The organism is Desulfocicer niacini, assembly GCF_054657595.1.
Map to the genome: position 1 here is coordinate 1 of NZ_BAAHYK010000038.1, position 57,671 is coordinate 57,671.

At 49.1% G+C, this 57,671-nt stretch carries 50 protein-coding genes and 1 pseudogene (1 of these 51 running past the window's edge); 41 read left to right on the top strand and 10 right to left on the bottom strand.

Annotated elements, in window-relative coordinates; all coding sequences use genetic code 11:
* Both ACYQ2M_RS18250 and ACYQ2M_RS18255 read left to right on the top strand, forming a co-directional pair.
* Window positions 1-1,136 (top strand): MFS transporter (locus ACYQ2M_RS18250; RefSeq protein WP_459917812.1); only part of this gene is annotated, 1,136 nt, incomplete at its 5' end.
* Between the two features lie 141 nt (window positions 1,137-1,277).
* Window positions 1,278-2,918 carry a pyridoxal-dependent decarboxylase gene (locus ACYQ2M_RS18255; protein WP_459917813.1) on the top strand — a complete coding sequence of 547 codons (1,641 nt, stop codon included), beginning with the start codon at window positions 1,278-1,280 and terminating at the stop codon, window positions 2,916-2,918.
* 675 nt (window positions 2,919-3,593) lie between these two features.
* Here the strand turns inward: ACYQ2M_RS18255 and ACYQ2M_RS18260 are convergent.
* Window positions 3,594-4,232, bottom strand: a complete 639-nt coding sequence (locus tag ACYQ2M_RS18260) for a YiaD family glycine zipper/OmpA-like lipoprotein (protein WP_459917814.1) — start codon at window positions 4,230-4,232, stop codon at window positions 3,594-3,596.
* A 570-nt stretch (window positions 4,233-4,802) separates the two neighbouring features.
* Between ACYQ2M_RS18260 and ACYQ2M_RS18265 the strand changes: the two genes are divergently transcribed.
* The 5 genes from ACYQ2M_RS18265 to ACYQ2M_RS18285 all read left to right on the top strand — a co-directional run bounded on the left by ACYQ2M_RS18265 (window position 4,803) and on the right by ACYQ2M_RS18285 (window position 11,395).
* Entirely contained in the window at window positions 4,803-5,441 is a 639-nt protein-coding gene (locus ACYQ2M_RS18265; RefSeq protein ID WP_459917815.1) for an XTP/dITP diphosphatase, read from the top strand.
* Window positions 5,442-5,512: 71 nt separating this feature from the next.
* The gene (locus ACYQ2M_RS18270) at window positions 5,513-6,100 is read left to right on the top strand and encodes a nitroreductase family protein (RefSeq protein ID WP_459917816.1); all 588 of its coding nucleotides are present in this window, start codon (window positions 5,513-5,515) and stop codon (window positions 6,098-6,100) included.
* 225 nt (window positions 6,101-6,325) lie between these two features.
* Complete coding sequence (locus tag ACYQ2M_RS18275) at window positions 6,326-8,008, top strand: radical SAM protein (protein ID WP_459917817.1); 1,683 nt, start codon at window positions 6,326-6,328, stop codon at window positions 8,006-8,008.
* A gap of 7 nt (window positions 8,009-8,015) precedes the next feature.
* Window positions 8,016-9,266 (top strand): AmpG family muropeptide MFS transporter, encoded by a 1,251-nt coding sequence (locus ACYQ2M_RS18280; protein WP_459917818.1) that lies wholly within the window; start codon window positions 8,016-8,018, stop codon window positions 9,264-9,266.
* Window positions 9,267-9,604: 338 nt separating this feature from the next.
* Entirely contained in the window at window positions 9,605-11,395 is a 1,791-nt protein-coding gene (locus ACYQ2M_RS18285) for a DUF6178 family protein (protein ID WP_459917819.1), read from the top strand.
* A gap of 134 nt (window positions 11,396-11,529) precedes the next feature.
* Here the strand turns inward: ACYQ2M_RS18285 and ACYQ2M_RS18290 are convergent, their stop codons facing one another.
* On the bottom strand, window positions 11,530-12,369 hold the full coding sequence (locus ACYQ2M_RS18290) for an MBL fold metallo-hydrolase (RefSeq protein ID WP_459917820.1): 840 nt from the start codon (window positions 12,367-12,369) through the stop codon (window positions 11,530-11,532).
* A gap of 182 nt (window positions 12,370-12,551) precedes the next feature.
* Between ACYQ2M_RS18290 and ACYQ2M_RS18295 the strand changes: the two genes are divergently transcribed.
* The 4 genes from ACYQ2M_RS18295 to ACYQ2M_RS18310 all read left to right on the top strand — a co-directional run bounded on the left by ACYQ2M_RS18295 (window position 12,552) and on the right by ACYQ2M_RS18310 (window position 16,846).
* Window positions 12,552-14,399 (top strand): acyl-CoA dehydrogenase, encoded by a 1,848-nt coding sequence (locus tag ACYQ2M_RS18295; protein WP_459917821.1) that lies wholly within the window; start codon window positions 12,552-12,554, stop codon window positions 14,397-14,399.
* 187 nt (window positions 14,400-14,586) lie between these two features.
* A complete protein-coding gene (locus tag ACYQ2M_RS18300; protein WP_459917822.1) occupies window positions 14,587-15,213 on the top strand; it encodes a hypothetical protein in 627 nt (208 codons plus the stop codon).
* A 59-nt stretch (window positions 15,214-15,272) separates the two neighbouring features.
* Window positions 15,273-15,635: an Hpt domain-containing protein gene (locus ACYQ2M_RS18305; protein WP_459917823.1), complete on the top strand. Its 363-nt coding sequence runs from the start codon at window positions 15,273-15,275 to the stop codon at window positions 15,633-15,635.
* Between the two features lie 215 nt (window positions 15,636-15,850).
* Window positions 15,851-16,846, top strand: a complete 996-nt coding sequence (locus ACYQ2M_RS18310) for a tRNA 4-thiouridine(8) synthase ThiI (protein WP_459917824.1) — start codon at window positions 15,851-15,853, stop codon at window positions 16,844-16,846.
* Window positions 16,847-17,011: 165 nt separating this feature from the next.
* Here the strand turns inward: ACYQ2M_RS18310 and rlmN are convergent, their stop codons facing one another.
* Window positions 17,012-18,049, bottom strand: coding sequence for a dual-specificity RNA methyltransferase RlmN (gene rlmN, locus ACYQ2M_RS18315; protein ID WP_459917825.1), 1,038 nt, complete (start codon window positions 18,047-18,049; stop codon window positions 17,012-17,014).
* Window positions 18,050-18,160: 111 nt separating this feature from the next.
* Here rlmN and ffh point away from each other — a divergent pair, with 111 nt between their 5' ends.
* The 15 genes from ffh (at window position 18,161) to ACYQ2M_RS18390 (ending at window position 31,985) form a co-directional block, all read left to right on the top strand.
* Window positions 18,161-19,486: a signal recognition particle protein gene (gene ffh, locus ACYQ2M_RS18320; protein ID WP_459917826.1), complete on the top strand. Its 1,326-nt coding sequence runs from the start codon at window positions 18,161-18,163 to the stop codon at window positions 19,484-19,486.
* A 15-nt stretch (window positions 19,487-19,501) separates the two neighbouring features.
* Window positions 19,502-19,756 carry a 30S ribosomal protein S16 gene (gene rpsP, locus ACYQ2M_RS18325; protein ID WP_459917827.1) on the top strand — a complete coding sequence of 85 codons (255 nt, stop codon included), beginning with the start codon at window positions 19,502-19,504 and terminating at the stop codon, window positions 19,754-19,756.
* Between the two features lie 54 nt (window positions 19,757-19,810).
* Window positions 19,811-20,041, top strand: a complete 231-nt coding sequence (locus ACYQ2M_RS18330) for a KH domain-containing protein (protein WP_084069837.1) — start codon at window positions 19,811-19,813, stop codon at window positions 20,039-20,041.
* Between the two features lie 4 nt (window positions 20,042-20,045).
* On the top strand, window positions 20,046-20,552 hold the full coding sequence (rimM, locus tag ACYQ2M_RS18335; RefSeq protein ID WP_459917828.1) for a ribosome maturation factor RimM: 507 nt from the start codon (window positions 20,046-20,048) through the stop codon (window positions 20,550-20,552).
* Window positions 20,553-20,554: 2 nt separating this feature from the next.
* Window positions 20,555-21,364: a tRNA (guanosine(37)-N1)-methyltransferase TrmD gene (trmD, locus tag ACYQ2M_RS18340; protein ID WP_459917829.1), complete on the top strand. Its 810-nt coding sequence runs from the start codon at window positions 20,555-20,557 to the stop codon at window positions 21,362-21,364.
* Window positions 21,351-21,929, top strand: coding sequence for an RNA methyltransferase (locus ACYQ2M_RS18345; RefSeq protein WP_459917830.1), 579 nt, complete (start codon window positions 21,351-21,353; stop codon window positions 21,927-21,929). The genes trmD and ACYQ2M_RS18345 overlap by 14 nt, the downstream gene beginning before the upstream one ends.
* Before the next feature lie 36 nt (window positions 21,930-21,965).
* A complete protein-coding gene (rplS, locus tag ACYQ2M_RS18350) occupies window positions 21,966-22,313 on the top strand; it encodes a 50S ribosomal protein L19 (protein ID WP_459917831.1) in 348 nt (115 codons plus the stop codon).
* 11 nt (window positions 22,314-22,324) lie between these two features.
* Window positions 22,325-22,912: a ribonuclease HII gene (locus ACYQ2M_RS18355; RefSeq protein WP_459917832.1), complete on the top strand. Its 588-nt coding sequence runs from the start codon at window positions 22,325-22,327 to the stop codon at window positions 22,910-22,912.
* A complete protein-coding gene (locus ACYQ2M_RS18360; RefSeq protein WP_459917833.1) occupies window positions 22,912-23,277 on the top strand; it encodes a YraN family protein in 366 nt (121 codons plus the stop codon). Before ACYQ2M_RS18355 ends, ACYQ2M_RS18360 begins: the two co-directional genes overlap by 1 nt.
* Window positions 23,277-24,140 (top strand): 16S rRNA (cytidine(1402)-2'-O)-methyltransferase, encoded by an 864-nt coding sequence (gene rsmI, locus ACYQ2M_RS18365; protein ID WP_459917834.1) that lies wholly within the window; start codon window positions 23,277-23,279, stop codon window positions 24,138-24,140. The genes ACYQ2M_RS18360 and rsmI overlap by 1 nt, the downstream gene beginning before the upstream one ends.
* 448 nt (window positions 24,141-24,588) lie before the next feature.
* A complete protein-coding gene (locus ACYQ2M_RS18370) occupies window positions 24,589-25,473 on the top strand; it encodes a methylenetetrahydrofolate reductase (protein ID WP_459917835.1) in 885 nt (294 codons plus the stop codon).
* An 11-nt stretch (window positions 25,474-25,484) separates the two neighbouring features.
* A complete protein-coding gene (locus ACYQ2M_RS18375) occupies window positions 25,485-29,927 on the top strand; it encodes an FAD-dependent oxidoreductase (RefSeq protein WP_459917836.1) in 4,443 nt (1,480 codons plus the stop codon).
* On the top strand, window positions 29,924-30,364 hold the full coding sequence (locus ACYQ2M_RS18380; RefSeq protein WP_459917837.1) for a hydrogenase iron-sulfur subunit: 441 nt from the start codon (window positions 29,924-29,926) through the stop codon (window positions 30,362-30,364). Before ACYQ2M_RS18375 ends, ACYQ2M_RS18380 begins: the two co-directional genes overlap by 4 nt.
* A gap of 26 nt (window positions 30,365-30,390) precedes the next feature.
* On the top strand, window positions 30,391-31,059 hold the full coding sequence (locus tag ACYQ2M_RS18385; protein WP_459917838.1) for a methylenetetrahydrofolate reductase C-terminal domain-containing protein: 669 nt from the start codon (window positions 30,391-30,393) through the stop codon (window positions 31,057-31,059).
* On the top strand, window positions 31,056-31,985 hold the full coding sequence (locus ACYQ2M_RS18390; RefSeq protein WP_459917839.1) for a methylenetetrahydrofolate reductase: 930 nt from the start codon (window positions 31,056-31,058) through the stop codon (window positions 31,983-31,985). Before ACYQ2M_RS18385 ends, ACYQ2M_RS18390 begins: the two co-directional genes overlap by 4 nt.
* Before the next feature lie 343 nt (window positions 31,986-32,328).
* Here the strand turns inward: ACYQ2M_RS18390 and ACYQ2M_RS18395 are convergent, their stop codons facing one another.
* The 4 genes from ACYQ2M_RS18395 to ACYQ2M_RS18410 all read right to left on the bottom strand — a co-directional run bounded on the left by ACYQ2M_RS18395 (window position 32,329) and on the right by ACYQ2M_RS18410 (window position 35,920).
* Complete coding sequence (locus ACYQ2M_RS18395; RefSeq protein ID WP_459917840.1) at window positions 32,329-32,493, bottom strand: DUF6399 domain-containing protein; 165 nt, start codon at window positions 32,491-32,493, stop codon at window positions 32,329-32,331.
* An 11-nt stretch (window positions 32,494-32,504) separates the two neighbouring features.
* Window positions 32,505-32,918 (bottom strand): DUF6399 domain-containing protein, encoded by a 414-nt coding sequence (locus ACYQ2M_RS18400; protein ID WP_459917841.1) that lies wholly within the window; start codon window positions 32,916-32,918, stop codon window positions 32,505-32,507.
* A 215-nt stretch (window positions 32,919-33,133) separates the two neighbouring features.
* A complete protein-coding gene (locus tag ACYQ2M_RS18405; RefSeq protein ID WP_459917842.1) occupies window positions 33,134-33,895 on the bottom strand; it encodes a hypothetical protein in 762 nt (253 codons plus the stop codon).
* 39 nt (window positions 33,896-33,934) lie between these two features.
* The gene (locus ACYQ2M_RS18410; RefSeq protein WP_459917843.1) at window positions 33,935-35,920 is read right to left on the bottom strand and encodes a TonB-dependent receptor family protein; all 1,986 of its coding nucleotides are present in this window, start codon (window positions 35,918-35,920) and stop codon (window positions 33,935-33,937) included.
* A gap of 716 nt (window positions 35,921-36,636) precedes the next feature.
* Between ACYQ2M_RS18410 and ACYQ2M_RS18415 the strand changes: the two are divergent.
* Window positions 36,637-37,068: pseudogene (locus ACYQ2M_RS18415) on the top strand (transposase); the annotation flags it as partial.
* 230 nt (window positions 37,069-37,298) lie between these two features.
* Here ACYQ2M_RS18415 and ACYQ2M_RS18420 read toward each other — a convergent pair.
* Window positions 37,299-38,519: an isocitrate/isopropylmalate family dehydrogenase gene (locus ACYQ2M_RS18420; RefSeq protein WP_459917844.1), complete on the bottom strand. Its 1,221-nt coding sequence runs from the start codon at window positions 38,517-38,519 to the stop codon at window positions 37,299-37,301.
* 411 nt (window positions 38,520-38,930) lie between these two features.
* Here ACYQ2M_RS18420 and ACYQ2M_RS18425 point away from each other — a divergent pair, with 411 nt between their 5' ends.
* The 14 genes from ACYQ2M_RS18425 (at window position 38,931) to ACYQ2M_RS18490 (ending at window position 56,357) form a co-directional block, all read left to right on the top strand.
* The gene (locus tag ACYQ2M_RS18425; RefSeq protein WP_459917845.1) at window positions 38,931-40,070 is read left to right on the top strand and encodes a M20/M25/M40 family metallo-hydrolase; all 1,140 of its coding nucleotides are present in this window, start codon (window positions 38,931-38,933) and stop codon (window positions 40,068-40,070) included.
* Window positions 40,071-41,426, top strand: coding sequence for a nickel pincer cofactor biosynthesis protein LarC (larC, locus tag ACYQ2M_RS18430; protein ID WP_459917846.1), 1,356 nt, complete (start codon window positions 40,071-40,073; stop codon window positions 41,424-41,426).
* Complete coding sequence (locus ACYQ2M_RS18435; RefSeq protein ID WP_459917847.1) at window positions 41,423-41,872, top strand: phosphatidylglycerophosphatase A family protein; 450 nt, start codon at window positions 41,423-41,425, stop codon at window positions 41,870-41,872. The genes larC and ACYQ2M_RS18435 overlap by 4 nt, the downstream gene beginning before the upstream one ends.
* A gap of 265 nt (window positions 41,873-42,137) precedes the next feature.
* Window positions 42,138-43,181 (top strand): recombinase RecA, encoded by a 1,044-nt coding sequence (gene recA, locus ACYQ2M_RS18440; protein ID WP_459917848.1) that lies wholly within the window; start codon window positions 42,138-42,140, stop codon window positions 43,179-43,181.
* A 68-nt stretch (window positions 43,182-43,249) separates the two neighbouring features.
* On the top strand, window positions 43,250-45,871 hold the full coding sequence (gene alaS, locus ACYQ2M_RS18445) for an alanine--tRNA ligase (protein WP_459917849.1): 2,622 nt from the start codon (window positions 43,250-43,252) through the stop codon (window positions 45,869-45,871).
* A gap of 24 nt (window positions 45,872-45,895) precedes the next feature.
* Window positions 45,896-46,930 carry an ABC transporter permease subunit gene (locus tag ACYQ2M_RS18450; RefSeq protein ID WP_459917850.1) on the top strand — a complete coding sequence of 345 codons (1,035 nt, stop codon included), beginning with the start codon at window positions 45,896-45,898 and terminating at the stop codon, window positions 46,928-46,930.
* Entirely contained in the window at window positions 46,927-47,985 is a 1,059-nt protein-coding gene (locus ACYQ2M_RS18455) for an ABC transporter permease subunit (RefSeq protein ID WP_459917851.1), read from the top strand. The genes ACYQ2M_RS18450 and ACYQ2M_RS18455 overlap by 4 nt, the downstream gene beginning before the upstream one ends.
* Window positions 47,986-48,518: 533 nt before the next feature.
* Window positions 48,519-49,280, top strand: a complete 762-nt coding sequence (locus ACYQ2M_RS18460; RefSeq protein ID WP_459917852.1) for an ABC transporter ATP-binding protein — start codon at window positions 48,519-48,521, stop codon at window positions 49,278-49,280.
* 7 nt (window positions 49,281-49,287) lie between these two features.
* On the top strand, window positions 49,288-51,213 hold the full coding sequence (locus ACYQ2M_RS18465; protein WP_459917853.1) for an AMP-binding protein: 1,926 nt from the start codon (window positions 49,288-49,290) through the stop codon (window positions 51,211-51,213).
* Window positions 51,214-51,318: 105 nt separating this feature from the next.
* Window positions 51,319-52,212, top strand: coding sequence for a branched-chain amino acid ABC transporter permease (locus tag ACYQ2M_RS18470; RefSeq protein ID WP_459917854.1), 894 nt, complete (start codon window positions 51,319-51,321; stop codon window positions 52,210-52,212).
* Between the two features lie 3 nt (window positions 52,213-52,215).
* Window positions 52,216-53,310, top strand: a complete 1,095-nt coding sequence (locus ACYQ2M_RS18475) for a branched-chain amino acid ABC transporter permease (protein ID WP_459917855.1) — start codon at window positions 52,216-52,218, stop codon at window positions 53,308-53,310.
* Window positions 53,311-53,589: 279 nt separating this feature from the next.
* Window positions 53,590-54,813 (top strand): ABC transporter substrate-binding protein, encoded by a 1,224-nt coding sequence (locus tag ACYQ2M_RS18480; RefSeq protein ID WP_459917856.1) that lies wholly within the window; start codon window positions 53,590-53,592, stop codon window positions 54,811-54,813.
* A 242-nt stretch (window positions 54,814-55,055) separates the two neighbouring features.
* Entirely contained in the window at window positions 55,056-55,862 is an 807-nt protein-coding gene (locus tag ACYQ2M_RS18485; protein ID WP_459917857.1) for an ABC transporter ATP-binding protein, read from the top strand.
* Between the two features lie 102 nt (window positions 55,863-55,964).
* Entirely contained in the window at window positions 55,965-56,357 is a 393-nt protein-coding gene (locus ACYQ2M_RS18490; RefSeq protein ID WP_459917858.1) for a universal stress protein, read from the top strand.
* A 78-nt stretch (window positions 56,358-56,435) separates the two neighbouring features.
* On the opposite strand, the gene ACYQ2M_RS18495 is transcribed toward ACYQ2M_RS18490, so the two are convergent.
* Window positions 56,436-56,987, bottom strand: coding sequence for a DnaJ domain-containing protein (locus tag ACYQ2M_RS18495; protein WP_459917859.1), 552 nt, complete (start codon window positions 56,985-56,987; stop codon window positions 56,436-56,438).
* Between the two features lie 24 nt (window positions 56,988-57,011).
* A protein-coding gene (locus tag ACYQ2M_RS18500) for an integron integrase (RefSeq protein WP_459917860.1) crosses the window boundary here: on the bottom strand, window positions 57,012-57,671 show its 3' portion. It continues 336 nt past the right edge of the window; the window shows 660 of its 996 coding nt (coding positions 337-996); its start codon lies beyond the right edge, outside the window; it ends in the stop codon at window positions 57,012-57,014.

Here is a 57,671-nt window from a genome sequence, read left to right on the forward strand (position 1 = left end):
CTTTGAAATTAATACTGGGGTCCCATTATTTTGTTTATTTTGGGACCCTTGGCATTTTCCTACCCTATTTTAACCTGTTCTGCCACCACCTGGGGTTCTCAGGTATGCAGATTGGCATCCTTTCCACTGTGAAAACCGCCGGAGTGGTGATTTTCCCCATTCTGTGGGCCATGGCTGCGGATAAATTAAACGCTCGGAAATCCATTCTGGTATGCTGTTCCTTTGCAAGTGCCCTGGTATGGTCTTTTTTCTTTTTTTCCCGGGGATTTCTTCCCATTCTGCTTATTCTGGCTGTCCATTCCATCTTTTTTTCTCCTATTATTGCCTTTATTGAAGCCTTTGCCATGGATATTCTGGGGGCGGAAAAGAAAAAATACGGGGCTTCCCGGGCCTGGGGGTCCATTGCCTTTATTTTAATGGCCGTGGGTCTGGGTCGACTATTATCAGAAACCGACACTGACCTTATCATTCCCCTCATTCTGGTGGGTGGTTTTTTGCAGTTTGTTCTGTCATTCGCCATGCCACCGGGCATAAGAAAGATGCGAAAGACCGTTTCCCATGGAGATTTGGGGCGGTTTTTTTCTCTGAACACCATCCTGTTTCTTGTGGCGGCATTTCTCATGCTGGTCAGTCATGGAGCCTATTATGGATTTTTTTCCATTTATCTTGAGGGCATGGGCCATGCCACCGGGTTCACCGGCCTTGCATGGGGGCTGGCGTCCCTTGCGGAAATCGGCGTCATGGCGTGCTCAGACCGGATTTTTCGGCATTTTCAAATTCGAAGCGTACTGGTGTTTTCCTTTGCCGCTGCATCCATTCGCTGGTCGTTGTTGTTTTTTGCCTCATCTGCTATGGTGATTCTATTTTCTCAATTGCTCCATGCCTTCAGTTATGGGGCATTTCATGTGGCAAGTATTCTGGCCATTGAAAGACTGTCACCCGAAGGCGGGAAAACCGTGGGGCAGGCGCTGAACAATGCTGTGACCTATGGTGCAGGCATGATGCTTGGCTTCTTTTTCAGCGGTCTTTTCTATGATGCATGGGGGGGATATTTGTTTCTGGCAAGCGCCGGTGTTGCCATGTCAGGGGGGGGAATGATGATGTATCTTTATAGGAAAAATGCTTTCAGTGAATAACCTAAAGTGGGCTTGATCACAAGATTGTCCACCCGTCACAATCGGTGGGCCAATGGGGGCAGGCTTGTGATCAAGCCTATTTTTTTAGCCACCCGGGAAGGGAACCCAGATTCTGGATTGGATTAAATTGTGATAAAACAAATGGAAATACAACAGACAAAGAAATATCTGGTTGCCGACTGGGCGACACTGCAGCGGATATTCATACGACCGGAGGATGATGCTTCCCGACAGACCTTGATCAAGTACATGGAACAGATGCTTTTCGGCCTCCATGATTTTTTAAACAACCATGTGGGGGTCACCGAGGCCATCAGTCTCAAGGATTTGACAAATCTTTACAAGGACACGGTGGTCAGCCCCCATCCCGAGAAAAAACTGGCAGATGTGATATCTGACATTATTGAAGGTATCGCCCCCCGGGCCGTTAATGTGGCCTCTCCTTATTTTGTGGGTCATATGACGGCGGCCATTCCTTTTTTCATGGTTCATTTAAAGGCCATTGTGGCGGCCCTGAACCAGAATGTGATCAAGCTTGAAACTTCAAAAGTTCTGTCTGTGCTGGAAAAACAGGTGCTGGCCAAGATCCACCGGTTGATATATAAAAACAGTGAAGGGTTCTATCAGACCCATGTTCAGAGCACGGATACCTCCCTTGGATCTTTTACCACCGGGGGAACAACGGCAAACCTTACGGCCCTGTGGGTGGCCAGAAATCTCTTGTTGAAACCCTTTGACGGATTTAAGGGGGTGGAGGCCCGGGGAATTGTGGAAGCCCTGGGGGCTTACAACATGAAGCGGGCCGTGATTCTGGCCTCCCCCCGGGGGCATTTCTCGCTGAAAAAAGCCGGGGGTATTCTTGGCATCGGACACCATAATGTCATCCCCGTTGATGTGGATGCCCGTCACCGACTGGATGCCGTAAAACTCAATCAGACCATCTGCGAGCTGAAACAAAAGGCAGATACCGGTATCGTGGCAGTGGTGGGCATTGCAGGTGCCACGGAAACAGGCATTGTAGACCCCCTGGATGCCATTGCCGATGTCTGCGGGGAGCATGGGATTCATTTCCATGTGGACGCCGCCTGGGGAGGCCCGGTGATGCTATCCGAGCGATATGCCCATAAGCTTAAGGGTATTGAACGGGGGGATTCCGTAACCATTGATGGGCACAAGCAGTTTTACATGCCCATGACCTGCGGCATGGTGTATTTTCGTGATCCCCTGGCCATGGATGCCATTGCCTACCATGCCAATTATGTTAACAGGCAGGGCAGTGTGGATCTGGGTATCAAAACCCTGGAGGGTTCCAGGGAGGCCAATTCACTGATTCTGGACAGCTCCCTTAAGATTATGGGTACAAGGGGATATGGTCTCATGGTGGACCATGGCATTGAAACGGCCAGGGAGTTCAGCCAGGCCATTGGATCACGGGTCATGTTTGAAGTGGTAACAGAACCTGAGCTCAATATTCTGACCTATAGAATTTTACCCCCATGGATACGGGAACAAATAATGTCTGGATCTGCTCAGGAGATAAAACAGCTGGAAGAGGGGGTGGATCAGCTCAATATCCGGGTGCAGCGTCAACAGCGGGAAGCCGGAAAAAGCTTTGTGTCAAGGACCCGCATTCGGCGGAGCCTCGAAGATATGAAAGGGCAGGTGGTGCTGAGAGCAGTGATTATGAATCCCATGACGGATATAAAGATCCTCAATGAGGTGCTCGACGAGCAGGAGATCATTGCAAAAGAGATCCTTGCCGATGGCTTTTTTCAGGCTTGATTGACGTTGCTTTTTTTATAACCAGCTGTCACAACGAAGATTGAAAATGGCATTATACCGCCCCCAACGGTCACCCGGACCTGGTGACCGTTGGGGGGCTCTGCTGTCGGCATTCTCATATAACCACCATGTCGGCCTGGCGACACAACGAGAATTGGGTCGTAGACGCGGAGCCAAATGGCATCATGCCGCCCCCCCGACAGGCAATGGGCCCGGCCCGGAACCGTAGGCGGCTCGATTGACCGGTTCCTATTGCCCATCGGGGGAGCTCTGCTGAGGTAAACTTGGAGGCTACCTTTTAATATAAAAAGCCATGTCCCGACGGACACTACGAATTATGAAAAAGCAGTCGCTGTTAGGATCCAGTACCTACTTATTCATATAAAGAAGCCACAGACAGAACGGGCGCCTCCCCCATTTTCCCGCTTTGCTCACAATATGCTTTATTTGTCATAATTGGCGGAGCCAACGGGGTCAGGCTATGTGGTATTAGAGCCTGAGTTTTTTTATCAGGCTCTATGATTTTGTCAAGAATCTGTGTTTAAAGGCGAATTTAAACAAAAGTACCAATAACGCAAGCCTGACCCCTCCCTGATTAAGCGTCAAGCCGGGAAAATGGGAATGCGCTCGACAGAACACGGTATATCCCGTTCCTGGGAACGGGGTTATTCATTATCAGGCTTCCAGGGGGATGATAACAATATTCACCCGTCGGTTATCCGCATCGCTGGAGGAAACGGGCTGGGATTCTCCATAGCCCATCATCTGAATTCTTGCCGGGTCCACGCCGCGCTGGATCAGGGCATCACCAACCGCCTGGGCTCTTTTTTCAGACAGCACCATGTTATATTCCGCCGAACCCTTGGTATCTGTATGGCCCTCCACACGAATACGGGTCTGGGGATACTCCCGCAGTACTCTGGCCACCCGGTCCAGTTCTGCATATGCGCCGGGTTTTAAGATGGACGAATTGGTGTCAAAAAACATGTTTGACTTAAATGTGGCCGTCAAAACGTTCTGGGACCGGGTGATGCTGGCCGATTCCGATGCCGCCACCACATTTCTCAGTTCCGCTTCCTGGCGGTCCATGTAGGCACCGATCTGGTTACCGGCAAGACCACCCAAAGCAGCCCCGATGCCAGCCCCGATCAGGGTGCCTTCCGTGTCTCCACCGATGACCTGTCCCAGAATAGCTCCCACTCCGGCCCCGATGGCCACCCCTTCCTTGGTTTTTCGTTCCTGGTTGGTTGTGCCGGCACAGGCTGCGATGAAAAAGCATACAATAATCACACAGGCAAGATGAAAATTTTTCATGTTATACTCCCGATTCTTTTAGATTTGACTTTCATTTAAAAACGAACTTGATCACAACATAGCATTGGATCATTGCGTTTTATACTCTCTTTTCTGAATTTAATCTGTGTTGCGGCTTTTATCAACAGTTAAAATAAAAATCAGGGTTTATCACACTCTTTCTCAGCCGTCACAATTGCCGGTTCAATGGGCCTGGGCTTTGCTGCTCAGGACCGAAATTGAAACACCCGGAGATGCAATGGGGATATCGCCTTTACAAAAATTGGCCTGTGACGTATATTTTGCCGGTGTGCCCGGATGTTGATTCAGTCCTGTTAACGGGTCTGAGCATAACACAGGCCACCTTGGGGAGTTGTACAGTCTGACCCCGTTGGCGCATGAAATGAAGTCCGAAGGTTGAGTAAAAATTAAGTTTAAAAACTTGGTGATGGAGCCTACCCATGACTTGTAAATTCTCATCTTTGATATTGCATGTGCCGATCAAGAGTTTCAAAAAGCACATTATGTGCTGGCAAACCGGAGAACTTATGACTGACGAGAGCGTAACACAAAACATAAAAAGGTGAACCAATGAATATCATTGTACTTGCAACAAGAAATAAAGGTAAAACCAGGGAAATCCGGGAAATATTAAAATCCTTTCCCATAGAGATCAGGAATCTGGATGATTTTGGTCCCATTCCGGAGGTGGAGGAAGACGGTGAAACCTTTGATGACAATGCCTATAAAAAGGCCGCTTTTGCCGCCAGGGTTCTGGGATATCCCGCCATGGCAGATGATTCCGGTCTTGTGGTGGAGGCCCTTGGCGGTGAACCCGGCGTAAGATCTGCACGGTATGCCGGGGAGACCGCCACCGATGCCGAAAATTGTGAAAAATTGCTGCGGGAAATGCAGGGGAAAAAGGATCGAAGGGCTGCCTTTGAATGTGTTATTTCCATTGCAATTCCAACCGGTGCGGCCCTGACCTACGAGGGCAGATGTGAAGGTGAACTCCTGGATTCACCCAGGGGAGATAACGGTTTCGGGTATGATCCTCTGTTTTTTTTCCCGGCCTTTGGGAAAAGTTTTGCCGAGGTACCCATGGCGGAAAAGAGCCGGGTGAGTCACCGGGGAAAGGCATTGCAGGAGGTGGCCCAGGAATTTGATAAAATTCTGGATTGGCTGGATATCAACATGCCACGCCTGGAAACGGTTCCCTGTAAGTCCTGATCCCATTGGTCTGCCAATGATGACAGACAGATGTTGCCACCAGGTCCCCATTAAACAACACAGGTAAAAAAATGGAAAAAAAATCAATACGTGAACTGGTCATGGGAAATCGAAGTTATCGACGCTTTGACGAATCCGTGAAAATTAAAACCGATACCCTTAAGGAACTGGTTGATCTGGCAAGAAATGTGGCCTCGGCGGGTAATCTTCAGCCATTGAAATATATTGTGTCCACGGACGAAGAAAAAAACCGGGAGATTTTTTCTTGTCTGGCCTGGGCAGCCTACCTGCCCAAATGGAAAGGCCCGGAGCCCGGACAAAGACCCACAGGTTATGTGGTGATCATGGGAGATACGACCATCACGGACAATTTCCGGTGTGACCATGGCATTGCGGCACAGACCCTTCTTCTGGGTGCAAGGGAGCAGGGGCTTGGGGGATGCATTTTTGCCGCCATCAATCATAAAAAACTGCGATCTTATCTTTGCCTTCCTTCCCACCAGGAGGTGCTTCTGGTGATTGCCCTTGGAAAACCCCTGGAGCAGGTGACACTGGAGCCGGTGGGAGAAGACGGCAGCATTCGTTACTGGCGGGATGAAGACGGCGTGCATCATGTGCCCAAACGATCCCTTGAAGAGGTTCTGATCGCCGCCCATTGATCTTCCTGATGGTTTAATCCCATCAAGGAGCTTGATCACAGGCCTGAACCCGTCGCCCCACCAACGATGACGAGTGGCCTAAACTATGGCCAAGTCCAATGTTAAGGCTGGCAGATCTTGTGATCAAGCCCTCCATTGCGCTGGACACCTGCGGGGATGAAGACCTGACTTCATCTTTCCGGACAGGGGATAAACCTCAATATTCGTGTGAAAAGGATTTAAGTCTTGCATATCTATTTGATCAATCCCGCCTGCCTGGACCCTCGCATCACCGATGACGATGCCCGGGTTGTCCCCATGGGCCTCTATTACCTGGGAGCTCTTTTGAAACATAAAGGTGTTGAGGTCACCATGGTAAACCTTGCTGCGGTACCAGATCCGTTAAATCACCTGGAAACCCTTTTAAAACAGCATCTGCCCGATATTATGGGCTTTTCTGTGTTCAATGCCGGCAGACATTGTGCCATGGATGCAGCTGTCCTTGCAAAGAAGATCAATCCGGATGTAACTGTGGTGTTCGGGGGACCTGCTGCCACCTTTCTTGATGATCATCTGTTTTCTGTGTGTCCGGCCCTGGATTACGTTGTAAAGGGGGAGGGGGAAAGCAGTTTCTGTCAGCTGGTGGATCATATCGCCTCCAGGACCTCAAGTCCTCCGGAGCACATCAAAGGACTTGTGTTCCGCCATGGGAATACCTTTGTGAACACCGGCGACCCCGTGCTTGTGGCGGATCTGGATTGCCTTGTGCATCCGGCCCTTTATTATGACCACCAGCACATAAGCCTTTCCCGGGGGTGTCCGGGACGGTGTCGGTTCTGCGGTTCCCCGGATTTCTGGGGCAGATCCCGGGTGCGCTTTCATTCCGCCACCTGGTTTGTGGAAGAAATGGCCCTGCTCATCCAGCGGGGCATCACGCATTTTTTTGTGTCCGACGATACCTTCACCATGGACAAGACTCGGGTCCTTGACGTTTGCCGACAGATCCGTGAGCGTAACCTTGTCTGCACCTGGGTGGCCATTTCCAGGGTGGATTTCATTGATGAGGAAATTTTGTTTCACATGCGTCGGGCAGGGTGTATTCAGATAAGCTTCGGGGTGGAGAGCGGATCTGAAACAATCCGAAAAACCCTTGGGAAACCCTTTAAAACAAAGCGTATTGTAAAGGCTTTTGAAATGACCCGGGCCTTTGGCATGATGCCCCGGGCTTATATCATATACGGTTCCCCCGGAGAGACCCCGGAAACCATTAACGAAACCATTGATCTCATTGAGCAGATAAAACCCCTGAGCCTGGTGTCTTACATGCTGGTGATTTTTCCCGGTACCGGACTGTACAATGATCTTTTATCCCAGGGCCAGTTGTCTTCGGATGTGTGGAGGGAAAAAATTGAGGATATTCCCTGGTTCCAGCTGGACCCGAACCTGAATCTGGAGCAGGTTGGTAAGTTCGGTGAAAAAATTCGCAACACCTTTTTTTCCCGGGTGCAGCAGTATGCCCTTAATATTGAGCTTGTGGATAACCGGGAACTTTATCCCTTTCATGCTGATTTCCTGTCCCGGCTGGCCATGACCTTCAGCCATGGGGATTACAGTCGGCATCCCCGGGTGAAAAATTCTTTGAAAACAGCGGCGATTCTTTATGATCGGGCACTGGCCTATGCACCGGATGCCAGGGCGTACCTGGGGTTGGGCATGCTCCATCAAACCCTGCGACATTTTGATAAAGCCGTGGCACTGATGGAAACGGCCTTGATGCATTTCGGGGAAAATAAAGACCTTAACATCTGCATGGCCGTCAGCCTCATGAACCTTGGACGTTTCAGGAATGCCATGCCCTTTCTTGAAAAATTTCAAGATCATGGTGATATAAAACCCTATCTGGATGCCTGCAGACGTAAAGGAGCTTGATAAAAACATGACAGCAGATGATCATCACACCTCTGATAGATCCATGATACGGCAGATGCTCAGCAGAAAAATGGGGGTGGCCCTGATCATGGGATTTTCCTGTGGGGTTCCCCTGCTTTTAACCATCTCCGTACTCCAGGCCTGGATGAAAAAAGCCGGGGTTGATTTAACGGTTATCGGTGTTTTTTCCCTGGTGGGGCTTCCCTATACCTTGAAATTTATTTGGGCGCCCCTGTTTGATCGGTTTACCCTGCCGTTCCTTGGCAGGCGAAAGGGATGGCTTTTGGTGGCCCAGATGGCTCTTATTTTGTCCATTGCCCTTCTGGGCTGCATGAATCCTGCCAGATCACCCTGGATGGTGGCTTTTGCCGCATTCCTGGTTACCTTCTGCAGCGCCTCCCAGGATATTGTGGTGGATGCCTACCGCCGGGAGGACTTAACCGATGAAGAATTGGGCCTGGGATCTTCCCTGTATATCTACGGATATCGGGCCGGCATGCTGCTGGCTTCCGGAGGGGGGCTTATTCTTGCGGATCACATCTCTTTTTTATTTGTTTATCTGATCATGGCCGCCTCCTTGATTCCCGGCCTCGTGGCCACGGTGATGACACCGGAACCGGAAAAAGCCCCGGGGCAGCCCGTCACCCTTGCCCAAGCCGTGTTTCAACCCCTGCAGGAATATTTTTCCCGGAAGGGAGCCCTTTTAATTCTTTTGTTTATCATGCTCTATAAGATCGGGGACACCATGGCCTCTGCCATGACCACCCCTTTTTATCTGGACCTGGGGTTTACTATGACCGAGGTGGGGGCTGTGGTGAAGCTTTTTGGTTTCTGGGCCACCCTGGCCGGTACCTTTACCGGAGGGATATTGATGTTGAAACTTGGAATTAACAGAAGTCTCTGGATTTTCGGGGGACTCCAGGCCCTTTCCACTGCCGGGTTTGCCTGGCTTGCCTTGGTGGGACACAGCATAGGTCTTTTGTCCGGGGTTATTGCCTTTGAAAATTTGTCTTCGGGCATGGGCACCGCTGCTTACGTGGCATTTATGGCGGCCTTGACGGACAAACGGTTCACCGCCACCCAGTATGCACTTCTTTCAAGCCTCATGGGAATACCAAGGGTTCTGGCCGCGGCCCCCACGGGTTTTTTTGCTAAACATCTTGGATGGGAGGCTTTTTTTATTGCCTGCACTCTGGCAGCTTTACCCGGAATGGTCCTGCTGGTGAAATGTGCCCCCTGGAATGAGACAGACCATTGACACCCGTACCAACTGTCCTATCTTTATGACTTCATTGACAATTGTTTGTAAGTATTCGGTCAGCACCCCATCTACACTTGTTTTGGCTTGCTCACATGGCATTCGCATGCGACGCACCCCTAACAGGCAAATATGGTTCAGTGTGCAAACATTTACACGATTAACCCCAATATTTACAATTCGAGCGGGATCACAATATGGGCCACCCGTCTCATTTGGCGGGCCAATTGGATCAGGCTTGTGACCAAGCCCGAAATTTAAAGCCGTACATGCAGTTTGAAAAATGAGAATTTACGACCTAAGTTGTGATTCATAAATAATATCCCGGGAAAAAAACGATGCAGAACATGGACTATCAGGTGGCTAATGCCATCAGAAAAGAGAAGGCTCTTTCAGGAAAACGATCACAAATCCTTGCCCGGGAGCCGGAACAGGCCCTTGAGGCCATCCTGGGGGCTGACCAGCCCGCCACGCTTATCCAATCCTTTCCGGATCAGGATCTCTACTATCTGATGCACCACATCGGTTCCGATGATTTTTCCCCCGTGCTTGCCCTGGCATCTTCTCGCCAGTGGGAATATTTTCTGGACATGGATGTCTGGCAGGGGGATCGCATGGATCTTCCCCGGATGACCGAGACCCTGGAATTGCTTTTCAAGGCAGATCCCCAGCGCCTTCTTCGATGGATAATAATGGAAAAACCCGATTTGCTGGAATATTATTTTTTTAAAAGCATGGATATCCGCATCCTGGAGCATGACCAGGACCCATCGGAGTTTGGAGATGACTTTACCACGCTGGATCATCAATTTTACTTCAGATTTCCTGAAGTAACCGAGCGGGTAAAGGAGGTGGTTACGGGCATGGCTCTTTTGACCATGGGGGATGAAGACGAAGCCGATCCCGCAGGTGAGCTGGAAAAGAACCGGGAACAGGCTGAAACCCTCATCACCGGGATGCTCAATTCCCTGGCAGAAATGGATCTTTCCGTATGTCAGGCAGTGCTGCTGGAAAGTGCCGCCGTCATACCCGCAGAGGTGGAGGAAGAGCAGTATCGTCTCAGAAATGTCCGCTTGGCGGAAAAGGGATTTTTGCCCCATTATGAAGCTGCCGGTGTGTACCAACCCATGGCCCGTGAGGATCTTTCCCCCCGGGGGACGTCCTGGCTTAAATTGCCCCGTCTGGGAACTGATCTGCCTGTAGCCCCGGGTTTTGCAGAAACCCTTATGCCCCATGACAGTCTGTTTGCAAAGGGTCTTCAGGGTGTGCAGGAAGAAAACATCCTGATGAATCTTCAGGCTGAATTTGCCGCCCTGGTGAACCAGCTTATTGCCGCTGATAAGGTGCGCATCCGTTCACGGCAAGACATGGACAAAATGGTTGGAAAAACCTGTGATTATCTTTCCGTGGGCCTTGAAGTTATCCACGGGCAATCTGAAGAATGCCTGCCACACCACGCATCGGCCATTATAACAGGCTATTGTCTCGGGGATATTTTCCGGGTGGGTGCCGGTGCCGGTGTGCATCTTAAAACAGCTGCCGAAAAATGGTATGAAGACAGCTGGTTGGCTTCCCGGGGGCTTGCTTTAACTTTTCTCGGGGAAAACTGGCTGGGGGTTGTGGGAGGACTTCTTCTGCCCCGTCCCCTGTATTTTGATAACTATGTTTCAGGCGTACTGTACCGGCCGTTTGCCACTTCCCATGACCTGGTAAAAATTACACGGGAGATTGCCCGTATCCAGGCCGTGGACACTCTGTTGCAGGACATGGATCCTGAATTATCTCTGGAAATTTCATCCATAGTTACCTGGAAATCTGTTCTGCTGACCCTTTGGGCCCGGGCATGCATGGATATGGATTGTGTTTTGGATATGATACCCCATTCCCGGTTTCGGGCTTTTTTTGCAGCACTTTTTGGCACATCCGGAGAAGAAAAGGGGCGTATTTCAGAGGATACCAGAATCAATTTCATCCAGTGGCTGGAGCAGGCCGCTGGAAATAAGGAAATGTGCAGTATCATTTCCGATGTGGTGACGGCACTGTTTGATGAGCTTGAAGAAGAGTTTGGTACAGTCCATGAATCAGATATTGAGCCAGCATTGATGACCACCCATTTTCTGCTATCCTGAGGATATGCATCTTTGAATAACTGGGTGGGGGACCAATGCCCATAAACCAGGCGTTCCCCCGGTCTGATCACACTTTACCCCATTGGTCCTTCAGCTGTGCCGGGGGGCATATGTTATGATAACTCTCTGAAAAATTAAAGGGTGAATTCCATGTTGCATGCCACACCCATGCAGACTGTTTTTCCCCCCTTGTCCTTGATGATCCGACGGCAATGATCGACGATTTTGTCCATTTCCGCATCGGTTCTTTCCTGGTTGATGTGAAATAAGCCAAGTGTTTTTACGCGGGCCTTAAGGGCAAGATTCACCACATCTGTGTAGGCAGAATGCCCCCATCCGGTCTTGCCTGGATATTCCCCAGGGGTGAATTCCGCGTCGTGGAAGACAAGGTCTGCATCCTGGCAGAAGTTTTCATAGACGTTTTGGCCCTGTCCGCCGGGATGGATATGGCCAAGTTCGTTGTCTGTGAGAAATACAAAGGATTTTCCATTTTCGGTGAATTTGTATCCCAGCCCGCCACCTGGATGGTTCAGGGCAATGGTGGAGATTTTTAAAGATCCTATGGAAAACTGGTTGGTCATATTATTTCTGTACTGTATGGTGGCCTCAAGATCCTTCATGGTGATTGGAAAAAATGGGGGGTGGACCAGACGTTTAAAAATCTCTTCAACGGTGGTATCAGCAAATAGACTGTTTTGAACCACCAGAGTGACATCCGGATTCTGCAGCGGTTTGAAAAAGGCAAAGCCAGAAATATGATCCCAGTGGGCATGGGTGATAAGAAGATAAAATTTTTGCTGACCGCTGGAGAACAGGTCAATACCCAATTTTCGTATACCGGTTCCCGCATCAATTATGACGTTTTCTCCGGATTTGGCAATTACCTGTATGCAGGTGGTTTCGCCTCCGAATTTGCTGTATTCACTGCCGGCAACGGCGATGGATCCTCTGGATCCCCAGCATTTAATCTTCATGGGTTTTTCCTATTCAAAAATTGACGTCGCACCCTAATATCTGGCTACCACATCATAGTTTTATAGTCCATAAAAAAATGAATCAACCATATGTTGACATTCGCCTTTTCTTGGCTTAGGACATTACTATCTGGAGCGAAAAAAATAAACGAAAAAAATGTAAAAAAAGGGGGAATTCACTTATGGCGCAGTTGATTTCAGACCGAAGAGACATTGATTTTGTACTCCACGAACAGCTGGGGCTGGTTGAAGACAAACTGTTTGCTGAATTTAATAAAAAGACCGTGGATCTCATTGTATCCGAGGCAAGAAATCTTGCGGTGAAAGAAATTCTACCCACACAAAAGCCCGGAGACGAAGAGGGATGTGTGCTGGAAAACGGAAAAGTCACTGTCCCGGAATGCTTTCAGCGTGCCTGGAAGCTTTATTGCGAGGGTGAGTGGCTTGCCATGTGTGATGATCCCGATGTGGGGGGGCAGGGCATGCCAAAGCTTGCGGGGATTGCCGCCAATGAATATCTGGTGGGTGCCAACCCTTCCTTCATGCTTTACAGTGGTATGACCCATGGGGCAGCCAAGCTTGTGGAGGAGTTCGGCACCGAAGAACAGAAGGCCCTTTACATGGAAAAGATGTTTTCCGGACAGTGGGGCGGCACCATGCTGCTCACCGAGCCCGAAGCCGGTTCCGATGTGGGCGCCCTGAACTCCACTGCCACCCTTAATGACGATGGTACCTACAGCATTAAGGGAACCAAAATATTTATCTCCGCAGGGGAGCATAATCTGGTGGATAACATCATCCATCCGGTGCTGGCCCGCATTGAGGGGGCTCCCGAAGGTACCAAGGGGATTTCGCTTTTTCTGGTACCTAAATATTTCGTCAATGCCGATGGCAGTCTTGGAGATTTTAATAATATCGTTTGCACCGGCATAGAAGAAAAAATGGGCATCCACGGCAATGCCACCTGCACCCTTACCATGGGAGAAAAGGGAGAATGCATTGGTACCCTTCTGGGTGAGATCAACAAGGGTATGCCGGAAATGTTCCGTATGATGAATGAAGCCCGGGCCTTTGTGGGTCTGCAGGCTTTTGGTGTGGCCACGGCATCCTATATGTATGCCCTGGATTATGCCCGCACCCGGATTCAGGGAAGAAACATGGTTTCCGGCCGGGAACCCGGGGCAAAGAGTGTGCCCATCATCCAGCATCCCGACGTGAGACGACAATTGTTGAACATGAAGGCCCTGGTGGATGGCATGAGAAGCCTTTTGTACCTTAATGCCAAATGCGCTGATCTTAAAGCCACGGCCACTTCGGACGAAGACCGGGAAAAATACAGCGATCTTATTGAGGTGCTTACCCCCATTGTCAAGGGATATGTCACAGACAAGGCCCTTGAAGTATGCAGCCACGGGGTTCAGGTGTATGGGGGCTATGGATACATCAAGGAATTTCCCGTTGAACAGCTTATGCGTGATTCCAGGATTTTCATGATCTATGAGGGGACCAACGGTATCCAGGCCATGGATCTTCTGGGCAGGAAGCTGTCCATGAAAAAGGGAAAATCCTTTGGCTATTTTGTTGACATGATGGCACAGACAGTGGCTGAAGCCAAAAGCATTGAAGGGGTTGAAACCCTTGCGCTGAAAGTGGAATCCGCCATGGAAACATTTAAAGCCACTGCCGAAATCATCGGAAAACGCGCCCGGTCCAGTGAAGCCCTGAATGCCTATGCCTTTGCCCATCCTTTCCTGGAGGCCACCGGAGATCTCACCATGGCGTGGATGCTTTTATGGCGGGCGTCCGTGGCAGCTCCCCGCCTGGCCAAAAAAGCAGGTGGTCTGGATGCCGAGACCATCGCCGCCAAGGCTGAGAAGAATAAAGATGTTGCCTATTATGCCGGACAGATCAAGACGGCTGCTTTTTTTATTAATACCCTGCTGCCCTCGGCCCTTGCAAAAATGAATGCCATTGTGGAAGGCGAAACTGCGGTGGAGGATATGCCTGAAGCCTCCTTTGGCTCCAGATAATCTGCATTGTTTTTTAATTAAATTATATCCGCCGACCATTTCCATACCGGGAATGGTCGGTTTTTTTTAATTGAATGCGCTGGACAAAGGGTCACAAAAATTGTAGGTATGTCTATGAACAACCAAAGGCAACGGATTCCAGATGGGATAATATTGGATTAATTTTATTGACATAATGAGGTGCTGCATGAAAATTACGGATTCAAAAGTGGTAAAGTCCGGAGAAAAGGCCTTTTTAAATGCTGTCAAGGACCATCTTGACTGGAATGCCATTCGGGACGTGGTGACGAGAAAGATGAAGCAGTGTGCCATTGAGTCAAGAGGCGGTGAACTGGTTTTACATGAGAACAAAGTCGCTTTCAGAATGGATCTCTATTGTGCTATGGACGTGAGTATTACCTTTGATCGTAATGGGACTCTTGTTTCCGATGAAGTGGCTCTGCCAAACGTTAGCATGGACAATCGTTCGTCAGTTGATTCGGAAAGAGAGAAACATGCGGTTTCCCCTGCTACCTCGGAGGTTCAAAAGAGAAAAAAGAAGGCGCAGGATTCTGATCGTCGCGCCCCTGTTCTTGAGAAGAGTTCTGAATCCAATGATGACGACGCAGGTGTGCTGGAACTCAACGACCTTTTGCATGAGCATAAACCTGAGGAAAAGACGTCCATTTCATCTCGCAAAGAAGATTTGACACCCTCCTCTGATGAGGATGATGATGTGGATCTGGAGACCTTGTTTTTTAAAGATAAGTCAGATGACGACGAGTTTGACTCTATGGCCGATGAGGGTAGTGCCTTTTGGGAAGATAAAAAGTAATCGCTTAGCCATTTTTTTTCTGCTAAATATGGTGTGGATAAAAAAAGGAGAATTTTCTTATGGCGGACGCACCTGATGGGGCATTTGCCGGGATTGATACGGTCGAGCTCATGGAAATCATGGACAGAGACATATCGCTTATCCATGACTGTTTTGCTGATTTTATTGAAGCATGGCCGGACTTTTTTAAAGCGATTGTCTCTGCGGCAGATGCTGATGATGCCATGGCGCTTTGCTATGCAGCTCACAGCTTTAAGGGCAGTCTGCAATATTTGGCGGCAGTCCGTGCACTTGATATTGTGTCGCGGCTGGAGTCCTCTGGTAGATCTGGCGATTTGTCCACAGTCCCATCGGATCTTGAATCCCTTGAAGCAGAATGTCGGGCTTTGGAAGACTATATGGCCTCCCAGCTGTTGACTTAAACACACCCTTTATTTCTTTATAAATAAACGTGCTGAATGGCTACTGAGATTGTATGACTCCACAGCCCATATACTATATATAAGGCTTTTTTTAAGGCCTTTTTTCCATTATACGTGTTTTGATGAATGGCGCTGTATTTATTTGGATTTTTATGGTTGACCATATAAAAGGTAAAAGTTTCAACGCCTTTTGCGGCGTGAATGAGTTGTAAATTATGACAAAAAATTGTGTGCGTGCATTGGGTCTGTCAAGCGGCGGGCTTGACAGTATCCTTGCGGCCCTGGTTTTGAGAAATCAGGGGATAGATGTAACCTGGATAACTTTTAAAACCCCTTTTTTCTCCCCAGATGCAGCCCTTCTGGCAGCCGAACAAAACCATATTCCCATCCGTGTGGAAGACATTACAGACATTTACATGGAAATGTTGAAAAATCCGCCGGCAGGTTATGGCAAGAACATGAATCCCTGTATGGATTGTCATGCACTGATGTTTGCCCAGGCGGGTGGTATCATGGAACGGGAAGGGTTTGATTTTCTGTTCAGCGGTGAGGTAGCAGGACAGCGTCCCATGTCCCAGACCAAAAATTCCATGAATTATGTGGCAAAAAATTCCGGGTTTAAGGGGCATATCCTGCGACCTTTAAGTGCCCGACTTTTTTCTGAAACCCCCATGGAGCAGCAGGGCCTGGTGGACCGGGAAAAACTGCTGGATATATCCGGACGCTCCAGGAAGGTGCAGATTGCCCTGGCAAAGGAGATGGGGGTAACCCAATATCCTGCACCGGCCGGGGGATGTCTGCTCACGGACAAGGGATTTTCCCAGAGACTCCGGGATCTTTTGTATGTGCAGAAAACCTATGACACCCGGGAACTTTATATGCTCAGCCATGGTCGTCATATCCGCCTTGCCCCGGACACCCGCATTGTGGTGGGCCGGACCAAGGCCGAAAATCAGGCACTTTTTGATCTTTACAGTCCCCGGAAAGACATCCGGTTACGCCATGCCGTTTTGCCAGGCCCCCTTGTGATCATGCCCGGCGGAGGCAGGGAAGATATGGTACGTCTGGCCGCCTCCATCTGCGCCGGCTATACCAAAGCAGATCCTGATAAACCCACCCAGGTAATGGCCCGGTTTCCCCAAAAAAAAGAGATCCTCACCGTGCCGGTAATGAAAACAGCGGCATTGAAGGATCTCATTTCCTATCTTTAGGACCGCCGTTCCTGAGCAAGGTCATTATCAAGTCCCATTTTGTGAATATTAGGGTTGGTTCTGTAAATGTTTGGCCAGTGCCCCATATTCGCTTAGTTGGGACTGCGTAGCATCCTATTGCTATGTGAGCAGGCCCAAATGAGTGAAGATGGGGTGCCCGAATATTTACCCCATTTTAGCCTTGAGCTGGCCACAGGCGGCGGAGATGTCGTCCCCCTTGCTTTTCCGGACAATGGCGGTGACCTGTCGATCCAGAAGGATCTGCATGAACCGGCTTACATCCGCTGACGTGGGGCGTTCGAACTGGCTTTTTTCATGGGGATTAAAGGGAATCAGGTTCACCTTGGACTTGATGGGGGCCAGCAGGCGCACCAGGCGATGGGCGTCTTCGTCGGTGTCATTGATACCCTTTATCAGAATATATTCAAAGGTGATTTTATTCCGGGGTTTCATGTGATAATTGCGGCAGGCCGCCAGCAGATCCGCCATGGGGTACCTGCGGTTCACCGGCATCAGTTCGCTCCTGGTTGCGTCTTCGGTTGCGTTGAGGGAGACAGCAAGGTTAGCCTCTGTGTCCTGCCCTAGTCGAAGAATTTTCGGTACCAGGCCGCAGGTGGATACTGTGACCCGGCGGGGGGAAAATTTTAATCCGTAATCACTGTCTGTTATGATGGAAAGGGCCTTGATCACGGCATCATAGTTATCCAGGGGTTCCCCCATTCCCATGAATACGATGTTGGAAAGCGGGGTATTTTCATGCTTTTCTTTGAGGTAACGCCTGGCATCCCGCACCTGGGAGACGATTTCCGCACAGGTAAGGTTTCTTTGAAATCCGCCCTTGGCCGTGAGGCAGAATCTGCAGGCCTGACGGCATCCGGCCTGGGAGGATATGCACAGGGTGTAATGGTCTTTCTGGGGAATTAGTACCGCCTCAATGTATTTTCCATCAATCAGCCGGAACAGCAGTTTTTCTGTCCCATCCGCTGAGACTTCGGTGCGCTCAATATCAAGACGTGGAATGGAAAAACGGGTCTCAAGGCGTTGCCTTAAGTCCTTGGCAAGGTCGGTCATTTCTTCAAAAGAATCCGCTTGGCGCAGATAAATCCATTTAAATATCTGGCCTGCCCGAAAGGACCTCATGCCCTGATCTGTAAACCATTTTTCCAGGTCGGTGCGGCTGTAATTTTTTATATCTTCCATCATGTTCTATGTGATTCCTTTGCATTCATGTGCACTTGTTTTTCCTTGACTTATCACGGGATTCATATTAAATTCAAGAATTTTTAATCAATGCCAGAGGTGTGACTTTATTTCATGTTTGACAACTTAAGTGACAAGTTAAATTCAGCATTCAAGAAACTGCGAGGCCGTGGGACCCTGACGGAGAAGAATATTGAAGAGGGGTTAAAGCAGGTTCGTATGGCGCTTCTTGAGGCAGATGTTAATTACAGGGTTGCAAAAAAAGTTATATCCGATATAAAAGAGAGAGCCTTGGGCCAGGAGGTGATGCATAGCCTCAGCCCCGGACAGCAGGTTATCAAGATTGTGTTTGATGAGTTTACCCGGATGATGGGGGATTCCCACAAAGGACTCAATCTTGAGGGAAGATCCCCTTTTGCTGTCATGCTTGTGGGCCTGCAGGGGTCGGGTAAAACCACCACCGCAGGTAAGCTGGGCCTTTATTTAAGAAAAAAAGGAAAGAAACCTTTCCTGGTGCCCGTGGATGTGTACAGACCCGCCGCCATTGACCAATTGAAAAAAATTGGAAAACAGCTGGATCTGCCCGTGTTTCCATCAACCACGGACATGCTGCCCCTTGCCATTTGTGAACAGGCAGTTGCCATGGGCAGAGAAAAAGGATATGATATATTGATTCTGGATACCGCCGGCAGACTTCATGTGGATGAAGCGCTCATGGCGGAACTTCAGGTTATAAAAAAAGGGGTTCACCCGTCGGAAATCCTGCTGGTAGCGGATGCCATGACCGGTCAGGATGCGGTGAATATTGCCGGTTCCTTTGATAAAACGGTGGGACTTGATGGGGTTGTTCTGTCCAAAATGGATGGAGATGCCAGGGGCGGTGCGGCCCTTTCCATCAAGGCGGTTACGGGAAAACCCTTGAAGTTCATCGGTGTGGGAGAAAAGTCAACGGACCTTGAACCTTTTCATCCCGAACGCATGGCTTCACGGATTCTGGGCATGGGAGATACCCTTTCTTTTATTGAGAAGGCCCAGGAGGCGGTGGATGTCAAGGCGGCTGAAGCCCTTGAAAAGAAATTGAAAAAGAATCAGTTTACCCTGGAGGATTTCCGGGATCAGATGGCATCCGTTAAAAAAATGGGCTCCATCAAGGATCTTATCGGGATGCTGCCAGGGGTGAACAGCAAGCAGCTCAAAGGTATAAACATTGATGAGCGCGAATTTGTGCGGATCGAGGCAATTATCAATTCCATGACCCCGGATGAGCGTAAAAATCATGGAATTATCAAGAGCAGCAGAAAAAAAAGAATAGCAAAGGGAAGCGGCGTCACGGTGCAGGATGTGAACAAGCTTCTCAAAAGTTACACCCAGACAATGAAAATGGTGAAGAAGTTTAATAAAGGTGGCATGCGATCATTAAAGGGCATGCTGCCGTTTTAAGGAGAAAAGAACGATATGTCGGTAAAGATCAGATTGGCAAGGCGCGGTGCAAAAAAGAAGCCTTTTTACAGAATTGTGGCAGCAGATTCAGAGTACCCCAGAGATGGCAGATTTCTTGAGACCTTGGGAACCTATGATCCCATGGTGGACCCTGCTGCTGTGACACTGAAAGAAGATAGAATCAAATACTGGATGGGCGAAGGTGCACAACCGACAACCACCGTGAAAAGCCTGCTTAAAAAGCAGGGTTTTGGTTCCAATCCTGCCTGATAAGTTGTGTGGATCATCCAAATTCTCAACACCCCAATAGAAGGAGATGGATTTATGAAGGATCTGATTGAATACATTGCAAAGGCGCTGGTTGATAATCCTGAGGCGGTAGAAGTTTCTGAAGTTGAGGGGACTAAGACATCAGTACTGGAATTGAAGGTGGCAAAAGAGGATTTGGGAAAGGTGATTGGAAAACAGGGCAGATCTGCCCGGGCCATGAGAACCATTTTAAGTGCGGCATCGGCAAAGTTGAAAAAACGAACCGTGCTGGAGATTGTGGAATAAGTAAATGGATTCATCTGTTCTGCTGACCATGGGTTATGTCTCGGGCGTTCACGGTTTAAAAGGGTTTTTGAAGGTGAAATCCCATGCAGACTCCACAGCGCCCTTTGAACCCGGCTCCCGGCTGTTTATACGTCCACCCGAAGGCCGGGGGCAGTGGTACACGGCTATTCGGACATCTCCCCACAAAAAAGGATTGCTGCTGATGCTGGAAGGCGTAGATGTCAATGTGGCAGAAACCCTTGTGGGGCATGAAATCCTTATTTCAAGTGAAGACCTGCCGGAGCTGGAGCCGGATACCTATTACTGGAAAGATCTGGTGGGCATGACGGTAACCGATATCCATCAGGGTATTCTGGGGACCATTGATCATGTGATGCCCACGGGAAGCAATGATGTGTTTGTGGTAACAGGCGGGAAAAGAGAGGTGCTGGTTCCTTATCTTGCCCATGTGGTTCTGAATATTGATCTTGAAACCCGCACCATGCGCATTGATCTGCCGGAAGGCCTGTAAGCATGGTTCTGGACATTACTGCCCCCGGGGAAACAGAAAATTCGGGGAAAAAAAACGGTATGCAATTCACCGTTCTGACCCTTTTTCCTGAACTTCTGTCTGCTTTTTTTGATCATGGTATCATTGGCCGTGCCCGGGAAAAGTCTTTGATTGCAGGCAGCTGTATCAATATCCGGGATTTTGCTGTTGATCGCCATAAAAGTGTGGATGACAGACCCTATGGCGGGGGATGCGGCATGGTCATGACCCCGGAGCCACTGTCCCGGGCCATTGATGAAGCCAGGAAAAGAACTGGAGATGCCCGGGTGCTTCTCATGTCTCCCCAGGGAAAGCCCTTTGAGCAGAAGCATGCCCAAAGGTTTGCAGCCAGAGGTGAAAACCTCATTTTCGTGTGCGGCAGATATGAGGGCATAGACGAGCGTATTTACCATGACGTGGTGGATGAAGAAGTGTCCATAGGTGATTATGTCATGACCGGTGGTGAGCTTGCTTCCATGGTGATCATGGATGCGGTGACCCGCTTACTGCCGGGTGTGCTGGGTGGAGAATTGTCTGCTGAAATGGATTCCTTTCAGCACCATCGCCTGGAGCATGCCCATTACACCCGTCCCTTTGAATTCAAAGGCATGACGGTGCCCGAGGTGCTGTTGTCCGGAAACCATGGAGAAATTGAAAAATGGCGTCAGTCGTCTTCTTTGAAGCGTACATTTATAAAAAGGCCTGATCTTTTCCATAAAGAGAAACTGAGCGCCGATGAAAAGGCCTGTCTTAAAATGTGGTGCAGGGAGATTGAAGCACTTGTCAAAGAATAATCTTTATCTGGCGCTGATCCATTACCCGGTATCCAATAAAAAGGGAAATACCATTGCATCGGCCCTGACCACCATTGATATGCATGACATTGCAAGGGCGGCCATTACCTTTGGCGTAAAGGGGTTTTATGTGGTGACCCCTCTCATGGATCAGCAGGTGCTGGCCCATGAGGTGATAGCCCATTGGACCGACGGCGTGGGAGGCGTCCTGAATCCTTTTCGGAAACAGGCCCTGGAATTGATTCGGGTGGTGTCCACCTTTGAAGATGCGGTTCAAGATATTAAAAATGAACGTCACATGCCGGTGGTGACCATAGCCACCAGTGCCGTGCGCCATGATAATTCCGTGCCCATTAAAACCATGGCACGGCAGCTTGAAAATGATGCCTCCCATATCATTACCTTTGGTACTGCCTGGGGGATGTCTTCGGAATTTATACAGAACTGTGATTATATACTTGAACCTGTTCAGGGGATCAACGGCTATAATCACCTTTCGGTGCGATCTGCGGTGTCCATTATTCTGGACCGGATCTGCCATGACAGAAATTGTGTCGACTCATGAGAGTTGAATAAAATAGTGTTTGGAGGATAATTAAAAATGAATGTATTGCAACGGTTGGAAATGGAGCAGTTGCGTCTTGATATGCCCGATTTCAGGGCAGGGGATACCATCAAGGTTCATGCAAAAATCAAAGAGGGTGAAAAGGAACGTATTCAGATATTCCAGGGTGTTGTCATTAAAAAGACCGGTGGAATGACCGGTGCCCGTTTCACCGTCAGAAAAATATCCGGCGGCGTGGGTGTGGAGAGAATTTTCCCCTTGAATTCGCCTGCCATTGATAAGATTGAAGTAGTAACCCATGGTCGCGTTCGACGCTCCAAAATTTATTACCTCAGAAATCTGCGGGGTAAGGCGGCCAGAATTAAAGAAAGACGTATCGTTTAATTTTGACTTCCATGTGGTTATTTGAAGAACAGGCGCTGCAGGCCGGATTCCGGTCTGTGGCCGGTGTTGATGAGGCCGGCAGGGGACCCCTTGCCGGTCCTGTTGTTTCTGCTGCGGTGATACTGCCTTCGGGCTTTGCCGTTGCCGGCATTACCGATTCCAAGCAATTAACCCCCCGTAAGCGGGATATTTTTTTTGATATCCTCATGGAACAGGCCCTTGCCGTTTCAACGGGCCTTGCCACGGTGGAAGAGATCGACAAGATTAATATTTTGCAGGCATCTCTTCTGTCCATGGTGCGGGCGGTAAAAGGCCTTGACCCCGGGCCGGATTATCTGCTGATCGACGGTAAATTCACCATTGACTCACCCCTTTCCCAGGAGGCGGTGATCAAGGGCGATGCCAGAAGTATTTCCATTGCCGCTGCATCCATCATTGCCAAGGTGACCCGGGATCGCATAATGAAAACCCTCCATGAGCAGTATCCACAGTATGGCTTTGATCGCCACAAGGGATATCCCACGGCCATGCACCGGGCTGCTTTGCTTGAATGTGGTCCTTCTCCGGTTCACCGGAAAACTTTTCGGGGTGTCCGGTAATGAAAAACAGCGCTCAGATATTTGGCCAGCGGGCAGAAGCGGCTGCCCTTGAATTCCTTCTCTCCCGGGGCTACACCCTTGTGGAGCAGAATTTCACCACCCGTTATGGAGAAATTGACATTGTGGCCCGCCATGAAGACACCCTGGTTTTCATTGAGGTAAAGGCCCGCAGGGGACTTCGCCATGGCAGTCCCAGGGAGGCGATCAATGCCTCCAAGCAGCACAAGATCATTGCCGTTGCCACCTATTATTTGAAACAGCATCAGATCCATGATACCCGTATTCGCTTTGATGTGGTGGCCATGGTGGAACAAAAGGGGCAATTTGTTTTTGACCTGATTCCCAATGCCTTTCAGGGAGTATAATGACGCTTTCATCCCCTGTCAAAACAGGTACCTTGTTTGTGGTGGCCACCCCCATCGGTAACCTTGAAGATATTACCTTCCGGGCCGTCCGGACACTCAAAGAAGTGGATCTCATAGCCGCCGAAGATACCCGCCATACTTCAAAGCTGCTCTCCCATTACGACATTAAAAAACCCTTGATCTCATGCCACGAGCATAATGAACAGGAACGCCTGAAATTGTTTCTGGAAAAGCTGTTCCAGGGACAAAATCTTGCCCTTGTGTCTGATGCCGGAACCCCCACGATTTCTGATCCGGGATATCAGCTGGTGAAAGAACTGGTTGACCAGGGTATCCGGGTGGTTCCCGTTCCTGGACCTTCGGCTGTCATCGCCGGATTAAGTGTGGCCGGTCTTCCCACAGATGCCTTTATGTTCATGGGCTTTCTCCATCGAAAACAGGGAAAACGTCGCCGGCTTCTGGAAGGGCTGAAAGATGAACCGGCCACCCTTGTTTTTTATGAATCTCCCCGGCGAATCATTGCGCTGCTGGAAGAACTACTGCTTGTTTTTGGCGACCGCCCGGCTATGGTGGCCCGGGAGATCACCAAAATTCATGAGGAGTTTATCCGGGGAAAGCTGTCCACCATTATGGATACCCTGAAGGAAAAATCCGTTGTCAAAGGTGAATGCGTCGTCTTTGTGGCTTGGGAAGATGCCCTTCCTCAGGCTCCCCCCGCCGCAGATGACATGGATCGTATGCTCCAAGAAGCCCTTGCCACCAGTGATCAACCTCCTTCTCGTCTTGCCAAGCAGATATCGCGAAAATTGAACATCCCCCGCAAGGAAATTTATCAACGTCTTATAAATCTTAAAAATATCTGAAATTATTAAGATAATTTTTTATTATCAAATCTTTTCCTCTTTGATGATATCCCCATACCTGCCTTCAGCGAAATCTTATTCAGTGAATAAATAACTCTTGACAAGTAGATGCTAATTCAATTAGTAAATAGATATAAAAAAATATTGGTTGTATAAAATACTAAAGGGAAAAACGTGTGTTTTCCCTGGAAATGGGCAGTTTCTGACTTTTCCTGCCTTGATTTCAACGGCGTTTTTTCTGAAGATTCTCCGACCTTCTCCTGTTGATATGCCCGTTTCCTTAACGCCGGTGAGTCAGATCCAAATTTCAGTATCCAAATTTCAGTTTCATTTTCTTCAGGCAGCATCCATAGAGAAGGGCTCAGGGGACAATTCAGGCAAAAGTAGCAATATAGCAGGCCTCAGCCCTCCCGGACATTTAAACTATTCCACTTTTTCGGAGGTGTTTATGGCGTTTAGAAAAAGGTTTGAGGCGGGAGAATTCGCCTGTCTGGTTCAAATTGAGCCTCCCAAGGGCACAGATGTTTCAGCAATGGTTGATGGCGCCATGGGGGTGAAAGGCATCGCCGATGCATTTATTATCCCGGAAATGGGTAATGCGGTAATGCGCATGAGCTCGCTTGGTGCAGCCCTTCTGCTGAAAACAAAGGGGTTTGATGCGGTGATGCAGGTCAGTTGCCGTGATCGAAACCGACTGGCACTCCAGGGAGATCTCTTGGCTGCTGGAGCCTGTGGTATCACCAGCATGATGGTGGTCACCGGTGAAGACCCAAGCTTTGGAGATCATCACACGGCAAAGGCCGTGTATGATGTGGACATTGACACTCTTCTTTCGGGGATGGCTTCCCTTGAAAAGGGCCGCGATATGGCGGGGGTGGAGCTTAATGGTTCCCCGGATTTTTTAAAGGGAAGTACGTTAAACACCTGTCTCCGGGGAGCAGACAGGGAGGCAGAACTGGATCGGATGAAGACAATGATGGATGCAGGCGTTCAATTTTTCATCACCCAGCCTTTGTTTGAATTCAGCATGACTCAGCCTTTTTTTAAGACTGCGGATAAATATGGCGCCAAGATAATTCCCACGGTATTGCTTTTAAAATCCCTTGGCATGGCCCGTTACATGGCCAGGAATGTCAATTATGTGAATATGCCCGATACCATTGTGAACCGTGTGTTAAAGGCATCGGACAAGGTAAGGGAGTGTACCCGCATGGCCCGGGAGACCATTGAAGCCGTTAAAAAAGAAGGTTTTGGTGGTGTGAATGTTTCCACACTGGGTTGGGAGCACAAGCTTCCCGAGGTGTTGGGTGTCATGGACGGTTTGAACGGTTAGGAGGATATTACATGTTGGACAAAGCGAAAGGAAATGGGAGTCCCGCAGGATCCGTCATGGTTGTGGGGGGCGGTATCGCCGGTATGCAGTCTGCCATTGATCTGGCGAATTCCGGTTATTACGTGTATCTCTTGGAAAAAACCTGGGCCATTGGTGGCATGATGGCCCAGCTGGACAAGACCTTTCCCACCAATGACTGTACCATGTGAGTGATTTCTCCAAAACTGGTCGAGGTCGGCCGGCATCTAAACATTGAATTGTTAACCAACACGGAACTCATTGAACTTGAGGGCGAGCAGGGTAATTTCACCGCCCGCATTAAAGAAAATCCCAGATATATTGATATTTCAAAATGCACCAGCTGTGGCGAGTGTACCAAGGTTTGCCCGGTGGATTTTCCCAGTGAGCATAACCAGAAACTTGCCACCCGCAAGGCTATATTTAAACAGTATGAGCAGGCCATTCCGGGGGCCTATGGCATCTCCAAACGATCCACGGCCCCCTGCAAGGCAACTTGCCCTGCCCATGTGAGTATCCAGGGCTTTGTGGCCCTGATCAATGAAGGAAAATACCGGGAGGCCCTGAAATTATTTAAAGATGAACATCCCTTTCCCGGGTCATGTGGCCGGGTGTGTCATCACCCTTGTGAATCCGAGTGTACCCGGGGGGATGTGGAAGCCCCGGTGGCCATCCAATACCTGCATCGTTTCCTTGCCGACGAGGATTTCGCATCGGATGATCCCTATATCCCGGAGACAGAGGAAAAAAGAGACGAAAAGATTGCCGTGGTGGGTTCAGGCCCTGCGGGGTTGACCACTGCCTATTATCTTGCAAAGCGGGGATATGGGGTCACGGTATTTGAAAAACTCCCGGTGAAGGGCGGCATGATGGCTGTGGGTATCCCTGAGTATCGGCTGCCCAATGATGAACTGCTCCGGGAAATTGAAGTCATTGAAAAAATGGGTGTTGAAATTAAAACCGGGGTTACCTTTGGAGAGGATATCTCCCTGGAAAGTCTTAAATCAGATGGATATCAAGCCCTTTTCCTGGGCACCGGTCTCCATGGCAGCAGGGGGCTTGGCGTTGAAGGTGAATCCCTTAATGGGGTGCAGAAGGGGGTTACTTTTTTACAGCAGTCCGCCCTTAAAACTGCTTCAAAACTGGACGGAAAGGTGGTGGTCATTGGCGGTGGCAACGTGGCCGTGGATGTGGCATTAACGGCCCGGCGACTGGGATCACAGGATGTCACCATGGTCTGCCTGGAGGCCAGGGACGAGATGCCGGCCTGGGATTATGAGGTGGAAGAAGCCCTGGAAGAAAAGGTTGAAATCGTCAACAGCCGGGGGCCGGTGCGGTTCATAGAAAAAGACGGCCGGGTGTCCGGTGCTGAATTTAAACGCTGCACTGCTGTTTTTGACGAAAATCGTCGATTTAATCCCCAGTATGATACCACGGATCTCATTTCCCTTGATGCTGACCATGTGATCATTGCCATTGGTCAGATGGCGGAACTGCCCTTTGCCGAACAAGAGTCCATAAAACTCACCCCGCCCGGCGGCATCGCCGCTGATCCCGTTACCCTGCAGACCCCCATTCCCTGGGTTTTTGCCGGAGGGGACGTGTTTTATGGTCCCAAATCCGTTGTGGATGCTGTGGCCTGCGGTAAAGAGGCGGCGAAAAGCATCCATCGCTTTGTCCAGGGAGAAGATCTGGCAAAGGACAGGGAAAAGGTGTTTACCTTTGAAAAACCCGATGTGTCCCAGGAGCCAAAAAGGGCAAGGGTTACGGCTGCAAAATTATCCGTGGAACAGCGCGAGGGAAATTTCAAGGAGGTGGGCATGGGACTTCCCGAGGCAGCTGTCCTTGAAGAAGTCACCCGGTGCCTTTCCTGTGGTATCTGCTCGGAATGTTATCAATGTGTGGATGTCTGTCTTGCCGGTGCCATTGACCATTTTCAGCAGGTGAAATACCGAGATCTTGATGTGGGGTCGGTGATCATGACCTCCGGCAGTAAACCCTTTGATCCGTCGGGCCTGGATGATCTGTACATGTACAAACGATCGCCCAATGTCATGACCAGTCTGGAGTTTGAGCGGATTTTAAGTGCCGGTGGGCCCACCATGGGTCATCTGGTGCGTCCTTCCGATGAAAAGGAGCCGGAAAAAATCGCCTGGCTCCAGTGCATCGGCTCCCGGGATACCAATCGCTGCGGCAATGGCTACTGCTCTTCTGTGTGCTGCATGTATGCCATTAAAGATGCCATGATTGCCAAGGAGCATTCGGAAAAACCCCTGGACTGCGCCATCTTTAACATGGACATGCGTACCTTTGGCAAAGACTATGAAAAATATTACCTCCGGGCCAAAGATGAGGAGAATGTAAGATTTATTAAATCCCGGGTCCACAGTGTGGACGAGGACCGGACAACGGGCAATCTTATTTTAAATTATGCCGATGAAGAAGGACAGATGCACCGGGAGGAATTTGACATGGTCATTCTTTCGGTGGGCCTTGAGATCCCCCAGGAAAACCGGGATCTTGCCAAACGCATCGGTGTGGAGACCGACCCATACGGGTTTGCAAAAACATCCCCCTTTCATCCCCTTGAGACCACCCGGCCAGGCGTTTTTGTCTCCGGTGTGTTCCAGGGACCCAAGGATATTCCTTCTTCTGTCACCGAGGCAAGCGGTGCTGCCTGTGCGGCGGGCATGGCCCTGGTGGCGGCAAGGGATACCTGTACCAGAAGTGTGGAAGTGATAGAAGAAAGAGACATCACCGGTGAAGAACCCCGCATCGGCGTTTTTGTGTGCAAATGCGGCATCAACATCGCGGGTATAGTGGATGTGGATTCCGTGGCCGCCTATGCCGACAAATTGTCGGGGGTGGTGTACACCGGACTCAACCTTTTTACCTGCTCCCAGGATGCCCAGGATATCATGAAGGAGATTATCCAGGAACATCGCCTGAACCGGGTGGTGGTGGCCTCGTGTACCCCCAAGACCCACGAAGGTATTTTCATGGATACCTTGGAAAAGAGTGGGCTTAACAAATATCTCTTTGAGATGGCCAACATCCGAAACCAAAACTCCTGGATGCATTTCCATGAACCGGAAAAGGCCACAAATAAGGCCAAGGATCTGGTAAAAATGGCCGTGGCAAGGGCTGCGACATTGACCCCCCTCCATGAAAAGAGAATCACCGTGACGGTGAGAGCTCTTGTCATTGGGGGGGGGATTGCCGGTATGACATCGGCCCTGGGTCTTGCAAACCAGGGATTTGAGGTGGTGCTGCTGGAAAAGGAAGCCGTCCTTGGCGGTCTTGGCAATAAACTGTACCACACCATTGAAGGGAACGATATCCGTAAATTTGTGGGAGAACTTGCCGGCAAGGTGGAGGCCCATGATAAAATCCAGGTACTCAAACAGGCATTGATTGTGGACTTCACCGGATATAAGGGTAACTTCACCACAGAGGTTCTGGTGGGTCCCGGCATGTATGAACGTAAAATCGAGCACGGGGTCATGATTGTGGCCACCGGTGCCAACGAGTATGTGCCAACGGAATATGGGTACACCGACAGCGATGAGGTTGTTACCCAGCTGGAACTGGGGGAAATGCTGGAAGAAAGGGGTGCCGATCACCTGCAGCAGGTGGTGATGATCCAGTGTGTGGGATCCAGAAACGAAAACAATCCCAATTGTTCCCGGGTGTGTTGCCAGGGTGCCATAAAGAACGCCCTGCACATCAAAGAACTCAACCCCGATGCTGATGTGTTTATCCTGTACCGGGATATGCGCATGTACGCCATGCTGGAGCATTATTACACCGAAGCGCGGAACAAAGGGGTGCTTTTCTTCCGGTTTGATCCCGAAGATCCGCCAGTTGTGGAAAAAGGCTCTGACGGACTCACCGTCACCTTCACTGATCATGTGCTGGGAAGAAAACTTGCCGTGGATGCTGATCTGGTGGCTTTAAGTGCCGGTGTGACAGCAGCAGACACCGAAGAGCTTTCCACCATCATCAAGACCGGTCGCAATAGAGAGGGTTTTTTCATTGAGGCCCATGTGAAATTACGTCCGGTGGATGCCGCCACCGAAGGGGTGTTTATCTGTGGAACGGCTCACAGCCCCAAACTTATCACAGAGACCATCGCCCAGGCCATGGCTGCTGCCTCCCGGGCCACCACCTATCTCTCCTCAGACTTTCTTACGTTGTCAGCGGTGACGGCATTGGTGGACCCGGATCATTGCGCATCGTGTCTTATCTGTGTCAGATCCTGTCCTTTTTCCGTTCCCCGGATCAATGAGGAGGGGAAAAGTTACATCGATCCGGCCCTGTGCCAGGGCTGCGGGGTGTGTGTATCCGAGTGCCCGGCCAAAACCATCAAGCTCAACTGGTATGAAGACAATCAATTGCTAAGCAAGGTGGAAGCTTTGCTGGAGGGGGGAATATGAGCACAGATTTTGAACCGGTCATTCTGGCTTTCTGCTGCAATTACTGAGGGTACTCTGCTGCGGACCTGGCAGGTTCCATGAGATTGAAATGCCCCGCTAACTTTAGAATCATTCGGTTGCCCTGCACGGGCAAGGTGGATGTGATCCATATGCTCAGAGCCTTTGAAAAAGGGGCCGATGGCGTGTTTGTGGTGGGATGCATGGAGGGAGATTGTCATTTTAAAACCGGTAATTTCAGGGCAAGAAAACGGGTGGAGCAGGTGGCTGCCATTCTGGATAAGGTGGGGGTGGGCGGTGAACGGGTTCAGATGTATAACCTGTCCTCCGGTGAAGGCCCCTTGTTTGCCCAGTATGCCATAGAAATGGACGAAAAGATCAGAGCCCTTGGACCAAGCCCGGTGAGAACGGCCCTTGAAGCCCAGAAAACTGCGGCATGATAACCCTGTTAAATGAGGTTTGAGATATGATAGTAGCCGATAAAAAGCCCATTGAAGAGATCATAGAAACGGTCAAGGCCTACGACCGAATCCTGGTGTTGGGGTGTAACGAATGTGTCACTGTGTGCGAGGCCGGTGGGAAAAAAGAGGTGGAGGTACTGGCATCGGCCCTTAGAATGCATTTTATCCAGCAGGGCCAGAAGAAAACCTTTGATGAACATACCCTGGAACGGCAGTGTGACCATGAATACCTGGAGGAGATCCGGAATGTCATGGACAACTATGATGCGGTGCTCTCCCTGGCCTGTGGGGTGGGGGTGCAGTTCATGGCGGAAAAATATCACACCACGCCTTTGATCCCCGGGGTGAATACCTGCTTTCTGGGGGCCACGGAAAAAAGAGGGTTGTGGACGGAGCGGTGCCAGGCCTGCGGGTCCTGTGTGCTGGCCACCACCGCCGGTATCTGCCCCATCTCCCGGTGCGCCAAGCGGGTGATGAACGGTCCTTGCGGCGGTTCCACCGGCGGCAAGTGCGAGATCAACAAGGATGTGGACTGTGCATGGCAGCTGATCATTGATCGATTGAGGGATCTGGATCGCTTGGATGACTACGAAATTGTGACCCCCATCAAGGACTGGTCAACGGAGCGGGCCGGTGGACCCAGAACTGTGTCAAGGGAGGATGTCCAGGTATGAAGATGAACACACCAAGCAAGCTTGAGAAGGTTTTTAGATCGGGGCACATTGCAGTGACTTCAGAATGCGGTCCCCCCCGGGGCAGTGACCCCGAAGCGGTGACTTCCAAAGGGGCTTTGATAAAAGACCATGTGGATGCGGTGAACATCACCGACAATCAGACTGCCATGACCCGCATGAGTTCCCTTGCTGCCTGTATTCATTTAAAACAGATGGGGCTTGAACCCATTTTACAGATGGTGACAAGGGATCGCAACCGGGTGGCCCTGCAGAGTGATCTTTTGGGGGCAGCCTCCTTTGATATTCACAATGTGCTGTGCCTTTCCGGGGATCATCAAAGTTTCGGGGACTGCGCCCAGGGACAGAATGTCCATGATCTGGATTCCATGCAGCTGGTCCAGACGGTACGTCACATGCGCGATGAAGGAAAATTTCTGGGGGGGGATGACATTAAACGCCCCCCCAGGATGTTTGTGGGGGCCGCAGCCAATCCCTTTGCCGATCCCTTTGAAATCCGGGTGCCGCGCCTGGCCAAGAAAATAGCCTGTGGGGCGGAATTTATCCAAACCCAGTGTATTTACAATATAGATAAATTTGAGGAGTGGATGCGACGGGTGAGAGACCGTGGACTGCATGAAAAGACATTCATCATGGCCGGTATGACCCCCATGAAATCAGCGCCCATGGCCAAGTTCATGAAAAACCGGGTGCCGGGCATGGATGTCCCCGATGAGATCATTGCCCGCCTTGCCGGGGTGGAAAAGAAAAAACAGGCCCAGGAAGGCATTGACATCTGCGTTGAGCACATCCAGCGCTTAAAAGAGGTGGAGGGCATCGCAGGCTTTCACATCATGGCCATTGAGTGGGAGGAGAAGGTGCCGGAGATCGTGGAGAGAAGCGGGCTTTATCCGCGTCCTGAGGTGTAGGCAAGGCAGTCCGTACACCAACATCACACAAATAAAAAGTATAAAAAACCCCGAACAGACTGGTTTCTGTTCGGGTTTTTTTATGTGGTATTCCAAAAAAAATCAGATATTTTTTTGACAAAAATTGATATTATTAAGATAGTAACAAAAATAATGGTTCGGATAGTTTTTTGCTATCACCATATCCAGTAAAACATAACTCTTTGGAATTATTCTTGAGTCATAAGTCTTTTTGAGGAAGAAAAACGCAATTGCCCCTCAAACATCACGCTATAATCCATTTAATCCTTTATCTGTCGTTGCTGTTACGTTTGGGCTTGATTCTAACTCCGCCCACCAACCTCTAAGTAACTAATTTTTTACAATTTCTTGGTCGTGCTGGATAATCCATTTTATCCAGTAAAAATTCAAATAAGTCATTCGGCTCAGCCTCAAAAAATCTTCCGGCAGCCGTTGTTTCGTCCCGTCTTTTAACGTAATAATTGTGTATGACTGTGAGCGCTTGCAAATGTCGGTTGCTCAGTTGATGAATCCCTTGGTGCCGCAGAGCAAGTTGTGCTTCCTCCCTTCAACGCAGGAACTTGATCTTTGAAAAGATTGAGCGCAATCCTTAGCGGCTTTGTCCAGTTTTTCAATTTCACAATCGCAGATTATTTTACCCAAGTTTTCATGATTTTCAATAATCGAAAGCAACTTCCTGGATTTTTTGATTTTTTCCTCAAAGTGGGGTCTGCGACCCCGGGGACGTTTTTCAGCGCAATCGAAATTTTCACTTTTTGCCTCAATTTCTCCGAACTGCTCAATTTCTCCGAACTGAATGATCTTATAATCCAGTTGCTGAGAAACTCCTCGCTGAGATGAGTAGGTTTTACCGATTGGAACAAATCCGCTGCTTGGCTTGTGGACAGGCGAACGGGCAAGCAAATTGCACAAATTTATCCCCAGGATAAGATAAAAAATGCTTCCGGTCAAAGACGCATCAGATCCAAACCCCAAGAGACCCGGCTGCCTGATGAAATTTTAAGCGAGCAAGAACCGGCATTGCTGCGAAAGATCCTGGCTGAATACGCAGAAACCGGCATGCCTGTAGCCTACCTTCTTAAATAAAAATTAAACCAGACAAGATTGCATTACATAGATCTTTTAGATTATTTTTTCGAGTTTTTTGAAAAATTGATCGTCAACGTTGATCCATACATTATCCCTTTGAACGCTTCATATTCGAAGGCACCAGCAGCATCGTGTTCAAATGCGTATGCGCATAAATGATAGGTTCCGATTTTATTAATAGGTATTAAAACTTCCCCTTTTTGATTTGTTTTAAATTGTTTTTCAGTACCGTCAGAGGACAAAAGCGTTACTTCTGACCGTGGATAAGGATTTGAAAAAAACATCACACGAAGTAAGAGCCCATTTTCTATCCCAACAGGTACGATTTGAAAAGGCATGTGAGGTGACTCTGCCAAACCAGAAAGTTCTTCAGCTTTATTTACTTGGATATATCGACCGTAGAAAAAATCAAGCCGACCATGATAGATGCCATACAAACTACTGTGATCCAATGAAAATGGTGGTTTTATTTCTCCTATATCTCCTTTTAGATATTTTAGACCATTTTCTGTAACCTCATCATTTAATTTAATTTGGTTTGGTTCCGCATTTGTCGTCTGGAGCCATGTTTTCCCTCTTTTGGCAATTGGCTCGATGTAATTTCCATCACTAGGACCAACATTATGTGCAAAGTAGAGATGGACTGTTCCGTCCCCGTTTTTGTTAGCGTCACCTATAATCCATAGATTGTGGGCATACAAAGGCGTTATACAGGATGAAATAATAAGAAGAAAGAAGACCAAGCCGGAAATATTTTTTGTATTTGGTGTCAAGTGGAAAAGGCGGTTATTAACTCTCATGATATTAAATTTTCCTTTTGAAGATTATTGTCAAAATGATTAAAAAAGAAACTCAATTCCAGTAGTGATAGATCTGCCATAGACTGGTACAAGGCTTTCGGAACCAGGAGATCCTGATCCGTATACAACAGCTTCTTCGTCACTAAGGTTTTTTGCATTAACAAAAAAAGAAACCGTCGGATTCCATTGGTCAAATGCTTTTTTGTATTTAGCGCCAAAAACCCAGTAATCATTTCCCTTTAATGTGTTTGCCTTATTAAAGTAGCGATCTCCTAAGTAATCTGCCGTTAGAGAAATTTGTCCAAATGCAGAATGGTTATAGCCTACAGTCAACCCAATAAGTTGTTCCGGAATGTTTGCGAGCCAATTCCCGTTGTAATTAACGCCAGAGTCTATAAAATCCTCATATTTTGATTCTTGATATGTATAGCTGATGCTGGAGTACAACCCCGAATTAAAAGAAAGATTTAGTGATAGCTCAATACCTTTTGCCTCAGTTTCCCCAGCGTTTGTGTAAGGATCTGTTGGGTTTGGTCCTGTTTTGATCCATTTGTTTTTATATTGGTTCAGGAACAGGGCGGTATTATAATTCAACCATGGGAGCGGACTTCCTCTAAATCCAACTTCATAAGAACGGACTTCCTCTGGATCTAAACCTGATGAATATGCAGCTCCTGGAACACGAGCAGGACTTTTAAAACCGCTGTTAAAGCCTGCAAAAACATTTAATGCATTATTAACCGTATACGTTGCTCCCAGTTTTGGGCTGATTGCCTCATCTGATTGCCCTACTGTATTGGAAACTTTGACTCTCCCCGTTTGATTCTGTTCGTAAGAATCAAATCGTGCACCGAAGGATACCGTCAATGCATCTGTAACAGACAATTCATCGATGATATAGGCTGCGTATGAAATATCTTCTCGGAGAGTGTCTTTGAGCTTTGTCTGGCGGACACCATTTAAAACAGTGAACATTTGGTTAATAATTTCATGTTCACGGTACTCTCCTCCGAAAAGAATTGTATTACCCATACCGGCTATCTCATGCTTTAACGCATATGTGATGGCTGGGAAAATCTCCCACTCGTCAAATTCAAAGTCAGAACCAAAGTTCATGGTAACCCATTCATCTTTTCCGGTTAATTTGATTTGCAGCTCATTCTCTCCAATTTTCTTTTTTAATACTAAAGCAGCTAAATTATAATCGTTTTCAAAAGCGTCTGATGTGCCTGGATTCTGGCTTGGATCTGCATCGAACTGGGTTTGAGTAAGTGTTTTGGGCCAAGCACCTTTTGAGTCCATATGTGATCCGTGGAATTCCAATTTCATGGTATCATCAAATTCATATGCAAACCGTGTATAAAAACTTGTCGGGTCATAAAAAACATTATCTTGATAACCATCACTCTGTGAAAAAGAAAAATCCATAAAGTACTCCAAACGGTCATTGCTACCGTTGATCACACCAAAAAAATTTGTATAATCAAAGCTACCGTATGAAAATCCTACCTTTGCTTCCAATGGCTTGGGAGAAACTCGTGTCACAACATTAATTACCCCACCTACTGCCTGGTCTCCATATTCAGCAGATGCGGTTTTAATTATTTCAATCCGTTCGATATCGTTTATCGGGATTCTTGTGGGCACTGTATAACCGTTCCCTTTATTGAATTCTATGCCATTGACCAAGAAACGAAGCCCCCAAGTCGTGGGCTCTGAACCTCTTGAACTATATACTCCGTCGTTTGCCACTCCGGATTGATATTGCGGAACATATAAACCTGGTACCTGTCGCAGCAATTCATTGATATTGGTTGCCTCAGGCATCCTTTCGATATCTTCGCGAGTGATGACATCAATGTTAGTCGGCGTCTTTTCAATACTCGTTTCAACCTTTGCAGCAGTAACAGTGATTTCTCCTAAATTATAGGGATTTTCCTCTTTACTCATTGCACTGCTGGAAGAACTATATACAAATAGGATAACAATGGTCCAAATAATCATACGGTTAGATCTGTTTTTCATCCTTTTCTTTACCTTTTCTTTAATTGTGTGGTCAAAAAAAAATAGCCTTAATAATGCCATTATGTCTGATTCTACAGTGATCCTGATTTCTGATAAAATTTAGATACTGGAAAAAACTTGAAGGAAAGATGGTTTGATGGTATGAAAACACCAAGCATTCTTCCTGATAAGGCAAGGGGGCTTACCGAGAAAGGCAGCGGTTACTTTTGTCGGTTGCAGCTGCCTTTCCTTACCTGAACTGTTTAAGAGTTTTTAACTCTATCTTTTTTTATGTGTTTTTGTTTTCTCCTCATGTCTTAAGCTCCCCCCAAAAAAAAAAGCCACAAAAGGACGTACTCCGTTCACGGAGAGTCGCCTTCATGGCTTTTGATTCAACAATAAATTTTATGAATTGTTAGGAAGCGACTTCTTGCCGCTGATTAGATCTGTTTTTTTAAAGGGTACAGGTTCCTCAACAATCTTGGCCTTTCATATAGAATAGGGCACTACGGCTTGTCAACCAAAAGATTGAACATTTTTGCGATCCAGGTATAGAATATCAAAAATGTACCACTGATTTTTTTGTAATTTGTATGTGTTAAGTGCCACAATAAAACAACCAGATGAAGGCAAAGATTTTCAGAGTAAGTTGACCAAAAATCAGTGATGTCCGGTTAGGTCCTAGCGTGTTGATAAAAAATATAAAACACTTCAAAAGTAAACCCCCCGGCTTTGCCGAGGCCCCACAAAAGTTTGACTCAAGGGGGTATCGGCCATTGAAAATGACTTTTGAAGACCAGCTCAATGCTTTATTCTTCTATCACCTTCAAGAGCATGAGTCCCCAAGGGATCTTGTCCAGTACATGAAAGAAGATGATTTTGCCAAAAACAACATAGCGCCTGATGGTGATATCAGTCTCAGCAGTTTTTGTGAAGCCATTAATGATAGAGGGCTCGAACAGCTTCAGTATGTCTTTGAGGAACTTTGTAAAAAAGCCCGCAAGGTTTTGCCAGCCCAATACTCAGATCTTGGTGATCTTGTTTCTATTGACGGATCATTGATAAATGCTGTCCTTACAATGTATTGGGCAGATTACAGGAAAGGTTCCAAAAAAGCCAAGGGTCATTTTTGTTTTGATGTTAACCGCCAAATTCCGCTGAAAGTCTATCATGTTTCAAGCCGGGTATCTGACCATTCAGGGCCGGCTGCAGTTCGGGAGCATGACGGCATACTGCCTGGATTTTCCGAACCTGGAAGTAAAAATGAGTTTTCCGGTCGTAATTCATTAATTCCCCGGATAGGGTTCTGTCCGGGGAATATGTTAATTCACGGGCTTGATCACAAGCCAGAGTCCGTTGATCCACCAATTGTGACGGTGACAGATCCTGTTATCAAACCTTAACCCGCCAGCTGCTTTAGCAGAAACTCGGTGGCCTCCTGGCAGGTAACCCTGTTTTTACCGCCATTGGGTACCAGGTTTGCCGTTGTCAGGGCATCCACCGCCTTAAATACAGCGGTCATAAGATCAGGATATCCAATGAAGTCAAGCAATTCACCCGTTGCCTTGACCACGGCCACAGGGGAAGAAAAATGGCCCCGGTTTTCCTGCATCATGCGGGTACCGGTGCCGCCGCCTGCTTCAAACATGCCCTGGGTAAAGGATAAATTGGCAGATCCCACACCGCCAATGCCGCCCACATACATGCCGGCCTCATCCCCTGCCATGTCCCCCACAATATTGTTGCACACCAGGGTTGTTAAGGGAAATTCTTTGCCGGTTTTTTCGCCCTTCATGGCTTTGAGTTTTTCCGGCTGGGTCACAGTGTAGGAAAAATCATCGGGTTTGACACTTAAATAATCGAGATCAGGAAAATTGGCATCAATGTAGGCCTTGGCCCAGTTCAGAGACGCTGCATCGGGTTTGATTACATTGTCTTTAAAGTTCAGCACCACACCACCGGACTTTCTTTCCACGGCATGGAGACAGGCCATGTGGGTGAGGCGCTCAATGTCTATTCTTGCCTGGGGCCAGAAGCACAGGGCGTATTCTTCCTGTCCATTGAGGCTTGAAACCCCTGCGGATTTTGCATCCTGGTAGGGGGTACCCAGATTGCACCGGAACACGGTAAAATTAATGCCCATGTCATCGTTTTTAATATTGCGCTGGCAGGCAAACAGGTCCATGTACTGGCGCATCCACACATTGGCACTGGGTACATTGGGATATTTGGAGCTGTCCGGGGTTTCCAGGGGCATTTTCAAGATCACATCACACTGGTCAATGACATCAATGGATGTCTTGGGGGCCACCACATCCAGTTCCAGGCGTTTTTCAATGGTGAGGTCCGGGATTTCCACCACGGAGATGTCTCCGGCTTCAATCTCTTTGGCAAGAAGGGATTCAAGGATGGTGCGGGCGGCCTCGGCCACAATGGGGCCAATGCCGTCTCCAGGGGCAAATCCAATTTTAAGCGGTCGTTTGGTGCTCAAAGCCACGGGATTAAACTGTCCTCTGGTTTGGATGGCTTTTTCAACCCGTGCCTTTTCCTGGGTCAGCAGGGTGAAGAGTGCATCAAAGGGGTTATAACTACCTTCAAACATATTTACATATTCACTCATTGTGTCTCCTTTGGGGAATATTATTTTCCGGAATTTGAACAAAGCGGGGTGTAATGCTTTGTTTTTATAAGAAACTCAGTCCAAGACCCTGAAATGATGAGAGTTTCAATTTTTGTTGGGGCAGATGACTTCTGCCATGTAATTTATACGAAGAATCCATGCATACTGCAAGAACAAATGTGGGGCTTGGTCGCAATATGGGTCGCTTTGGGGATGCGTCTGACTTATTAAATGTGACAGATGGCTCCTATTGTGAGCAAGTCTGAAATATACTGATGGGAAAAGACCGATGCATGGAATTGAAGGCTTTGCTTGAGAAATAATTTTACCTGTGTAAAATTGAATGTGCTTCTCCATTGCATAAGAGGGGCTGGGGGTGTAATAAAGCCTTAAAAAAAATAAGGAGCGTATATGATAAACAGCCAGAGATTGTCACATAATTTTACCCAATTTGTCCAGATTGATTCCATTTCCAGGGAAGAGGCACAGATTGCTGAAGTTTTAAAAACCATGCTGGAACAACGCGGTGCCACGGTGACCATGGATGGCGCAGGAAAAATCATCGGGGGTAACTGTGGAAACCTGGTGGCAAAGTTCAAAGGCACCGTGGATGTTGAACCCCTTCTCCTTTCAGGGCACATGGATACCGTGGAGCCGGGCAGGGGGGTAAAGGTGGTGTTTGAAGATGGGGTTTTTACAAGTGACGGCACCACCATTCTGGGTTCAGATGACAAGTCTGCACTGGCCATTATTTTTGAGGTGCTGGATGTCATAAAGGAAAATAATCTGCCCCATCCCCCCATTGATGTTGTGTTCACCGTGGCCGAAGAAGTGGGGCTTTTAGGGGCAAAGGCCTTTGACCTGTCCATGATTGATGCAAAGATCGGATACATTCTTGATTCCACCGATCGGGACGGCATTGTCACCCGGGCTCCGGCGGCCAACCGCTTTACCATTAAAATTCATGGCAAGGATGCCCATGCCGGTGCCTTTCCTGAAAATGGTATAAATGCAATTTCCGTTGCTTCCCGGGCCATTTCCGGACTTCAGCTTGGCAGGATTGACGGAGAAACCACCTGCAACATCGGGTTGATTCATGGTGGAAAGGCCACCAATATCGTTCCGGACCTGGTGACTGTCCATGGGGAGGCCAGAAGCCATGATACGGCAAAATTAAAAACAGTAACAGAAACCATTATCAACAGTTTCTACACGGCCGCTGATTCTTTCAAAGTAGAAAATGGCGCTCTTCCCCGCGTGGAGGTGGATCTGGAACAGGATTTCCCCGCCACACATGTTCCCGAAGATCACCGGGTGGTTCAGCTGGCCTGCCGAGCCGCTGAAAATCTGGGGAAAGGCATGGCCATAAAAACCATTGGCGGGGGGGCGGATGCCAATATTTTCTTTGGTAAAGGCGTTGTTACCGGCGTTTTGTGCACCGGCATGACCGATGTACACACTGTGCGGGAGTCCATACAGCTTGAAGACATGGTGGGAACTGCCCATCTGCTTCTGGAGATTATCCGCATTCATGTTGAAGGAGATCTGTAAGTGGCCGTGATTGCCTATTTTGATATTTTTTCCGGTACAAGTGGAGACATGACTCTGGGGGCTCTCATTGATCTGGGGGTGCCCTTGGCATGGCTTAAAGAACAACTTATCGCCATGCCCCTGACGGGTTTTGATATTAAAGCCACAGCTGTGTGGTGCAATGGTATTAAAGCCATGGATATCTGTGTGACCGAACAGGAAAATGTGTCCCCAAAAAATTACAGGGATATAAAAACGTTGATATCCAGTGCACCGTTTTCTTCCCGGGTGATTGAGCAAAGCCTTGGGGCTTTTCAAAAGATTGCCCTGGCCGAATCCGCCATCCATGGTTCAGATCTGGAGTCCGTTCACTTCCATGAGGTGGGCGGCATTGATGCCCTTGTGGACATTGTGGGGTCTTTTCTCTGTGCCGAATACCTTGGCATTGAAAGGGTTCATGCATCCCCTGTGCCCCTTGGCAGGGGATTTGTCACCTGCAGCCATGGAATTATCCCGGTACCGGCTCCTGCCACCCTGGGCATTTTAAAAGGGGTTCCCGTGACGGCCTCGTGCATAGGCATGGAAAATGTCACCCCCACCGGTGCCGCCATTATCACCACCCTGGCCCAGTCCTTTGGGTCCATGCCGGACATGCTGATGGGCCAGGTGGGATATGGGGCGGGTAAGCGAAAATCAGACACCGGTGTACCCAATCTGCTTCGTGTCATCACCGGAACCTCAGAGTCCTGTTCTGATACGCCCTTTGTTAAACAGGAAACGGTGTGGGTGATGGAAACCACCATTGATGACATGAATCCCGAGGTGTCGGGATATATGATGGACAAGCTCTTTGAGCAAGGGGCGCTGGATGTGTGCTTCATGCCTTTGCATATGAAGAAAAACCGTCCTGGAACCCGGCTGGAAGTACTCTGTCATGAAGAGACACTTGAAGAATTAATGAATTTGATTTTAACCCAGAGCTCTTCCACCGGTGTGCGTTTTAATAAGGTTCGACGGGGAGTGCTTAAGCGTGAAATTGTTACCGTACCCACCTGCTTTGGGCGGATAAAAGCCAAAAAAATTATTGATCCCACAGGGAAGCCGCGTATTGTTCCCGAGTATGAGGTGTGTCGCAGTCTGGCTGAAGAAAAAAATATACCCCTGAAGGATGTGTATGCTAGAATTTTATCCGATGTTCAGAATATGGATTCTCACTGTGATGGGGGTAATGATTTTTCCGGCGGGCGCATGCATGGGCATGATTATTACCAGGCCCATGACCATCCCCATTCACAAGACCATGACCACCATCATGATTTCGATATTGCTCATGAAAAAGGCCATGGCCACAATACGGTAAAGGAGCGTGAAAAATGACCCTGGGACAACGGATTTTTATGTTTGCGGCCACCGGCGCCATGGTGGGATATGCCCCGGTGGCCCCGGGAACCTGGGGCACCCTGGTGGGAATTCCCCTGGTTTTGCTTTGTAATCTTGTACCCCCATCATGGCAGACCTTTGCCGTGGTGCTGTTCATCATGGGGGCCATCTGGGTGGCCCAGGAGGCGGAGAAGATATTTGACAGAAAAGATCCCGGTGCCATTGTCATTGATGAGATGGCTGGATATCTGGTGGCCCTGTGCGGTGTACCGGTGGGCTTTTCTTCTTTGTCTGCAGGCTTTCTGGTGTTTCGATTTTTTGATATTGTAAAACCCTTCCCGATAAGATATTTTGAACGACAATTCTCAGGAGGAGCAGGGATTGTACTGGATGATATTTTTGCAGGTCTCTATACCGGGCTTGTTTTGAGGTTCTTTTTTTGATAAAAAATGATGGTTTGATCATAAGGCCGGAATGATGATCAGGCCTGACAATAAAAAATTACGGGCCTGGTCATAACATGGGCCATTTGGGGGAAAGGTCAGGCTTGCGTTATTGGCATTATTGTTGGTTTTGGCGTTTGCACAGACGGTGCTCGATAACGCCAATAACACAAGTCTGACCCCGTTGACCCCATAATTGTGAATAGCGATTGATGTATAACCACGTCCAAAATTACCCTTAATAACAGGGTGGGAGATAAAGCAGATGGCGGAATCAACGGAAAAAGAAAAAGCCGTAAAGTCGGCAATGAGTCAGATAGAGCGGCAGTTTGGGAAAGGCTCCATCATGAAACTCGGTGCAAGGGAAGTGCAGGCAGTCCCGGTGATTCCAACGGGTTCACTTGCCCTTGATAAAGCCCTTGGTGTGGGGGGATATCCCCGGGGCAGGGTGATTGAAATTTATGGACCGGAATCCTCTGGTAAAACCACCTTGGCCCTCCATGCCGTGGCCGAATCCCAGAGACAGGGGGGCATTGTGGCCTTTATTGATGCCGAGCATGCCCTGGATGTCACCTATGCCAGAAAGCTTGGGGTGGATTGTGATGAACTGCTTGTGTCCCAGCCCGACACCGGAGAGCAGGCCCTGGAAATAGCCGATATGCTGGTGCGAAGTGGCGCCATTGACATCATTGTGGTTGATTCCGTGGCAGCGCTGGTTCCCCGGGCAGAGATTGAAGGAGAGATGGGGGATTCCCACATGGGACTCCAGGCACGACTCATGTCCCAGGCATTGCGTAAATTAACGGCCACCATGTCCAAAACCAATACCACGGTGATTTTCATCAACCAGATTCGCATGAAGATCGGTGTGGTGTATGGCAATCCGGAAACCACCACCGGCGGTAATGCCCTGAAGTTTTATGCCTCTGTTCGTATGGAAATCAGAAAAGCCGCAGCCATAAAGGATGGCCAGGATGTCACAGGTAACCGCACCAAGGTAAAGGTGGTAAAAAATAAACTGGCACCCCCGTTTAAAAGTGTGGAATTTGATCTCATGTACGGGGAAGGCATTTCCAGGACAGGTGATCTGCTGGACATGGGGGTGGATCTGGAAATCATAGAAAAAAGTGGGGCCTGGTATTCCTTTGACGGGGAGCGCATCGGCCAGGGACGTCAGAATGTTAAAGCTTTTTTCCTGGATAATCCGGACCTGTTTGAAAAAATCCAGCGCCTGGTGCGGGAAAAACTTGGCATATCTGTTAATGCCCCCAAGCCTGGTGAGGTCCCTGCCGGGCAGCCCCAAAAATAATATAATATTTGGATAATAACACCAATGCCGTGAATGGCTTTTCAAGGAAAAGGCTCAGGAGTACGCTAATGACAGGTAAAGAAGCACGCAGAATATTTATTGAATATTTTAAAAAACATCATCACCAGGTCGTGAGGAGTTCTTCTCTTGTTCCCCAGGATGATCCGACGCTTTTGTTCACCAACGCCGGTATGGTGCAGTTCAAGCGTGTATTTACCGGTGATGAAAAAAGAGATTACAACCGGGCGGTGACCTCCCAGAAATGCGTAAGGGCCGGTGGAAAGCACAACGACCTGGAAAATGTGGGGTACACGGCCCGGCATCACACCTTTTTTGAAATGCTGGGTAATTTCTCCTTTGGCGATTATTTCAAGGAAAATGCTCTGGAATTCGGCTGGGATCTGTTGACCAACGGGTATGGGCTTGATCCTTCGAAACTCTGGGTTTCCGTTTACCTTGATGATGATGATGCCTACAAACTGTGGCGGGATCACATCGGGGTGCCCGAAGATCGCATTGTACGCCTGGGTGAAGAAGATAACTTCTGGTCCATGGGGGACACCGGTCCCTGCGGTCCTTGCAGCGAAATTCACATTGACCGGGGGGAAGCCTTTGGGTGCGGCAGCCCCGATTGTGCTGTGGGCTGTGAGTGCGATCGTTACCTGGAGCTTTGGAATCTGGTGTTCATGCAGTTTGAAAGGGATGAAACCGGTACCATGACGCCTCTGCCAAAACCCAGCATTGATACTGGCCTTGGCCTTGAACGCATTGTATCCGTGCTCCAGGATGTTCCCACCAATTATGACACGGATTTATTTGTTCCCATCATGGAGACGGTGGAGAAACTCACGGGGAAGAAGAAAACCGATTCCCGGGAAATTGAAGTGGCCATGAAGGTTATTGCCGATCACAGCCGGGCCTCGGCCTTTCTTATCAGTGATGGCATCCTTCCCTCCAACGAGGGCAGGGGATATGTGCTGCGACGCATCATGCGCCGGGCCATCCGCTATGGACGTCACATCGGCCTGACAAAACCCTTTCTTCATGAAACGGTCACCACGGTTTTTGACATCATGGATGAAGCCTATCCTGAGCTTAAGGAATCCTCGGCCTTTATTTTGAATGTGGTGAAAAACGAAGAGATAAAGTTTTCTGAAACCCTGGACATGGGGTTGAAACTGCTTCGGTCCACCATTGAAGAACTGGAAGCTGAGAATAAAAAAGAGATTCCCGGTAACCTTATTTTCATGCTTTACGATACCTATGGCTTTCCCGTGGACATTATCACCGACGTGATAAAAGAGACAGACATTACCCTGGATATGGACGGGTATGAAGCCGCCATGGCCGATCAGCGTGCCCGGTCCAAGAGTTCAAAAACCTTTGCCGGTGTGGGGGAGGCTTATAAAGAACTGACGTCCACCGGTGTCAAAACCAGATTCACCGGCTATGATGGGCTTGAGTTACGTTCCCGGTTGCTGCTTCTGGTGAAAGACAAAGAAAAAGCAGGGACGGTGGCAGTGGGAGATGCGGTGGAGATCGTCACCGAAGCAACTCCCTTTTATGCCGAGGCCGGTGGCCAGGCAGGTGATGCCGGCTGGATTCAAGGCGAAAACGGCCGGGTGAAGATTCACAATACCATTGCCGATCCATCGGGCCTGCGCATTCACCAGGGCGTTGTGGAAGAGGGATCCCTGGATGCCGGAAAAGAGGTTCTGCTCACCGTGGATAAAGAACAACGGGATCTGACGGCCCAGAATCATTCCGCCACCCATCTGTTACATGCGGCGTTAAGATCTGTGCTGGGAGATCATGTCAAACAGTCCGGTTCCCTTGTGACAAGTGATCGCCTTCGCTTTGATTTTACACATTTTTCAGCCATATCCCACGAAGAACTCCAGGCCATTGAGGAAAAGGTCAACGGATTCATCCGTGAAAATGCGGCCCTGTCCACCACGGAAATGAGCATGGATGAGGCCGTAAAATCCGGTGCCACCGCGCTTTTTGAAGAAAAATACGGTGATCGGGTCCGGGTGGTCTCCATGGGGGATTTTTCCCGGGAATTGTGCGGAGGAACCCACACCGACAGAACCGGGAGTATCGGTTTTTTTACCATTGTGTCCGAGGGCGGGATCGCCTCTGGTATCCGGCGCATAGAAGCCCTGACCGGTCCCAAAGCCCTGGAGTATGTGCACCAGAGCATGGCTCTGATCCGCAATGTGGCTGCCGCCGTGAAATCTTCCCGGGAAGATCTGTTGTCCAGGGTGGAAAACCTGGTGGCGGACAAGAAAGCCGCAGATAAAGAAGTTGTTTCCCTTAAGGCCAAAATTGCATCCAAATCCGTTGATGATATGGATGACAACATTCGTCTGATCAACGGAGTCAAGGTGCTGGCTAAAAAAGTGGAGGTGGAAAATCCCTCCCAGATGCGAGATCTGGCCGACAAGTTCAAGCTTAAAATTGGTTCCGGCGTGGTGCTTCTGGGTGCAGAATCCAATGGAAAGGCTCTTTTGATCTGCGTGGTGACCAAGGATATGACAAAGCAATTCCATGCCGGGAACATCGTTAAAAAAGCAGCCGCCATTGTGGGCGGTGGCGGTGGCGGTCGACCGGACATGGCCCAGGCCGGCGGGTCCGCACCCGAACATCTGGAAAAGGCCCTGGAATCGGTCTACGCCGTGGCTCAATAATCCCATGATAGTGTTATTTAATTAATGACTGCCTATTTTATCAGACGGCTTCTGCTGGTGATTCCCACTTTTCTGGGGATCACCATCATGGTGTTTGCCATCGCCCGGTTTGTGCCCGGAGGCCCCATGGAGCGTATCATTGCCGATGCAAGGCAGATGCAGGCCACGGGCGGAGGCAGTGCCATGTCCGGGCCTGGGGGGGGCGGATCAGGGCAGCCCCTTTCTCCGGAACAAATTGAAAAACTCAAGGTTTACTATGGGTTTGACAAGCCTCTTATGACAAGCTATGTGCTGTGGCTTGGAAAGGTGCTTAAAGGGGATTTGGGGCGTTCCACCCGGTATTATGATCCGGTATGGGATATGATAAAAGAGCGGATTCCCATCTCTCTTTACTTTGGTGTGCTCACCACCCTGATTGTCTATGGGGTGTGCATACCCCTTGGTATTGCCAAGGCCATTGGGCATCGAAGCGGGTTTGATAATATCTCTTCGGTGATTATTTTCACGGGGTACGCCATACCTGGCTGGGTGGCAGGGGTGATGCTCCTGGTGCTGTTTTCCTCCCGCATGGATCTTTTTCCCCTGGGGGGACTGGTGTCGGACCTGTTTTTTGATCTGACCCTGTTTGAAAAAATACGAGACATTGCCTGGCATACCCTTTTGCCCCTTCTGTCCTATGTGCTGGGTTCCTTCACCGTCATGACCCTGTTAATGAAAAACACCCTCATGGATAATCTGGGAGCCGATTATGTCAGAACCGCCGTGGCCAAGGGCTTGTCCTTCCGGCAGGCGGTGTTTCGCCATGCCTTAAGAAACAGTCTGATTCCCATTGCCACGCATTTTGGCAACAACGTATCCATTATTCTCATGGGCTCTTTTCTCATTGAAAAGGTCTTTAACATCAACGGTATGGGGCTTCTGGGGTATGAATCCGTGGTGGACCGGGATTATCCCGTGGTTATGGGGATTCTGGTGATTTCGTCTTTATTGTTCATGCTGGGCAACATTTTGTCTGATGTGTGTGTGGCCCTGGTGGACCCCCGGGTGAGGTTTAAATGAAAATCAACCCCTTGACCCGGAAAAAATGGAAACGTTTTGTCTCCATCAAAAGGGGATTCTTTTCGTTCCTGATTTTGCTGAGCTTGATTTTTCTTTCTCTTTTTGCCGAGGTGTTCGTCAACAGCCGTGCCCTGGTGGTGCGATACCAGGGAACCTTTTATTTTCCCACCTATGGCCAGATGATCCCCGGCACCACCTTTGGTCTGGATTATGATTATGAGACCAATTACCGGGAACTGAAACAAAAAATCGCAGAAAATCAGTTGTCGGGGGGAAATTCGGGCGATTTTGTTCTCATGCCCCCGGTTCCGTACAACGCCTACGAAAATGATCTCAAAGAGGGAAGCTATCCCCCCTTTGCACCCTCCCTTGCCGATCAGCATTATTTCGGTACGGACAATGTAGGAAGGGATGTGCTGGCAAGGCTTTTGTACGGATTTCGCACCGCCATGGCCTTTTCCCTGATTTTATTGCTGCTCAATTATTCCATCGGCATCAGTCTCGGCTGCTGCATGGGCTATTTCGGCGGGAAATTTGATCTTATTTTCCAGCGGATTCTGGAAGTGTGGAGCAATATTCCTTTTTTGTATGTGGTGATCATCGTTTCATCCATCATTGTACCTGATTTTATGATTTTGCTTTTCATCATGGCCTTTTTCGGCTGGATCAACATGACCTGGGTCATGCGCACCATGACCTACCGGGAAAAGGAGCGTGAATATGTTCTGGCGGCCCGCTCCCTTGGTGCCTCCCATGCACGGATCATTTTTAAACATATTATTCCCAATACCCTTTCCGTCATCGTCACCTATGCGCCCTTTGCCATCTCCGGCGGCATTGTGGCCTTGACCTCCCTGGATTATCTTGGGTTCGGGCTTCCGGCCCCCACCCCCAGCTGGGGGGAACTGCTTGAGCAGGGCTGGACCAACATGGAGGCTTGGTGGATTTCTTCTTCCGTGGTGGGTGCCCTGGTTTTGACTCTAATGGTGGTGACTTTCACCGGAGAGGCCATCAGAGAAGCCTTTGATCCCAGGATGTATACCATCTACACCTGATGTCGTTGTACTGTTTTGCAGCTCCTTTTTTGTTAAACGCGGCAGATGTTGCCATTCATGAACCCCGCCTTTTTTTCTGAATCGACACTCCCGTATTTCATTCCCACTTTTACCATCTGCCATTATCCGCGATAATCCTCTGAATGAACGGATCACGGGCTTCTGCGCACATTTTCCCCGTAAAACTGTATTTTTACTTGACTTGTCTTTTCTCAACTGTCAATATCGATGAAATGAATTTTGTTCATTTTTTGATATTATCAAAAAAAGTTAATAGAATATATTTTATGAGTTGGTCTGTATGTATGGTTGGTGGCAAGTTTTTATAACCCACATGTCCTGTCGGACACAACGAAGATAGGGTCGTAGACGCGGAGCCAAATGGCATTATGCCGCAACGCTCACCATCAACTGATAATGTCTCCTCAATAACAAGTTGCCGTTTTTTTGAGATGTGTCTCAAAAAATGCCTGGATCATCAAATACAACGAATCCCGAAAAAATAAAATTTAAAATCAGGATTGGAATTGCCCATGTCCCATTTGACAGTTTCCAACGTGACCCTTTCCTTTGGCGGTCTCAACGCGCTTTCCAGGGTGAACATGAAAATAGAACCCGGGTTGATCACCTCCATCATCGGGCCCAATGGTGCCGGTAAAACCAGTATTCTCAATTGCATTTCAGGGTTTTATCATCCCACCCGGGGGGAGATCCACTATGGAGATACCCCATTGACCCACTGCTCCCCCCATGAAGTTTCCAACATGGGGATAGCAAGGGCCTTTCAGAATCTGGAACTTTTCAGCGGTTTGTCCGTCCTGGATAACCTTCTTCTGGCCCGGCATCAGAATCTGAAATACAGTTTTTTCCAGGCCCTGATATTTTATGGGAAAGCTTCTCGCATGGAGGCGGAAAACAGGGCCTTTGTGGAAAAAATCATTGATTTCATGGAGCTTGAACCTTACCGCAAAAGCATGGTGGGCAATTTAAGTTACGGGGTGCAAAAAAAAGTGGAAGTGGCAAGGGCGCTTACCCTGGCGCCGGAACTTTTGCTGCTGGATGAACCCATGGCCGGGATGAACCTTGAAGAAAAAGAAGATATTGTCCGGTTCATCATTGATATTCAGCAGGAAAGAAACACCACCGTGGTGCTGGTGGAGCATGATCTCGGGGTGGTGATGGATATTTCAGATCAGATTTATGTGCTGGATTTCGGCCAGGTCATCGGGTCCGGCACCCCTGAAGAGGTGGCGGCCAACCCCACCGTAATTGAAGCCTATATCGGAGAAGCGTAAATTGCATATGGAAAACAACGATGAGCTGTTAACCTTCACCATTCCCCAACTGCTGCGGTGGCGGGTTAAAATATCCGGAGAGCGGGTGGCCCTGAGGGAAAAGGATTTCGGGATCTGGAACTGCTACACATGGAACGCCTATTACGATCATGTGCGAAAAACGGGTCTGGGACTGAAATCCCTAGGGGTCCGGAAGAGCGACACCATCGCCATCATCAGCGATAACATCCCGGAACTGCTTTTCATGGCCATTGGCGCCCACAGCCTGGGAGCTGTTTCCGCCGGTGTGTACCAGACGAGCATGCCCCGGGAAATCGCCCAGATCCTCACATACCTTAAGGTTTCAGTGGTGTTCTGCGACAACCAGGAACAGGTGGATAAACTGGTGGACATAAGGGATGAGATTCCCGGCGTAAAACAGGTGGTTTACGAAGATCCCCGGGGCATGCGAAGCTATCAGACAGATCCCTGGTTCATGGATATCAAGGCTTTGTATGAACGGGGTGAGGCCCTGCACAAAAAAAATTCGGATCTGTTTGAGTCTCTGGTGGACCAGGGCAGACCCGATGATCCCTGCCATCTGTGCCTTACCTCCGGTACCACCGGTCTTCCCAAGGGCACCATCATGACCCATGTAAATTATATCAACATGGGGGTTCAGATCACCCGGGTGGACCCCCTGGAACCCACGGATGAGTATGTCTCTTTTCTTCCCTTTGCCTGGATCGGCGAGCAGATGAACTCCTTTGGCATTGCCATGGCCACCGGTATCACCATTAATTTCCCGGAGTCTGTTGAGACCGCCATGGCGGATCTAAAGGAGATCGGCCCCCATTTCATGTTCGGGGCTCCCCGGATTTATGAGACCATTCGATCGGAAATCTGGCTAAAAATTGACCAGTCCTATTGGCTGAATAAAGCCCTGTACACCTATTTCATAACGGTGGGGGAAAGGGCGGCCACCTATCGCATGACGGGTCAATCCATGCCCCTGGGATTAAAAATAAAGGCATGGCTGGGAAAGCAGATCATCTTTCGGCCCCTGATCAACCAGATCGGTTTTTTAAGATTGCGCAGGGCCTACACCGGTGGAGCGGCCCTGGGCCCGGAGCTTTTCACCTTTTACCAGGCCATCGGTGTGAATTTAAAGCAGATTTATGGTCAGACGGAAATCACAGGCATTGCCTACATGCATCGGGATGGGGATGTGCGTCCGGACACCGTGGGGATGCCGCTGCCCGGTACTGAATGTAAAATCTCCGAAACCGGGGAAATCCTTTCCCGTTCTCTGTCTGTGTCTCCGGGGTATTTTGATCTGCCGGAAAAGAGTGAAGAACTCCTTGAAGGCGGGTGGCTTCATTCCGGGGATGCCGGGTATATTGATGACCGGGGGCATCTTGTGGTCATCGATCGCATATCTGATGTGATGCACAACAACAAAGATGAGATGTTCAGCCCCATGTTTCTTGAAAACAAGCTGAAATTCAGCCCTTACATTAAAGAGGCGGTGATCTATGGGAATCAGATGGATTATGTGGCGGCGCTGATCAACATTGATCCCATTGTGGTGGGAAAATGGGCCGAGGACCGGGGTATTTCCTATACCACCTACATGGGGCTGTCTGCCCATCCAGAGGTTGCCCGTCTGGTGCAGGAAGAGATACGACGGGTGAATGAAAATGCGGAAAAATCCCATTTCCGTATCCGACGCTTTGCCCTCCTGTATAAATTACTGGATGTGGACGACGGCGAACTGACCAAGACCGGAAAGATCCGAAGGCAGTTTGTCCGGGATAAATACCAGGATCTCTATGACGGGCTTTACGACGAAACCTGCAGCGAAAAAGAGGTTGAGGCCTTTTTTCAGTATCAGGATGGGCAGTCCGCCACCGTTAAAACAAAGATCGCCTTTTATACCCTGGAGGCGCTTTAATACGTCGTAAATTCTCATTCTTTATACTTTATTTGCTGTTTAGAAAATTCAATGACCATATGTATGGTTGCAAATGGGAGAATTTATGACTGACGAGGAGGTTAGATGAGTTATTTTTTGCAGATAGTGGTCAGTGGTATTGTGGTGGGCTCCATTTATGCCCTTGCCGCTCTGGGGCTGGTGCTTGTGTATAAATCCAGCCGAGTGGCCAATTTTGCCCATGGCCAGCTCATTGCCGCCGGGGCTTTTGTGGCCTATGCCCTCACCGTGTGGGCGGAGATTCCCATTTTTTTCTCTTTTATCATCAGCATGGCCGTGACCTTTTTTCTGGCCATGTGTGTGGAAAAAGTCTTTCTGCGACGACTTATCGGAGAGCCCATCATATCGGTGATCATGGTGACCATCGGTCTTGCCTCCATTCTGGATGGACTGATTTATCTTACCCCCTTTGGCAGTGAAAATTTTTCTTTTCCCAGGTTTCTGCCGTCAACCCCCCTGAGTTATGGCGGGGTATCCATCTCCTGGACCCAGCTGGTGGGGGTGATTGTCACCATGGTGCTCATCGCGGGGTTTTCCTGGTTTTTTAAAAAATCAACGGTGGGGATTTCCATGCGGGCTGTTTCCGACGATCAGTTTGCCGCCATGTCTGTTGGGATCAGTGTTCAGCATGTGTTTGGCCTGGCCTGGGCAACGGCGGGTCTGTCCGCCGCCGCCGCCGGATGCATCATCGGCAATATTACGGGCCTGAACTTTGACACCCTCCATGCCTTCGGGGTGGTGGTCTTTCCCGTGGTGATACTGGGGGGGCTTGATTCCATCCTGGGGGCCGTGGTGGCTGGCATCATCATGGGGCTGATCCAGCAGTTTGCCGGTGGATATCTGGACGGTAACTGGGGACTCAGCGGTACCGGGGAAGTGATGCCCTATATTATTCTTTTAATTATTCTGCTGTTTAAACCCCATGGACTGTTCGGCATCCATGAAATTGAGAGGGTGTAATCCATGTCATCAAATCAATGGCTGGCCACGGGTAATTTTTTTACCACATATAAACAGGAGCAGCGCACCTTTTTCACAAGCCTTGACCGATCCATTTTCTGTGTGTTCATTGGTCTGCTGTTTGTCTGGCCCCTGTTTTTTTCTTTGAGCAACAAGTACATGCTGGTGATGGATTCCACCCTCATCGCCATTGTTGCGGTGATGGGGCTTAATCTGGTAACCGGATTTGCCGGGCTTATCTCCATCGGACATGCCGCCTTTGTGGGGGTGGGGGCCTACACAGTTGCCGCTTTCTGCCGGGTGCTGGGGGACACCACCCTGGCCGTGACCCATTTCTGGCCGATTTTGATTCTCCTGGGGGGAGGGGTGGGGGCCGTGTTCGGCGCGGTGGTGGGGCTGCCGGCATTGAGACTCAAGCATCTGTACCTTGCCATTGCCACCCTTTCGTTCCAGATGATTTTTGAATGGACCATCAACTTCATGACTTTTTTCAACCAGGGCCAGACCATTTCCGTGGGGCGGGTGTTCTGGGTTGGCGGCAAGGTGTCCAGAGGCGACCATTATCAATTCTGGTACTATGTGATCCTTACTGTGATTATTATGTCCGGGTTTGGCATCCGCAACCTCATGAAGACACGGTATGGGAGATGTCTTGTTGCCGTGCGGGATAATGATCGGGCTGCTGATGCCATGGGGATGCATCCCGGGTTTACCAAGGTGTATGCCTTTGCCCTGTCCGGATTCATGGCAGGCCTGGCAGGGGCGCTTCATGCCTATCTGTACCGGGGGGTGGGGTTTGAATCCTTTACCCTGCACCATTCCATTTCTTATCTGGCCATGGCCATTGTGGGGGGGCTTGGCACCCTGAACGGATCATTCTGGGGGCCTGTGGCCATTCAATTTCTGGAACTTCAGGTGGAGCGGTTTGCTGGCTTTGCAGGAGAATTCCTTCCTTCCAGCATGAACCTTGCCACGGCGTTGAGGCCATTAACCTTCGGGCTTGTAATTGTTTTGTTTCTCATGTTTGAGCCCCGGGGCATTGCTAACTGGTGGCGTATTGTTAAGTCTTATACCAAGAAGTGGCCCTTTCGATATTGAATGCCCAGTGTTGGGTGGGGATGTAATGAATGATGAAAATGTACCCTTTTCATATAAACCCGCATGTCCTGGCGGACACAACGAAGATAGGGTCGTAGACGCGGAGCCAAATGGCATTATGTCGCCCCTCCCCCGACGGGCAATGGGCCCGGACCGGAACTGTAAACAGCTCGATTGTCCGGTTCCTATTGCCCATCGGGGGAGGGGCTCTGCTGAGGTTGCCTTGGAGGCTGCCATTTCATATAAAAGTTTTTTTAAAAAGGGAAAATGGAGAGAACTATGGAAATCAGAAAAAAAGAATTGCTGGCCATGTGGATGATGTTGATGGTGGTTCTGGCCTTCACCTGCCAGGCCCATGCAAAGGAATACAAACTGGGTCTTTCCCTTGCCATCACCGGACCCACCTCCGATGCCGGGAACCCCTATGCCAAGGGTGTGGAGGATTATTTTAATTTTGTAAATCAAACCAAAGTGCTGGGGGAGGACACCATTCAATGCACCATCAGAGATGATCAGTACCAGACCTCCGTGACCAAACGAAATTTTGAAGAATTTCTGGATGACGGCATTGTGCTTTATCTCAATTATTCCACGGGAAGCACGCTTGGCTTGAAAAAAGATTTTGAGGAGGAAAAAATTGCCGTTATTCCCGCCTCCTTCCATGCCGGTAACTTGACGGATTCCCATTATATCTTTTTGCCCATCGCTTCCTATTCCGAACAGGTGGTAAGCCTGGCCGAATACATTGCCGATCATCATAAAGGCGCCAAAGCCAAGGTGGCCATGTTTATTCATCCTTCCGCCTTTGGCCGGGGGCCGGTGGAAGATGCACAAAAATCCGTTGCCGCCGGATTGAACATTGAAATTGTGGAAGTGGTGGAACATGGCAAGGATCTGGACAGTACCGCCATGCTTAAACGTCTCATGAGCAAGGGCGTGCAGTATGTGATCTGTCATACGGTGCAGTCGCCGGTGGCGGCCATGATTAAAGATGCAAGCCGATTGAGCATGGTGGCACAGACCTTTGGGCAGGAAGGTAAAATCACCTTCATGGGTGCCCATTACACCGGTGGTAATGATCTCATTGACCTGGCCGGTACGGCGGCAGAAAATTTTTACTGGACTACCTCCTACAATATTACCTCGGAGCAAAACGAAGGTACCACAAAGCAGCTGGCCCTGGCCAAAATGTACAACCGGGACGAGAAAGCCGCCAACTCCCATAATTATGCCAATGGCATCATGGTGGCACAGGTGGCAACGGAAGTCATTCGCCGGGCAAAGGAAAAGGGGCTTGAGATCAACCGGGAGAATCTTTACAACGAACTCAATGCCATGAACGGTGACAATGCCTATTTCCCCTATACCACGGTGGGGCCGGTGACCTATTCCAAGACAGACCACGCCGGGGTGGATATGCTTCAGATCTACTGTGTAAAGGACGGTGTCTTTAGAAAGGTGGGAGAGCCCATCACTTCCAAGTACATGAAAAAGATACAATAACTCCTTACGTTTTCAGGGCTGGTCATAAGATGGACCACTTGTCATCATTGTTGGATCAACGGGGTCAGGCTTGTGTTATTGGCGTTATCGGCCATAGCCTGTGCAAATGCCGAAACCAACGATAATGCCAATAACGCAAGCCTGACCCCTCCCCAGAGTGGTCTATGTTGTGACCAAGGCAGGTTTTTACTTTGCAGTGCCTGGAAGGCATTAAACAGCCTAACGTCAAAAAGTTGGTGATAATGAAAGATAAATTGTTGGAAGTCAATAATATTGAGGTGGTGTACAATGACATCATCCAGGTGCTGCGAGGGGTGAGCCTTAACGTGCCCGAGGGGAGCATTGTGTCTCTTCTGGGCACCAACGGGGCTGGGAAAACCACCACCCTGAGGGCCATCAGTGGTCTTTTAAAACCGGAGAACGGGGCCATCCGGGAAGGGGTGATTCATTTTAATGGTGATGACATCACGGCCCTGAACGGTACGGACATTGTTAAACGCGGGGCCGTCATGGTTCCAGAAGGACGTCGGGTGTTCAAGCATTTGACGGTGAATGAGAATATCCGTGTGGGCTCCATCACCCGCCGGGACGGTGCCGACAATATCCGTAAAGACAATGAACTGATGTACCGGCATTTTCCCCGGCTGTCCAATATCACCAACCGCATGGCCGGGTACAGCTCCGGGGGCGAGCAGCAGATGATCGCCATTGCCCGGGCTTTAATGGCTGCCCCCACCATGCTCATGCTGGATGAACCTTCCCTGGGGCTGGCCCCCCTGCTGGTAAAGGAGATATTTGAAAATATCCTGAAGATTAACCGGGAAATGGGTACCACCATCCTGGTGGTGGAGCAGAATGCCCGCATTGCCCTTGGGATTTCCGATTATGCCTATATCATGGAATCGGGACGTATTGTTCTGGAAGGGGCATCAGAAACCCTTCAGGACAATCCCGATGTCCGGGAATTTTACATGGGCATCACCCAGGGCGGAGGCCGGAAATCCTTTAAGAATGTGAAATCCTATAAACGTCGTAAACGGTGGATGTGATATTTATATGCTTTCACGGATGGATGTGTTTGGGATGGAATTGTGCTACCCGAATATTTACGTGTGATTTTGATTTGAATCTGTTATTTCAGGGAGATGTCCATGAAAATAATGGTCGGATACAATGGAGGAGATGTGGGGATTCGTGCACTGGCGCTTGCCAGGGATTATGCCCTGCTGCGCGATGCCGAGGTGTATGTTATCACCTCAATGGAAGGCGGACCCAAGGAAAAACTGGCCGATGTGCAGAAGGCGGACGCTGATCTGAAATTTGCCAGGGAATTTATGGAAGCCGCCCATCTGACCTGTATTGCAGAGCAGAGTGTCCGGGGATTTTCTCCAGGTGAGGATATTGTTGAATTTGCAAAAGAGCACCACATGGATCATATTTTTCTGGGAATCAAGAAAAAATCAAGGGCCCAGAAACTGATCATGGGGTCCACGGCACGGTATGTAATATTAAAGGCACATTGCCCTGTGACCACCATTAATTGATCTACAGGGCTTATCATTGATCCATGGGGCTTGATCGCACCACCGATGATTTCGGGGTGGGGTCAGGCCTTTTGTTTTTTAATGGGAAGTGTCGGTGGAAAGGGTTGCGTAGGCCTGTTGAATTTCCTTGAACCGTTTTTCTGCCAGCGCCTGAAATTCTTCACCCAGATGGGATACCCGGTCGGGGTGGTATTGCTTGGCAAGATTCAGGTAAGCTGTCCGGATTTCCTCCTGGGGGGCTTCCGGGGAGACCCCCAGAATTTCATGGGGGGATTTGGTTTGACGGGGTTTGTTTTCGGAGCTGTCTTCCTGCCGTGCTTTCTGGTTGCGGCTACCGGAAAAAGTCTCCTGTTGGCTATTTTTCCCGTTACCCTGGGACCTGCCGGTGCTCTGGGAATTGCTGGCACTCTGGTAGTTCTGGGACCTGCCAGCCCCGTACCGGGAGGCGCCTTTTTTGGAAAAAATGCCGGGAAATTTTCCGGTTCTGAGAAAATAAATCAGCATGGAGATGAGAACGGTATCATCAATCCATCCAAGAAAGGGAACCATAAAATCGGGGATGAGATCTATGGGACTAATGACATAGATGATCACCGCCAGGGTGATGAAAAATTTTGACAGCTGACTCATTGGCGGGAATATCCTCTCCAAAGGTTACATGCCCAGATCTTCAAGGGGGCTTGTGATGCGGGAGATGTCTTTGTCCATGACATGGGTGTAACGTTCCGTGGTTTTGACATCTGCATGCCCCATGAGTTCCTGCAGCACTCTTATATTGATACCATTTTCCAGCATGGTGGTGGCAAAGCTGTGTCGTAAGGTATGGCAGGTGACCCTTTTGTCAATGCCTGCTCTGTTGGCCGCTCTCTTTACTGCCTTTTGCAGTCCCGATTCCAGAACGTGATGTCGTCGTTCAACCCCCTGCCGGGGATCAATGGAGCGCTTTTTTGATGGAAACACATATTGCCATTGGGTCTCCATGGAGGCATTTTTATATTTTCGGCCCAGGGCTGCGGGAATGTATACCTCTCCGAATCCTTCTTCAAGATCCCGGTGGTGCAATGCCTTTACCTGTTCAATATGGTATTTGAGTTCACGGATAATCGGTTGGGGCAATATGGTGCTTCGCCACTTGTCCCCCTTTCCCAGTACATGAATCCGTTTTTGGTCAAAATCAATATCCTTGATACGTAACCTTACGCACTCCATGAGCCGCAAGCCTGAGCCATACAGGATTTTTGCCATCAACGCATGGGTTCCCTCAATGTGCTGAAAAAAGGCCTGAATCTTTTTTTTGCCAAGGACAGTGGGTAA

Bases quoted from the DNA above. Each gene is read 5' to 3' on its own strand.
- ACYQ2M_RS18255 (WP_459917813.1), top strand. From the start codon at position 1,278: ATGGAAATACAACAGACAAAGAAATATCTGGTTGCCGACTGGGCGACA.
- ACYQ2M_RS18260 (WP_459917814.1), bottom strand. From the start codon at position 4,232: ATGAAAAATTTTCATCTTGCCTGTGTGATTATTGTATGCTTTTTCATC.
- ACYQ2M_RS18265 (WP_459917815.1), top strand. From the start codon at position 4,803: ATGAATATCATTGTACTTGCAACAAGAAATAAAGGTAAAACCAGGGAA.
- ACYQ2M_RS18270 (WP_459917816.1), top strand. From the start codon at position 5,513: ATGGAAAAAAAATCAATACGTGAACTGGTCATGGGAAATCGAAGTTAT.
- ACYQ2M_RS18280 (WP_459917818.1), top strand. From the start codon at position 8,016: ATGACAGCAGATGATCATCACACCTCTGATAGATCCATGATACGGCAG.
- ACYQ2M_RS18285 (WP_459917819.1), top strand. From the start codon at position 9,605: ATGCAGAACATGGACTATCAGGTGGCTAATGCCATCAGAAAAGAGAAG.
- ACYQ2M_RS18290 (WP_459917820.1), bottom strand. From the start codon at position 12,369: ATGAAGATTAAATGCTGGGGATCCAGAGGATCCATCGCCGTTGCCGGC.
- ACYQ2M_RS18295 (WP_459917821.1), top strand. From the start codon at position 12,552: ATGGCGCAGTTGATTTCAGACCGAAGAGACATTGATTTTGTACTCCAC.
- ACYQ2M_RS18300 (WP_459917822.1), top strand. From the start codon at position 14,587: ATGAAAATTACGGATTCAAAAGTGGTAAAGTCCGGAGAAAAGGCCTTT.
- ACYQ2M_RS18305 (WP_459917823.1), top strand. From the start codon at position 15,273: ATGGCGGACGCACCTGATGGGGCATTTGCCGGGATTGATACGGTCGAG.
- ACYQ2M_RS18310 (WP_459917824.1), top strand. From the start codon at position 15,851: ATGACAAAAAATTGTGTGCGTGCATTGGGTCTGTCAAGCGGCGGGCTT.
- rlmN (WP_459917825.1), bottom strand. From the start codon at position 18,049: ATGATGGAAGATATAAAAAATTACAGCCGCACCGACCTGGAAAAATGG.
- ffh (WP_459917826.1), top strand. From the start codon at position 18,161: ATGTTTGACAACTTAAGTGACAAGTTAAATTCAGCATTCAAGAAACTG.
- rpsP (WP_459917827.1), top strand. From the start codon at position 19,502: ATGTCGGTAAAGATCAGATTGGCAAGGCGCGGTGCAAAAAAGAAGCCT.
- ACYQ2M_RS18330 (WP_084069837.1), top strand. From the start codon at position 19,811: ATGAAGGATCTGATTGAATACATTGCAAAGGCGCTGGTTGATAATCCT.
- rimM (WP_459917828.1), top strand. From the start codon at position 20,046: ATGGATTCATCTGTTCTGCTGACCATGGGTTATGTCTCGGGCGTTCAC.
- trmD (WP_459917829.1), top strand. From the start codon at position 20,555: ATGGTTCTGGACATTACTGCCCCCGGGGAAACAGAAAATTCGGGGAAA.
- rplS (WP_459917831.1), top strand. From the start codon at position 21,966: ATGAATGTATTGCAACGGTTGGAAATGGAGCAGTTGCGTCTTGATATG.
- ACYQ2M_RS18355 (WP_459917832.1), top strand. From the start codon at position 22,325: ATGTGGTTATTTGAAGAACAGGCGCTGCAGGCCGGATTCCGGTCTGTG.
- ACYQ2M_RS18360 (WP_459917833.1), top strand. From the start codon at position 22,912: ATGAAAAACAGCGCTCAGATATTTGGCCAGCGGGCAGAAGCGGCTGCC.
- rsmI (WP_459917834.1), top strand. From the start codon at position 23,277: ATGACGCTTTCATCCCCTGTCAAAACAGGTACCTTGTTTGTGGTGGCC.
- ACYQ2M_RS18370 (WP_459917835.1), top strand. From the start codon at position 24,589: ATGGCGTTTAGAAAAAGGTTTGAGGCGGGAGAATTCGCCTGTCTGGTT.
- ACYQ2M_RS18385 (WP_459917838.1), top strand. From the start codon at position 30,391: ATGATAGTAGCCGATAAAAAGCCCATTGAAGAGATCATAGAAACGGTC.
- ACYQ2M_RS18390 (WP_459917839.1), top strand. From the start codon at position 31,056: ATGAAGATGAACACACCAAGCAAGCTTGAGAAGGTTTTTAGATCGGGG.
- ACYQ2M_RS18405 (WP_459917842.1), bottom strand. From the start codon at position 33,895: ATGAGAGTTAATAACCGCCTTTTCCACTTGACACCAAATACAAAAAAT.
- ACYQ2M_RS18410 (WP_459917843.1), bottom strand. From the start codon at position 35,920: ATGAAAAACAGATCTAACCGTATGATTATTTGGACCATTGTTATCCTA.
- ACYQ2M_RS18420 (WP_459917844.1), bottom strand. From the start codon at position 38,519: ATGAGTGAATATGTAAATATGTTTGAAGGTAGTTATAACCCCTTTGAT.
- ACYQ2M_RS18425 (WP_459917845.1), top strand. From the start codon at position 38,931: ATGATAAACAGCCAGAGATTGTCACATAATTTTACCCAATTTGTCCAG.
- ACYQ2M_RS18435 (WP_459917847.1), top strand. From the start codon at position 41,423: ATGACCCTGGGACAACGGATTTTTATGTTTGCGGCCACCGGCGCCATG.
- recA (WP_459917848.1), top strand. From the start codon at position 42,138: ATGGCGGAATCAACGGAAAAAGAAAAAGCCGTAAAGTCGGCAATGAGT.
- alaS (WP_459917849.1), top strand. From the start codon at position 43,250: ATGACAGGTAAAGAAGCACGCAGAATATTTATTGAATATTTTAAAAAA.
- ACYQ2M_RS18450 (WP_459917850.1), top strand. From the start codon at position 45,896: ATGACTGCCTATTTTATCAGACGGCTTCTGCTGGTGATTCCCACTTTT.
- ACYQ2M_RS18455 (WP_459917851.1), top strand. From the start codon at position 46,927: ATGAAAATCAACCCCTTGACCCGGAAAAAATGGAAACGTTTTGTCTCC.
- ACYQ2M_RS18460 (WP_459917852.1), top strand. From the start codon at position 48,519: ATGTCCCATTTGACAGTTTCCAACGTGACCCTTTCCTTTGGCGGTCTC.
- ACYQ2M_RS18465 (WP_459917853.1), top strand. From the start codon at position 49,288: ATGGAAAACAACGATGAGCTGTTAACCTTCACCATTCCCCAACTGCTG.
- ACYQ2M_RS18470 (WP_459917854.1), top strand. From the start codon at position 51,319: ATGAGTTATTTTTTGCAGATAGTGGTCAGTGGTATTGTGGTGGGCTCC.
- ACYQ2M_RS18475 (WP_459917855.1), top strand. From the start codon at position 52,216: ATGTCATCAAATCAATGGCTGGCCACGGGTAATTTTTTTACCACATAT.
- ACYQ2M_RS18480 (WP_459917856.1), top strand. From the start codon at position 53,590: ATGGAAATCAGAAAAAAAGAATTGCTGGCCATGTGGATGATGTTGATG.
- ACYQ2M_RS18485 (WP_459917857.1), top strand. From the start codon at position 55,056: ATGAAAGATAAATTGTTGGAAGTCAATAATATTGAGGTGGTGTACAAT.
- ACYQ2M_RS18490 (WP_459917858.1), top strand. From the start codon at position 55,965: ATGAAAATAATGGTCGGATACAATGGAGGAGATGTGGGGATTCGTGCA.
- ACYQ2M_RS18495 (WP_459917859.1), bottom strand. From the start codon at position 56,987: ATGAGTCAGCTGTCAAAATTTTTCATCACCCTGGCGGTGATCATCTAT.